Consider the following 57,671-nt stretch of genomic DNA (forward strand, 5'->3'; position numbering starts at 1 on the left):
TCGATAGCACCTATATAGCTTACTGTAAAATGTGATTCTTCATTTTCAAGCAGATACACATGAGGGGTCTTGGTAGCTCCATAGGCTTTATAAATACCTACGTTGTCTACCAGATAAGGAAATGTAAAGCCTTTATCTTCAGCTCTAATAATCATTTTATCAAAGGCATCTTCTTTTGAAGTTTTAGGATTGTTGGGGTTGAGGGCAACAACAGGAAAACCTTTCCTTTTGTATTTGGTATCCAATGCCACAATCCTGTCTTCGTATAATTTTGAATAGGGACAGTGGTTGCAAGTAAAAATAAGTATTACCCCTTTTTCTGAATGGTAGTGATCCAGGGCAACGTAACTATTGTCTATGTTTTTGAGTTTGAAACCGGGCGCTGTGTCCCCTATCTTTACCTGTGATGGAGAAGTAAAGGTAACCAACGACAGAAATAATAAAATGGAAATCTTTTTTTTCATGGCGTAAAATTGTTACTTAAACAGATGGAAAGAGCCTGTTTTTAGGGCTCCTGGGTTATTTATGTAACATGTAAACGCCTTACGGTATTAATTGGTTCATCGTGGATTCTATCGCCTTAAGTGTTACTTTTCCCTCGTGAAATAAAGTTTTACTTTTATATACAAACAAGCATGCCGGAATAGCACCGCTCCAACTGGGATCAACTTTAGGAATCCAATTGTTGGGATGGGCTTCATCTAATACAAGCACTTCACTTGCAATGCCATTGGATTTGACAAAAGGTACAAGCTTTTGTTCAATCTGATCCGTAAAATCCAGGCTCACCAATAATACTTTGACAGCTGTTCCCTTGTACATCCCTGGAATTTTTTCTAATACCGGTATTTCTTCAATGCAAGGCTTGCACCAGGTTGCCCAAAAGTTAATTACCATTATAGAATCGGCACTCGTTTTTTCTATCCTTTCCTGCAGCTGCCTAAAATCTATTGTTTGAACTGTGGCACTTTGTGAATAAAGAGCGAGTACCGGTACAACCCAGAAAAACAATATAAAACCAGCTAATTTCCTGTCTATTGCATACTTCATCGTTAAATTGATAATTTGCGCTGTTTATATAACAATGAAACGAGCCTTGCTCCCAACAACAGCGCTATGGGTATGGTGGCGGCCGGGAATGCCTGTGGAATAAACTTCCATCCTATTAAAAACACAACAAGACAAAAAAGGTTGAAAACCATGATTACTGCTGTCCACTTATGTTTGTGGTTTGCGAAGGCCAACAACACGAAAGTAGGCATGGCCCATAGTATGTTCAGGTTGTTGCCTGTTACACTATGCATAGATATAAACCATAAAAATACGATGAGCAATCCAATACCGCCGGCCACAAAAAACAGCAAACCATCGAATAAGCTAAGTGTTTTAGGACGTACAAAAAATCCTATCACAACGGATAAAAACAATAAGAGCCAAAAAAACACTACGGGAGTCCATATTGTATCGTCTTCCTGCGTCATAAAATCAAACACCTTTACTTTTTCCTTTACCATTGGAATAGTCTGTCCGTCCTCCATTTTTATTGTAGCATGGTCGAAAGCTTGCATCAAAAAGTAAGGCAAGTAGGTAGATTCCCTGACCGTAGCAATTTTATCGGCAGGCATACCCAATATCATGGCCAAACCTGTTTCTATCCAAGGCGAGTGTTTTAAATAATGATGCAGTAGTGTTCTAAACGAAACATGTCCTGCGCTGCCACCTGGTTTAAAAATAAGCTCTCCATGCACATTAGTGTTCAGCATGTCCACAATGCGCGTAGCACAATTATCGTAAAAAAAGTCGTACCTGTAATTACGATTTCCGGGTTCATAATTACTTAACAAGGCATCAAAAACCTTTTGTTTATCGTCCATGTTCAGGTTAAGTACTTGCTCGGTAACACTGCGCCCCTCGTTAAAATACTGTACCAAAAAGCGTTTGTATTCACCAATGCTCAACAAATAATCCAGATTACCGTTGGCAAACTTTAAATAAAACCACGGCGTATCAAAATCGAAAGTACCATAATTAAAAACCCAGTCGATATTGTTGTCGGCATCCTTTACCCTTAGCGCACTGTGCCCAAAGGCCGAATACAACTCTTCGCCCTGTGAACAGGTCAATATAGATATTTCAGCTTTAGCAGATAATTTTTTTCGTCCGCTGAGCGGCACGGTAAATAAGAGCAGAAATAGCCCAATATAAATTAATCGTGTCATACCTTATCAATTTGCCTCAAATATATACAAATTGAAATCGGCTAAAAAGAATCTATACCACTATTGGTCTGACATTTTTATCGACACCTGCCCATATGGAGTCAAACAAAGCAAAACACCCGTTGGTGCATGTTTCTAAAATGTGCAAAAGCATACGTTTTAAATGTATAAGCGCACCCAAAACAGGATCTTGCCTACGCCCCTTTATCCAAACAGGCCACTTGGGTGCTATCCTGGCTTTACCTGTAACACGAGCCTTAACTACCACATTATCCGAAGGGTACGTTTCGTGTACCCAATAATACTCCGGGTCGGCAAAAAGATCCATAAACCAATCTACACATAAAGTAGCCCACTTAAAAAGTAGTGCTGTAATACTTAATTGTATCGCTTCCATAACTTAATAGATTTAATAAGATGAAGAATAACAGCACAAAAATACCCTCTTTATTTGTTGCATAACAGGATTTTAAGTACATTAAGCAACAAATAATCTATTTTTAAGTAGATATAAAAGACTTAAAAACAACTTAATATTACACTTAATATTTTACTTAAAAATTCACTTAATTATTAACTTGATCCCTTATCTTTGTAGTTGATTACTGAATAATGCCGAACAATACCGAAATAATGACCGAAGAGCTGATTTTTTCACTGATCGACCATGTATGTGAGATGGTTGAAGGAGTGGAAAAAATAATTGGGGTATACAACCATCCCAAAACGGGCGAATTATGCGGTATCACCTTAAAACACATCAACAACAGGTTACAAGAACACCAAATGAACCTGAGGGGGCAAAAGGAAATACTGGCCGGTTTAAGACAGTGCAAACATAAATACAGCTGGCCCGAAAAAACCCAATTGCCATTCAGCACCATCGATAGCACACCCTTACAGCGCAATATTTTCGACGAGAGCGATCACCTAACCTTGCTCATCACATTACCTGGCAGCAAACGCACAGAGAAAGACCTCCTGCTCATTTATTTTAAAGATCACTTCAATACCTTTGGTGTGCAACACCAAAATACAACACTGAGCACCGACAACAAAACCATTATTGCACATCTACTCTCAGGATCAATCCATTCGTTTTGCAAACTATATTGGAAAGAAAAAGAACGCCTGCAGCAGTTTACCCATAAAACACAGCGCATTTTAGATCAGCAACGGTCGGAAAACCAAAAAGATATACGGAAAAAAGAACTAGAAGATTTTATTTGTTCGTGGGCTAATATGTTATTGAAAGAACGGAGCGAATCTGACGGCGTTAATTATGTTTACAGTGATCAGGCACTCGAAAAAATTAAAACATACAGCGGCGGATTGGAACAATTACAAAAAGCCCTGCACGAAGCCGTAGATTACACAAATACCCTGATTACAGATGCAAACAAAGTGATTGAGGCGGAATATATTGAAGGTGTTACATATGTAAATAGTGGTGATGTTATAGGAAACCTGGATGCTGCAAGCCAACATTTAACCACCCGACAACAGCGCGTGTATGATTTTTTAAACCGTTTAGAATCTGCCGCTATCCAGGTAGATCGATCCGGCATAAACCTTACCGGCAGCCATATTGGATCGGCCATGGAGAAACCTGTATCGGCACCGGCGCTATCCGACTATATCGGTAAAAATAAGGAGGTAATTAATACTCTTTTTGCGAAGTATCCCGACAAATGGAGTTTTGTAAAAAACAATTTTAAGTCCATTATCAATATCACCCTAACTGGTGAGCGACCAACCCGTAAATGGGCCTAATCCGAGTAGGTATACCCACCAAAGTAACGCCTTACAGCCATCTAATCGATTAGCATACCCCCAATCAGGCTATTTACATCTGTAATATCATGACGGAGCATATAAGCTTTTATACCCTCTACTATTTGAACCGATATGCTAGGGTCGATAAAATTAGCCGTACCCACCTGTATAGCAGTAGAACCAGCCAACATAAACTCTATAGCATCCGTAGCATTCATGATACCCCCCATGCCTATTACAGGAACTTTTACCGCATTATATACCTGCCACACCATGCGCAAAGCCACCGGTTTAATACAGGGACCCGATAAGCCCCCCGTTACAGTAGAAAGCAATGGCCGACGCTTTTCAGCATCTATGGCCATGCCCAACAAGGTATTAATCAAAGAAATTGAATCCGCCCCGGCCCCTTCCACAGCCCTGGCCATTTCCGTTACATCCGTAACATTGGGTGACAACTTTACCATAAGATGCCCCTTGTAAACATCACGCACCGCCCTGGTAACCGCAATAGCCGAAGGACAATGCACGCCGAAGGACATCCCCCCTTCCTTTACGTTAGGACAGGAAATATTGAGCTCGATACCCGGTATTTGCTCCAAACCGTTGAGTTTTTCGGCCGTTTGTATGTATTCTTCTATAGTAGATCCGGAAACATTAACAAAAATTCCTGTATCGTAATGCTTGATGCGGGGATAAATACTGGAAACAAAGTGATCCACCCCTTTGTTCTGTAAGCCTACCGCATTAAGCATTCCGGAGGCCGTTTCCGCCATTCTTGGATAAGCATTACCCTCGCGATGGTGCAAAGTAGTGCCTTTGACCACGATACCCCCGAGGGCACCAATATCAATAAAATCCTCATACTCTTCGCCAAACCCAAAAGTACCCGAAGCCGTCATCACGGGGTTTTTAAGCAAATATCCGTTTATATCAACCGCTAATTTTACCATCCTTTTAAATCATCAATGTTAAATACAGGTCCCTCCGTACAGGTATTTTTATTTCCCTCTCGAGTTTCCACTACACAACAAAGGCATGCACCAAAGCCACATGCCATCATGTTCTCTAATGATACCTCACACGGAATACCAGCCTCTTTGGCCACCGCTGCCACCGCCCGCATCATAGCATCAGGTCCACAAGTATAAACCCGGTCCATATCCTTAAGCCTTTCTTTAAGCAAGGGGTGGTCGGTAACATAGCCCTTTACCCCGGCAGAACCATCTTCTGTGGTAACCCCAACCAATCCGTGTTGCTTGTAATCCGTAAGATCCATTAATATCTCGCGATCGCGTGCACCCAATAAAAAATTAACCTCAGCTCCCTCCTCACGTAATCGTCGGCCCAGTATCAACAACGGAGCAACCCCCACACCACCACCTACCAGCAGCATTCTGCCACTTTTAGGTACGGTAAAACTATTGCCCAGCGGATAAATCAAATCTAACTTATCGCCAGGCATCAAAGCCGCCAACAAACGCGAGCCTTCGCCCACCTCTTGAATTAGCAAAAGCATTTCGTTTGTCTCTTGGTGCACCTCATGAATAGAAATGGGTCTGCGCAAAAAAGTGTTTTGCCCATTTTCCACTTTTATTTCTACAAACTCGCCGGGGGAAATATCGGGGAGTTCACCATTAGCTTTGGCATACAGAACGATATATTCGTTATTAATTCTGCGGTTACGGGTAACCGTAAATAATTCTACTCTCTTTTTCATATACATAAATCAGCCACAAGGTAGTTTACATATGTAAACGATTGTGTTTTGCGGTACAAATATAATAAATCAAAGGAAAAGACCATGCAGGCATACACGAATAAGCATACAGGCATGCCCTTTTAGTTTACATAAACAGTTTTACCCTTGTAGGTTACCCTTCGAGATACACGCCATAACTTGGTCTATTTAATACCGGAATTGTTGGGCACATAGGTGTCAAATGTCCCATCTGAATAGAAAAATACGATACGTTCAGCTTGCTTTGCCACAGTAGGTGGATTGGTTTTTTGTACATTTTCTTTGCTGCTATTATAAGGAGCACGTTCTTCTGGTTCCTTCGATATATTTACGGGCTCTTCCTTCTCTTCCTTTTCCACTGAGGGGGACTGTTTGCCTGGCTCTTTCTTTTCCTCTCCCTGCTCAAATAAATGTTTACTTAAAGGTAAAGCAGTGGTATTTTCTTTGCTATTTCGGTACATCGTGCCCTGTCCCAATAAAAGCCAATCGGGATTTATATGCGGGAACTTTACCAGTACTTTTTGCAAGAAATCCAGACCGGGATTATTCCGACCAGACAATAGATGTGAAATACTTGACCTGTTTACACCGATTATATCGGCAAATTTTGAGGAGGCTATTTTTTCGCTGGCCAGTAGTGTTTGTAATCTTTGTTTCATAGTTTGGAATAATATGAGTTACACTTGTAAATTAAACACAAGAGTACGATTGTTACAATTGAAAACAGCACTGTTGTGCTACAAATGTAACATCTATTAGTACTCCGTACAAATGTAACTAATATTTACATATGAAACATATACCCAACGCATAAATATACAAGATCCTTACAAAGCTAAGATCCCTGCGTGCGCTATAAAAGGTAAAATCCAGTTATAATGTAAGCTATTCTTGCTTAGGTATTAAATAACATCAAACCGTTACTTTACTTAGCTGTTTTAAGCAATTATAAGGGTGTAGTTTAAGATTTAAAGCACCTGACGTGTCGTAATGCCATCAGGGCAATTAATGGCAGCCATCCAGCCTAAATAAAAGTAGCTCAAATCATCCTAAACCACCGAAAATACACTTTCTCAGATAGACGAAACTATCTATGCAAACTTAAACTTTATATAAAATACATAAATATCTGATTTGCAATGCTATATAAAACTAAAACATACGATTTCACCCCTAAAAATAACGATCGCCACAGTCCATCCCTATTATCTATCAATTTTTCAATTAAATAAAGCTCGCATATTTCTGATAATTAAACCATTATATTAATTGTGAAAATATGTAAAGACATTTGTAAAACAATACTATATCAAGATGACTGCAGGTGAATAAATGTTTACAAAACAGCACCCCTCTCCCCCATTCAGGGATACATAGGCTTTACTGCAGTATACATTTGTATCGTACGTCATTATGCTTTATGCTATCATTTACATTTGTAACACTTTGCAAGTAAGGCCTACCCATGCTATCCGTAGAATCGAATGATTTATCCCGGATAATTTGCACCTCAATTAAAGAACGCACTATCGGGCTCCTAAAGATTTAGTTTAATTATCGCTGGCCTATTATAGTAGAATTTGTTTGAGTCGTAGATTATGTAGTTATTCGCGAAGCTTTGCTACGAGCGAATCTAAAGCACTTAATTATGTTATATTTTGGCTTGATCTATTGCTTATAAAAACAAAAAAGGTTCTGCGCCAAGCACAGAACCTTTAATCTTATTTAATCTAAGGCATACAGGAAAAAGCATAATGTCAATTTCTTGTTGCCCCTATTACATCATCTCAAAACTCTTTTTTAAGACTTTCCACCCATTTTTCGATCCGTTCGTTAGAAAGCGCAGCCTGGTTTTCGATATCCAGTGCAAGACCCATAAATTTATCGCCCCTTTGTGCCCTGGAAGCTTCAAACTCATAACCATCGGTAGAAGTTAAACCTATTACTTTACCACCTCGGGCTTCAATAAAATCGGCCAAAATACCAATGCCATCCACAAAATTTTCGGGATAACCTTTTTGGTCGCCACCGCCATAAAGCGCAAAAGTTTTTCCTTTTAGCGAATCCTCTTCCACCGAGGGCAAGAACTCGTCCCAGTAATTGGGCAGTTCTCCATCAAACCAGGTAGGCACAGCCAGAATGTAATTGCTAAAAGCCATAAATTCTTCTTGGCTAGCTTCCTCCACATTAACCTGTTCTACATTTTTTTCGCCAAGTTGCTTCACGATCTTTTCGGCCTGCTGACGTGTTTTTACCGAATTAAAGCTATAAAATAGTCCTATTTTTTTCATAATGGTAATAAATTTAATAAGCCAATAAATCTGCTGCTGCACTCTTTATTTTTTGGGTATCAGGCAAAATTTCGGCCTCCAAAATACGATTGAAACCCACCGGAGTAAAAACGGATCCTACCCTTTTTACCGGTGCATCGAGATACTCAAAACCAAGTTCAGTAATAATGGCTGACACTTCGGCACCAAAACCGGCAAACACCTTGTCTTCGTGCACCACAAGCGCACGCGATGTTTTTTTAATCGACGCTAATATTGCTTCCTTATCCAAGGGAATTAAAGAACGCAGGTCCATCACCTCTATATTTCCTATCCCCTCTTCTTTAAGGGCGTTGGCCGCCTCTACACACATATGCGTGGTATTACCATAAGTAATTATAGTAAGATCCGTGCCTTCACGTCTGATCCTTGCTTTACCATATGGCACTTCAAACTCGTCGGGAATGGGAGTAGCCGCCTTGGGCGAATTGTAGAGTGCCTTCGGCTCCAAATACAGGGTCATCCCCTCAGAGCGCATGGCAGTACGCAGCAAGCCTGCCGCATCATCGGCATACGAAGGATAAACTACGCGTACCCCCGGAAAAGTTGTGAGTGCACCTTCAATAGTTTGCGAATGATAGAGTCCACCACCAATATAACCACCTGAGGCTAACCTTACGGTTACATTAGGTGAAAACTGACCTTTGGTACGCCAGTATTCGTGCGTAGTTTCTACGAACTGCTCCATGGCCGGCCAAAAATAATCAGCAAATTCGGCACCTTCAATTACAATTCGAATATCCTTATTGAAACGCGACATACCATTTGCTGTACCCATGATATAGTCTTCGGCTATAGGTGCATTAAACACCCGTTCTTTACCAAATTCTTGTTGCATCCCCTTTGACACGTTAAAGATACCGCCTTTGTCCTTATTGGCCATGTCCTGCCCCCAGATATAAGTATGCGGGTTGTGCCTGAACTCCTCCTTAAGCGTACCATTGAGTGCCTCAATGAGCTTTTTTGGCTCACCATCATGCTTATGCAGACCATCGGGAAATTTTTTAGGCTCGTAAGCCGGGGCGAAAACAAAGTCGTACACGCTTTCCGGTTTGGGGTCGGGAGCTGCCATAGCCGCCTTATGAGCAGCTAAAACCTCTTTTTTTACCTTAGCGTCTATTTCCTCCAGTTCTTCTTCGCTAGCCCGCTCGTAGCGGATTAACATCCTGCGGTACTTGGCCAGGGGATCGTATTCTTTTACATAATTCAGTTCGGCCTTATCGCGGTAGAGTTCGTGTCTGTCGGAATTAGAATGCGAATGGATGCGTACGCAGTTGGCATGCACGATCACAGGTTTTTGCTCTTCTTCGGCCCATTTAACGGCTTCTGTCATGGCATTCATCGAATCAAACACATCCTTACCGTTACAGTATATGATACGCAAATTTTTCATGCCCTCGAAGTTCTTCGCCACCTTGCGGTTGGCTGTCTGATCCTCCTTGGGTACTGAAATACCGTACCCATTATCCTGAATCACAAACACCACAGGCAACTCCTCATTACTAGCCCCATTGATGGCCTCATAAACATACCCCTCGGAAACCGAAGATTCGCCTTGCGAGCTAATGGCCACTCCTTTGGCCTTGTACGTTTTGATACCGCGAGCTATACCCGCCGCATGCAGGGTATGGTTACCCGTAGATGACGAAACGTTGTGGATATTCCACTCTGGCTTAGCAAAATGGTTAGACATGTGCCGTCCACCTCCTGCTACATCGGTATCTTTAGATATGCCGTTAAAGATTATTTCTTCGGCAGTTAAGCCAGCCGCCAGGCAAGTCTGCAAATCCCTGTAATAGGGAAAAAGATGATCTTTGCTCCTATCGAAGTTTTGCCCGATAGCCAGCTGAATACCATCGTGCCCCGCAGCCGGCGCATGATACGACCAGCCTATGGCCTGCTTCAAATAGTTTGGCGCACGCTCATCGAGACTACGCCCCAGCCTTAAGAGGTGGTACCATTTCAGGAGTGTCTCCTTTTCCGTTGTTCTTATTTTGTATATTTCTTTTACGTCTGACTTCATTGTCCTCAAGTTTTAATTAAATGTCTGTGTAAATAGCTAAATAACCCTGTCCATATCAAACTGCTCCAGATAATCCCCAATCCTCCTCAGGAAATTACCCCCTAGTGCACCATCCACAATACGATGATCGTAGGACAGTGAGAGGAACATTTTATGACGGATGGCTATGGCATCACCCGTGGGCGTTTCAATAACGGCCGGTTTTTTCTCGATAGAACCCACGGCCAGTATGGCTACTTGAGGTTGATTGATAATAGGTGTACCAAGAATATTTTTAAATGAACCAAAATTGGTGATGGTAAAGGTTCCGCCCTGAATGTCGTCGGGCGAGAGTTTGTTGTTACGTGCCTGGTTGGCCAGTTTGTTTACATCGGATGTGAGGCCAACGAGGTTTTTATGATCGGCATTTTTAATAACGGGTACAATAAGGTTACCGCTGGGCAGAGCCACTGCCATACCGATATTTACATCTTTACGGTAGATAATTTTATCGCCGTCAACCGAGGTATTAACTCCCGGAAAATCGCGCAGTGCCTTGGCCGTTGCTTCAAAGAATATAGGCGTATAGGTTATTTTTTCGCCATGTTTTTTCTGATAGGCCTCTTTATTTTTATTACGCCACATCACAATGTTAGTCATATCCACCTCTACCACTGCGGTAACATGGGGCGACACCTGCTTTGACATGACCATGTGCTCGGCAATCATTTTACGCATACGATCCATTTGGACGATTTCGTCCTCGGCACTAACCGAAACCGGAGGCCGTGTTATTTGTGCAACAGGCTGGGCTGCAGATTCAGATGATTTAGCCTCCTTTATATCGCTGGCAGAACCCGAAGCTCTTTGTTCAATATAATTCAATATGTCGGCTTTGGTTACCCGCTCGTTTTGCCCGCTTCCTTTAATTGTGTCGAGCTCTTTAAACGAAACACCTTCCTTCTTGGCGATACTCTTCACCAGAGGTGAATAGAATTTGTCGGAGCTTTTCTGCTCCTCTTGATTAACCGATGTGTCATTACCGGATTCCTTTGTGCCCTGGTCTGCTTGGGTATTCCCTGCTGTTTTGGCCGGGGTGGTATCCTGCTTATCGCTACTACTTTCATCCTTTACCTGGGATGACTCGGGTTTTGCTTCACCTTCCGATTCATCGCCTTGGAGTGCGATAACGGCTACAGGCTTACCAACAGGGACAAGCGCATCGGTATCGTACAAAATTTCTTTAACTGTACCGGCCACCGGCGAAGGGATTTCTGAATCGACCTTGTCGGTTGCTATTTCCAACAGTAAGTCATCTTCCTCGATGGTATCCCCCACGGAAACGAACCATTTTGTTATTGTTGCTTCTTCAACGCTCTCGCCCATTTTAGGCATCAGAATTTCAAATGTTGACATATCGTTTTTATTTATTATTTCTATTTAAGCATATTCAAATATATATATTGTTTTAATCCAAACCAAAACTTTATAGTCCTTAAAAAAGGGTTAAGAGCTGGGGAACAAGCATTTGGTTAAAACGACTTTAAATAAGATAAGATAGAAATCCTACTTATTACATCTATTGATTTTTACATGTCCGAATTATAAACACACAATCGCATAAATGGTTCTGCCATCACAAATATTCTTATTCAACTACCCGCATTTCCGTTCTTCTGTTTCTGGCACGGCCACTCTCTGTATCGTTAGAGGCCACCGGGTTATGCATGCCTTTGCCTTTAAACGAAAGACGGTTTGCCGCTATCCCTTTCCGAATAAGATATTCATATACCTGTTGGGCTCTTTGCTTACTTAGTTCCTGATTATAGGCTACCGAGCCCACATTATCGGTATAACCCAACAACTGAATTTTTGTTTGGCTGTTTTCGTTCATAAACTCCAGCAATTTTTGCAATTCTATCTCCGATTCTTCGCGCAACTGGTACGAATCTGTTTCGAAAAAAATATTATTGAGTATTACAGTCTCACCTGCCTGGATAGGTTTAAGATAGATATCCAATATTCTAGGATTGTCGACCGCCGACACAGTATCCATACTAAAGTGGTCAGAATAAAACAGATATCCTTTTTTAGAAACACTTAAGGCATAAGACCCCCCTATAGGCAAGCAGACCAAAAAATCGCCTGAGAAATCTGTAGACATCGCTTCTACCACCATTTTACCATTGCTAAGATCCTTAAGCTCAAAAGAAGCCTTAAGTTTTTCGAGTGTCCGGATATCGAAAACCCGTCCCTTTACATACGAAACCGGCAGCGGCTGTAATTCCGTGGGCATTTCAAAACTATAAATATCGCGTCCTCCAAAGGATTCTCCGTACCTGTCGGACGAGAAATAGGCTGTACGACCATCTGCCGTAACCACCAGGCCAACCTCGTCGCCGGCCGTATTAATGGGAAAGCCCAGGTTGACCGGAGGCTCTACAAAAGCCCCATTTTCCATGCGTGACATAAACAAGTCGGCTTTTCCCATTCCCGGCCATCCCTCCGAAGCAAAATACAAGGTATTGTTATCAGGATGGATAAAAGGCGACACCTCATTAAAACGTGTGTTCACCTTATCGCCCAAATTTTCGGGGGCAGCGAAAACAGGAGTACCTTCGTCATTGGTTGTGATAAGTCTGGCCCGCCAAATATCATTGCCGCCCAGCCCCCCGGCTCTGTTGCTCGCAAAATACAAGGTTCTTCCATCCGAAGAAAAAGAGGGTTGAGATTCCCAATAAGGCGTATTAACGGGGCCACCAATATTTTTGGGTTCACTCCAGCCTGTCGCCGTCCTTTGGCTGAAATAGATATCGCAGGAGCCCTTACTATCGGATCTTCCGCAGGCCGTGAAAAACATCCAATTGCCATCCGATGATAAGGTTTGCGCCCCTTCGTTGCTGCCACTATTTAAAGGTGCCGACAGCTGAATTCGCGGACTCCATTGCCCTGCCGTATCTTTTACAGAACTAAAAAAATCTTCGTGATAATGATTAGCCAGGGCATTGGCATAAGGTTTTTTTGTTAGCACAGAATCCCTGTCAACCATAACCGTATAAACCAAGGTTTGTCCATCGGCGGTGATGCTAGGCCAGTACTCATTATAATGGCTGTTAATGTTTTTGCCCAGGTTAAGCGCCTCTATGCGCTTGGGGTTTTCCATCGTGGTTTTTGCGAACTGCGCTTTTTCTATCCATTCCTGGGCTTTTTGCTTGAATTTAGAGTTGTCGGTTCGGTTGCTATATTTCCGAAACCATTGCTCCGCTTTATCGAACTCTCCCAAATGGAAACGCGCCACCCCCAAACTGTAATAGCTAAAAACAAAGAACGTAGAATCAAGCTCCACTACCCTTTCCAGATATTCGGCCTGATGCTGGTAGTCTTCCTGCTCGTAAAATACCTCCGACAGCAAAAGGTAAGCTTCTATAAAATTTGCATCCTTTTTAATGGCCTGCATAAGGGGCGCTTTGGCCTGATTGTAATGGTGAGATTTATAATGAGATAATGCTTTTTTATACAAGCTTGTTGCTTTTTTAGATGATGTGGATAATTTTTGGGCATCGGCGCCTACGGCCATACCAATAACAAGCGTAAAGACAAAAATTTTTAATACGATTCGATAAAAATACAGCACGATAAAAATGAAATATAGTTAGTTTGCACAAAAATAGCACAATTGGGCAAACCGCCATGTGGATAAAAGATATTTAGAGAAAACACTTATACTAAAAAAGGCCGTTCGCAATTGAACGGCCTTTAATTAAACTGGTAACAACAGCTTATTTTACTTCTTCCAGTATTAATTTTGAAACACCATATTTTTCATCCGTTACTTCCACGGTAAGCGTTCCGTCCGCGTTTAAATAAATTTTGTCGACATTACCGCCAACCAGTTTTTTCTGGTTTAGTACCAAATCATCGTAATTTAGCTCTGTAAAATCTCTCATCCCGATTTTAAAGATACAAAGACCGGTTTCTTCATTGGTAATATCGTCTATTTTTAAGTCATCGGCAGCGAATGGTGCTGCGATAACCCGCCTAAACGATGCCAAAGTACTTTCTTTTCCCAATATAAATCCCCACTCTGCAAAATCCGGATAAAGGTCATCTTGAAATGCCTTTAGTTGAACGTCAATCTCTTCATCACTTAAATTAACATCAACTTTGGCTTTGGCGGAATCACCTTCCATTCCGAATGACAATACAAGGTTGAAATTTTTAGCATGTTCCGCTTTAGCAATTGTTGTTAATGCATCGGCTCCATCTTCTGTTTTTGACGCCGCTAAAAGATCAGCCGAAGGTTCAAATGCTTTATATGCCCATTGCTTGGCTATTACCATGTTGTAATTAACGGTAATTTCTGCCAATAACTCTTTCTTATCTTTTGCTTCCTGCTCCTCCGGGGTTAAATCGTCATCGCTCGAACAAGAAGAAAAACTTACTACTGCACCCAACATGAGCACAAAAAACACATTCATTTTTTTCATCGTAATCATTTTAATTTTTGGAATTTCTCCCTTTTGTTTATAATAAATAATAAAAGTTTATTTTTGAAAAGAGTAGGTTTTAAAACGTTTTTGCCTGGCTTCGTTTTCCTTTTTTATCCCGTACAAACCGGCTATAACCTGCTCCTTATCTACCTCTTTTATGCGTATGGTCAATTTAAATTTACTCACTTCGTCCTGCGGCAGGTTGAGCGCGCTAACGGTAAAACTCCCGTAGTTATGCCCTGCCCGTATGGTCACCTTTTCCTGAAACGTAAAATTATCATTCAGCACTCCCTGCGTCTCTTCGTCAACCATCTCCAGATAAACAACAAGATCTTCGTTGATGGTACTACTGAGCACCAAACTATCTTTGAACACGCCAGCTTGCATGGTTTGATTGGTAGATTCATGGACACCTAAGCGGACAGCCGACTGCTCGGAACTAAGGCTCACAAAAGGATACCCCTTATAATATTTTTCTTCCGAAACATTTTCATAAGGATTTTCGCACGAAGCAAACACCCATAAAGCAAATAACACTATAACTATATTCTTCATGTGTATTTAATTAATGTATGGATTTGAATTGGTTTCTACTTTGGGAATATCCCAAACATATAAAGGCGAATTGGGCGCCAGCACTTTACCGTTATTACGCTGTACCACTATGTTCAACTCATCGGACAAGCGCTTTAAATCATAAAACCGTAATCCCTCGGCAAACAGCTCTTTACGGCGTTCTTTTAGGATATCCGAAATTTCGGGCCTCGCGGTCAGTAATTCGGCCCCTCTCTTTTCCTTCAATATATTCAGCACGCGCATTGCTTCGTCGGGATCCGACGGCAATATCGCTTCGGCATAAATCAAATACTGCTCCCCCAGGCGAAAATGCTTATAATGCAGGTTTCGATCGCTTTGGCTGTTGCGCTCGTTTTCCGGGATAATATGTTTGTAAGGCATTAAGTTGGGACCGATGTAGGAAGACCCTTTACGCACGTCGTCCACCGAAAAGCTGGCCATTAGCTCATCGCTTAATCGCACACCATTGGTCACATACATTTCGTGATAATCCACCAAGTCGGCATCGTCAGTATCACTCAAATCGTGGGTCATAAAAATAATCTCATTATTACCACTCCCAAATTGGTCTTCCCACAACATCCAATAATCATCTTTGGGCAGCAATGGGGTATTAATAAAATGAGCCGCAGCATTTTGGGCCATCTCCAAGTCGCCGGTAAAAAGCGCTATCCTTGCGCGAAGGGCACGTACCGCATCCAAACCGAATTGGTAGGCTTTATAATTGGACGAAGGGGCATATCCGCTTTCCACAAACAGCTGTTCCGCCTTCTCCAAATCGCTAAAAATTTGCCCGTACACCTCGCCCAGAGTAGCCTTGGGCAGATATTCCAATTCGAGTTTAATTTTTAGCGGTATGGCCGCTTCTCCAATGTTTTGGCCATTGAAACGGGGGGCATACAATTGCACCAGGTTAAACAATGACCATGCCCGTAGTCCCAGGGCTTGAGCATAAATTTGGTCGATTTGATTTTGTTCGTTTTCATCGGCAGCGGGAACGATGGGGTAATTGCCTATCAACACATTTTGGTTGGCGATCAACTGATATTGATAAGTCCAGATAAAGGGCTGTGGCTGGGTTTGATAATCCCAATTATAAATGTAGTAATTGGTGGGTGCATAGCCCGGTATCACACTCGAAAAGTCATCGCTCGCAAAATCGGTGCTTTGCATATTCATCACCGATGATGTTAGGTTGCGGAACACATTGTTTAAGGCCATTTGGTATGAGTCCACATCAGAAAAGGCCGTTTCTTCGGGGACCACATGTTTGGGTGTGATATCCAGCAATTCGCAAGCCGACAGCAGTACGGTGCCGTAAAATGCTATTTGTATATTTCTAATTATCTTTTTCATTGTACACGCAGTTTAGCTTAAAAAGTAATATCCAATCCCAAAGTAAATGATCGCGGCAGTGCTTGTCCGATACCGGTAATCTCGGGGTCGATACCTTCGTAACCCGTTATCGTTAGTAGGTTATTGGCCTGTGCGGTGAGTTTAAACGAGGACACCCCTTTCATGTTCAGGTGATCGCTCAGGTTGTAGCGCACAATAAGGTTTTTCCAGCGCAGGTACGAGGCATTTTCAACAAACAACGAATTAACGCTGGTGTCGGAAAAGAATTTAGGATAAGGCAGGGGTTTATTATCGCCCGGTTTTAACCATATATCGTTATAAAAACCCTCGTAGGGCACTTCTCCGTTTTTTACGTTACGTATCATGCGGGCTTTAAGGTTATTGTAATTAACGCCCCCCCAGGCATAGGTAAATAAGGTAGAAATTTCTACATTGTGGTAGTTAAAGATATTGGTAAATCCACCGGTTACCGGATGGGTGTAGGTTCCAAAACCTGTCATCTGGGGGGCTACTCCACCACTTACCAGGTTCCCGTTCTCGTCGTAATAAATGGGCATGCCATTTACGGGATTTACACCTGCCCAGTGCTTTACGTAGGCCGAATTAATGGGCTCGCCCACTTTAAAATATCCTTCGCTACCCACTTTTATCTCATCCTGAAGATACAGATCGGTTATTTTATTTTGATTATAGGCATAGTTAATGCTTGTAGTCCAACGAAAATGATCGGTACGCACGGCTACCGCGCTCAATTGCAATTCGATACCCTTATTGCGCAGGGCACCAATATTGCGCAACAAGCCGGAATAGCCGTTGCTGGCCGGTATATCGACTGCTGCCAGCAGATCATCGGTGTTTTTTACATAACCCTCGAGGGTACCATAGATGCGATGATGGAACAGACCAAAATCCAGTGCCACGCTCCATTGCCTGGCTCGCTCAAATTTTAGGTCGGGATTCCAAAACTCCACCAGATTAATTACCCTGTTGCCCATATAGGTATTGCTGTTGGTAAAGTCGTAAAAGGGCAATCCCAGCGTTTGCCTGATGCCGCCCGAATTATAATTTACACCATAAGAAGCACGCAACTTAAACTGATCGAACCTATCGAACCGACCGAACCATGGCTCATGCTGTATGTTCCATGCGCCACCTACCCCCCAGGCCGGCACAAAACGCTTGTCTTCGGGGAGAATAGAAGAGCCGTCGTAGCGAAACGATCCGGTTACATTATAACGAGAACTGAAATTATAGTTGCCGCGCAGGAAAAGACCCAACAGTGCATCGTAATATTTTGCCGTAGAAACTGTAGCATTGGGATTAGCACCGATTTCAGGATCCACCTTATCCGAAATACCAATACTGTTAAAACCAAAGCCCCAGTTTTTGGTATGGATATATTCGCTCCCGCCACTCAACGAAACGGAATGATCGCCCATGCGTTTTCTGTAATCGAGCCCCAGGTTGACACGCGACGTAAGCGATTTAGATTCATTTTTGCTAAAAGCACCTTTCCCTTTTATCAGTCCGGCGTTCCCGGTTATTTTGTTGGGTAGGGTTACACTGTTATTTTCGCCATCGTTGTAGGTTATTCCAAACGTAGCGTTCAGGTTTAAACCGTCGGTGACGACCCAGTTTAGCCTGGAGTTCAGATCGACCCTCCAGGAGGTGTAATCAGAATACCGACTATCCAATTCGTCGTTGGGGTATTCGAAATATTGTCCACCAATGGCAATTGGGTTGCGCGCAATGAAATCGACGGTGCTTTCCGTTTCGTAGGGTTGCAAGGTGTATATAAGGCTTGCCGGCGATGAGTGCGATTTGGAACGTTGGCTACGACCTACCGATGAATCGAAACCTATAGACACCTCCTCGTTTAGGTTATGATCCAGGTTAAAACGCGTGGTAAAACGTTTTGCCCAGGAATTGTCGAAGCCCCCTTCTTCATCGTAGTAACTCGCCGAGATGTAGTAGCGGGTATTGTCGGCTCCACCCGATAGGCTCAATTGCAAATCTTTTACCTGGGCTATGCGCGATAATTCTTTTAACCAATCCGTATCCACCGATTGGAGCTCGCGATAACGCTTATTTTTTATAAATATCTCTTCCTCGGAATCTCCGGGTGCCGGGGTATAAATAAACCCCAAACCGGAAACAATTTGCAGCTCTCTTTCGAGCGCGAGTTTCTCAGGCGATTTCATCAAACTGATGCCACCCAGTCCGGCTATGGGTTTTACCGTATGCTGATAGCGCACGTTATAGCTGGTTTCGCCCACAATACCGCGTTTAGTTTTAATTTCAATCACACCGGTTGCGCCCCGCGTTCCATATTCTACGGTAGATAAGCCATCTTTAAGCACCCTGATGTCGACAATATCATCGGGGTTAATGGTACTGAATACATCAGATGAGATGGGTGATCCGTTGAGGATGTAGAGCGGTTCGTTTGCCCTGTTGGCGGAAACCAGCTCAATGTCGTCTTTTGAGCGGATACCCAGGGAGTTATTACCACGGATTCGTATGGTCGCCTTTTCGCCCGGCTCACCACTCGATTGTATGGCCAGTCCGGCCACCTGCCCTTGCAACAACTGATCGAAAGAACCGGCAGGGGTGCCCGCCGAAAAAACCTTGGTATCGATTTTTCCCACCGAGCCGGTGATGGTGCGCACATCTTTCTGATTTTCACCAAAAACCACCACTGCCTCCAAATCTTGCGAAGCGGGCTTTAACTGAATATCAATAATAGTCTTCGTACCTACTGTAAGTTCTTGGGGTTGATAACCGATATAAGAATAAACCAATATATTTTCCGGCACAAGACCGCCCAATTTGTAATGTCCTTCGTAGTTTGTTATAACGCCCGAAGTAGTATTTTTTATTAATACGGTTGCTCCGATAAGTGTTTCGCCCGTTTGTGAATCCGTAACGATACCTTCTACCGTAATTTGCTCCTGCGCGTGGGTGCCCAAACCAAAACCGAGACAAAGGAAAAGGGTAAAAAGGCAATAATACTTTTGTGTAAACCTCATTATAAATAAAATAATAAACTGATGCAGCTTTTGTTATTAAAATAGACGAAACAAAAAAACAACTTAAATCCCAGGTCAAATTTCCGGGCTAAGGATAAATTGCAGGTGGTTTTTCTTGTTCAGATATTTTTTGGCCAGCTTGCTCAAGCGCTTTGCTGTAACCTCTTGAATCTGTTCTTCAAAGCGCTCAAAATCCTGCTCATCTTCACCGCGCGTCCATTGATCTTCCAGTACACGGCGCCAGTAGCCGTTGGTTTTAAGCGAGCCTTCTCTGTTTTTGAGCCACGCTTTTTTTACTTTCGCTAAATTTTCGGCCTTTATTCCTTTTTGCATCTCTTTTATCTGGCCAAAGGTAGCATCCACCAATGCGTCAATATTCGCGGGCGAACCGGTAAAATAGATGTCCATCCGATAACTGCTGTATGGTCGTTGCAAAACGGTAGACGAAGCATAGGGCGAATAAGCACCACCCATTTCCTCACGTAATTTCTGATTTAAACGGATGGTGAGCAGGTCGCTCAGCAATCCCATTTCTATCCTTGATTTTTGCGTGCTTGGGTAGGCACCCGTAAAACGCATCAGCATCTTCGACTTATCCACTGTATTCCGTGGAAAATCGTAACGATGGGCTCCTTTGGGCGGACGAATGCCATGATCGGTATAAGAAGTATTAATCTTATCGCCCGGAAGACTGCCCAGATATTGTGCCAAAAGTGGCTTTACCGAATCAACACAGAAACTACCCACCATAAAAAAGCGCGTTCCATACGCGGAACCAAATCGTGATTGATAAAAATCAAATGCTTTATCTAAGCTTAACTTATCCAATTGTTTGGGGGTTAATAATGTGGCCGTTCGCGGACTGTTTTGCATCATCACCTTGTTCACCTGGTCGGTGAAATAGGAATCCGGACTGTTCAGGCTGTTCCTGTTGTACTCTTTTTTATTTTCAATAAATTGTACAAACCTATCCACATCCTTCCGTGGTTCCGTATAGCTCAGGTAAGTCAGTTGCAGCAAGGTTTCAAAATCCTGTTTCGACGAAAAGCCCGAAACCCCCTCCGTATATCGGTGGATATATGGTGCCACATACACCTGCTTGCCCGAAGTAATCCGGTCTATCTGCATGGCATTGAATTTGGAAAGCCCACCACCGTTCACCAAAGTAGCCGCCATGGATGCATTATCGAAATTATCCACCGTAGCCAACGAATAGCCCCCCTCACGTAACGAGGAAAAGCGGATTTCGTCATTTTTAAAGTCGGTAGGCTTTAAGGCCACACTCACGCCGTTGGCAAACTCGATGGTGGTAATGCCCATTTTTTCGTAAAAAGTTTCTTTCACGATAGGTTTGCTCTCCGGTTTGGTTTCCATTAAAGGTTCGTCCACATTCATATCTACATAGGCTTGCAAACTTTCGGTATCGATATTTTCTATGGCCGCCAGAAGCTCTTGCTCGCTTGGGGTTTGGGTATCTTCGGGCGTGGTGACCAATATTACACGATTATCTTCCGACTGATTTAAGTATTGGTTTACCAGTGCCTGTATATCCTCCAAGGTAATTTCATCGAGCACGGTTTGAACAAATTCTTTTTTAAAGGACAAGCTGGCGTTCTCTTCGCCATAAACAATATGATTTGAGATACCCTCCATGATTTGTGCCGACGATAGCTTGTCGCCCTCCTGTGCCATACGCTCAACGTCGGCGTATAACACTTCCTTTTTCCGATCCAGCTCGGCCTGGGTAAATCCATGTTTTTTTATACGCAACAATTCGCGCATTAACCCTTGAGTGCCTTCAAGTATCAAGTCGGCTTTTACTGTGGCCAGCGACATATACCGCTCCGTTTTACCGGGTGCGCTACTTGCATACGACTGCGCATACATGTAAGGTGCATTATTTTGTTGAGCGATATCGGTGAGCCGCTGATTGATCATGTAAGTATAAACGATATTGGCCACACTACGCCTTAAATCGCCCAATGTTTCTTCGGGGCGATGCGGTAATTTACGGATAATCTTAACCGAGGTGCTGGTAATTTCCTTGTCTTTGATAATTTTCACCAAGGTATGGCTGTGCTTGGGCAAGGTATAATACTTGCGTTCGGGTGCATTTTCCGGATTTTGAAGATGTCCGAATGTAGCTTGGATACGTTGCTCCATATTTTCCTGATCAAAATTGCCCACTACGATCAGCGTGGCCAAATCGGGTCGGTACCACGAACGATAGAACTTGCGCAGCTCTTCGTCGTTCCCTTGTTTGGTTACCACCTCCATCCGTCCGATAGGGCGGCGGTGAAGGTAACGAGAATCGTGGTACAGCAAGGGATACATTGCTTGTTTCAAGCGCTCACTCAATCCGATGGTAGTGCGCCACTCTTCCAGAATAATATCACGCTCACTATCGATATCTGCTGTATTTAGGGTTAAACCTGAGAGCAAATCGCCAAAAAAGTAAAATGCTTTATCCAGCGTTTCCTTTTGGGCGTTGGGCAGGGGCAACATATACACCGTTTCGTCGTAGCCGGTGTAAGCATTTAAATCGGCGCCAAACTCCACGCCAATCGATTGTAAATAATCAATCAGGGAATTATCCGGAAAATGCTTACTCCCGTTAAAAACCATGTGTTCCAAAAAGTGAGCAAAACCACGCTGTTCTTCCGTTTCTAATATCGATCCGGCTTTGATTACCATGCGCATTTGAACTTGCTTTTGGGGTATGCTGTTGTGCTGCAAAAAATAAGTAAATCCATTGGGCAGCGTTTTCTTTATAACTGCGGGGTTCAAAGGTATCGGGGTTGGATCTATTGACTGTGCCTTAGCCTCATGTGCAAAAAATAAAGCAAAGAAAACAACACAAAAATATGTTGAAATATGGTATTTCATTCTATTAGTTTTTAACAATAAAAAATGATGATTTTTTTTGACCTAGAAGAGTCCGTTATTTGTCGCGCCCAGATAGGAACGCAAAAACGGGCGCAAAGATATTAAAAAAATGGGCAAGAAAAAAAGATAAATCAAAATATGAATTGCATGCAAAGCCTATCAATATAGCATCCTTTATGGAATTTAGAGCATCTGCACAATCGACCAATACAAGGAAAGACAATTGATTTAAATTCAGATTTATTGCAGTAAAGCTTTCACATTCATTTTTACAATTAATAGCAACATGTGGCCCGGTATCCCCTCTTGTTTATTAACGATCATGAGGAGAATATTTAGCCATCTGCCTGAAAACACGCCGAATATTTTTGCCCGAACCGATACTCTGTTTGAGGGTTGGCGAGTTGGAGGCGCGTAAAATTTTAATAAAATATCCCTTTATCGAATTACCACGGCCGTTACCACCTTGTGGCCCACTTCTTCGTTCAGGGCGTGCATTATTTTATCCTTCAACATAAGCAACTCATTGCGCATTACACTGGAATTAATGCTCAGGTACAAGGTACCCCGATACATATAAATATTGGTGGTTGCCCTTGCCACAGTTTTACCAATTACCTTTTCCCAGGAGCGCACCACCCGGTTTTCGAGCATCTTATGATCCAAACTCTCTTTTTTGAGAATATCATGGATAATTGATTTAATATGTACAGCATTCTTTCTTTCCATAAAATATTTTTGACAAAATAGTTAAGCATAAACAGTTTTGCAGGTCGTTTATAAAACAGGCACCCATTATATCAAATCAAATGCTCCGTTGTCCACCATAAATATACGGCTTTCCTTTTTTATTTTTTTCAGAATCGGCTGTATCCTGTTTATTTGCGTATCCGTAATAAATATTTGGCGAAAGCAGTCGCCTCCTACAAGTTCTATGAGCTTGTCGCCCCGCTGGGTGTCAAGTTTATCAAAAATATCGTCTAACAGCAGGATGGGAGTCTTTTTTTTATATTTGGATAAAAACTTGAACTGTCCTAATTTTAAGGCGATTAAAAAGGTTTTTTTCTGTCCTTGCGATCCCATTTTTTTGATGGGGTAAGCACCAATTTTAAAATCCACATCATCTTTGTGTACCCCTTTGGTGCTGTAGCCCAACAGCATATCGCGCTCACGTGCATTTTTTAGATGGCTTTTAAAATCTTTATCTTTCAAATGCGACTTATAAACAAATTCGACCTCTTCTTTTTGCCCGGAGATAAAATTATAGGTTTCCAAAAAAACAGGTTTAAGCTCTTCCAGAAAGCGAGTACGCGCCTGCACAATCTTTTTACCCAACTCAATCATTTGGTAATCCCATATATCCAGCATATCATGCGCTGATGGATTCAACACTTTCAATTTTTTAAGATACAGGTTACGTTGCGATATAATTTTATTGTAATTGATGAGTTGTTCGAGATAGGTTTTATCGTATTGCGAAATAACCCCATCTACATATCGGCGCCGTTGTTCGCTCCCTTCAACAATCAAGCGCTCGTCCTGTGGCGATATCACTACCAGGGGCAGCAAACCGATGTGGTCCGAGAGCTTATCGTATTCTTTTTTATTACGTTTAAATTGTTTTTTAACACCGTTTTTTACTCCACAATAGATATGCTCTTCTTCATTGTTGACATGATAAGTACCCTGCACCACAAAGAAATCCTGATTATGCCTAATATTCTGGCTATCTACAGGATTAAAAAAACTTTTACAAAACGACATGTAATATATGGCATCCAGCAAATTTGTTTTACCGGCACCGTTGGAACCTATCAAACAGTTAATGCCTTTGCATAAGTCCAATTGTGCAAGTTCGATATTTTTGAAATTGATGAGATGCAGATGTTTTAAAAACATAGACGTGCTATTTTAGGATGACAAAGGTAACCAATCTTATAAAGATACCTTATAGCCCTGCCTTAAAACAAGAGATAAAATTTCAACCTGTTTTGTCATTACCTATTATTACATTTTATCCTTACTTTTGCATTAGAAACAAAATATAACAATAGCCATATGGATTACAAAAACATTATTATAAAAATTAGACGCATCGTTCGTTCCATCAATTTGGAATCGAAAAAAATTCAAAAAGATTATGGTGTCAGCATACCGCAGATTTTATGCTTGGAATACCTGAAAAATTCGCCCAACTACCAAGCTACGCAAAAAAACATCCGCGACCATCTAAAATTAAACTCCAGCACCGTAACAGGCATTATTGACCGATTAGAGAAAAAAGGTATGTTGGCCAGGCTGCCCAAAACAGGCGACCGCAGAACAACGGTTATTGCCCTTACCTCGGGGGGCGACACCCTTTTAAAAGAAACCCCCGACTTACTGCAACAGCGGCTTGCTGTAAAGTTAAAAACAGCATCGGCCGACGATTTGCTTGCTATAGGTGAAGTATTAGACAAGCTGGTAAACATGCTTGAAATAGCCGATATTGATGCTTCTCCGGTACTTACTTCAGCAGGTATTATAAAAGAAGAAGACAGTTAATATTTTATAGTAGCCCACTACTCAACCTCAATTTATAGAAAAGCAAAAAAAATTATAAAAACACCAGATGATTTGCATCCATTTCCGTTTCGCCCTGCCAGCAGTACGCTGCTAATGTGCCGCCGTTGGCCGCACACGCATCCACGCAGCAAATGTTATTACGAACCACCATATTGTTTTTATCCATGCAATAATGACCAAAGAACACCATAGGTTCTTTTTCGGAATACCACTTATAAGGAAACAGGATTTGCCTGGGAATGGTGTAATCGGGTAAAGTAAATTTGTTACCATAGGCCAATTCGCGAAAGGTTTTATTTTCGGCTGGTTTCCACCACCCTATCCTGAAGCTGCCTCTGCGGTTATTGTCCGAATCCTTAATGATTAAATCTTTTGGCAAGTTAAACTCAATGCCTTTAGTTGACTTTTCGACGGCGTTACCCAACGGATGCCTGGAGTCGGCCATGTAAGCCAGCGCTTTTTTTGAAAAACTTCCCTCCGTACGATGTTGTGCTATAATACGCGCATAATCGTCGTTCCAATAGGCATGTACCACCCTAAAAGCTCCAAAGTCGAGATGGATGGGTAAGGTACGCATCCATTTAATATATTTCTTAAGTAATTTTTCCTCCCCGTGGAATTCACTTTTCAATTGTTCGGCCATTTTTTTTGAGGAGTCGGAAATCTTTTTAAATGGTTTCCCGTCTTTATTTTTAGACAGGTGAAAAATAGCATACAACTCATGGTTGCCCAATATGGCATGGGCAAAGCCATATTTTACCATATCTTTAACAATTTCCAGAACGCGTCGTGAATTGGGGCCACGATGAATAAAGTCGCCAACAAAAACAGCTTTTCTACGGGTGTGCCTCCATATGCCGTAAATCTGTTTATAACCGAGCATTGGCAGCAGTTGTTCCAACTCTGTGGCATTACCGTGAACATCGCCTATAATATCGTAATAACAATGTTCCTGGATAATATTATTTACTTTGTCTTTTATCTGCTCCAAATTTTAATATATTTGATTGTTGACAGCAGCCAAAAATAAAACATTTGGTTTATTTTAAAACAATTAATGATGACAAAAATTATCAATTGGGGAATAATAGGTTGCGGCAATGTTTGCGAAGTAAAAAGTGGACCTGCATTTAACAAGGTTAACCACTCTAATCTGGTGGCCGTTATGAGGCGTAATGCCGAAAAAGTCAGGGATTATGCAGAACGCCACAAGGTAGCTCATTTTTATACCGATGCCGACCAACTCATTCAATCACCCCAGGTAAACGCCATATATGTTGCTACGCCTCCATCTACGCATGCCCAATATGCCATTGCAGCCATGCGTGCCGGTAAGCCTGTGTATGTTGAAAAACCCATGGCAAAAAACTATGCGGAGTGCCTGGCGATGAACCAGGTGGCCAAAGAAACCGGCATGCCTTTGTTTGTGGCTTATTACCGACGCACACTACCTGGTTTTTTAAAGGCAAAGCAACTTATTGATGAAAATGCGATAGGTCGCCCTCTGGCGGCGAACTTGCATCTAACCCGTCCGGCAAAAGAAAGTGAAAAAAATAAGTCGTGGCGTATAGATCCTTCTATTGCCGGTGGAGGTATATTTTATGATCTGGCATCGCATCAATTGGATTTGCTGGACTTTTTATTGGGACCCATAACACAAGCCATCGGTTTTACTGCCAACAACAACCCCTGGTACGAAGCAGAAGATACCATAAGTGCCTCCTTTAAGTTTGCGAGTGGGGTTGTAGGTTCGGGCACATGGAGCTTTGTAACCCATGATAAGGCTACTCGTGACAGCATAGAACTCATCGGTACACAAGGCAGCCTTAGGCTGAGCTGTTTTACACCCGATCCTATACAGCTTATTACAGACAAGGGGACAACGGAGTTTCCTTATCTTAATCCGGAGAACATACAGTACAACCTGATAAAACAAGTAACAGAAAGCATTTTGCAAGGTAAAGAAGCTATTAGCGATGGTATTTCGGCAGCAAGAACTAACCGCGTTATGGAGCAAATAATTAAAAGCATTGACCAATAAAATATGCATCCACTCAACAAACTGTACTTTTGCCTGCTACTTTTAGTGCTACCTCAGATATTTTTAGCACAAGCAGTTAATTATCAAGGTGCACCTTATATTCAAAATTTTGACCCGAACGACAATGCAGGCAGTAAAATTATCTTGTCTATATGTCAGGATAAAAGGGGTGTTCTTTTTTTTGGCGACAGGGAGGGAGTATTAGAATATGATGGCACAACCTGGAGAAGGCACTCCATACCCAATAAATCGGCTGTAAAAAGCCTGGCAAGCGACTCTACGGGTACCATATATGTGGGTGGTAACAATGACTTTGGCTATTTAAAACCAGACGCTATAGGTGCATTAAAATATCATTCATTAAATCACCTGGTGCCGGGCAACACGCCCCATTACCGGAGTGTTTGGCAAATTTTTGTAACGGAGCAAGGCGTATATTACATATGCCAAAACAAAATTTTCAGGTTGATAAATGATACGGTAAGCGTTATTTCGGTCGATCTGCAACCACCATGTGGAGCCTATGCCAACGGTAGCATTTATGTTATAGACAAAACATTGGGTATGGCCACTGTTGAAGGTAATCAAATAGTGCCGATAAGCAACTGTGATGTAGAGTATACGAGAAAAAAAGGCTATTTTTTTGTGAACCCACATTCCGAAGATGAAGTGACCATATCCTTTAGCAGAAATGATTACTTTTATAAGTACAACACATCCACCCAACAACTAAGCCGGATTGAATTGCCAGCACAGACCGCGTTGTTTTTAAAAGAAAACTTTGGTTTTCACGTGCTCAATCTGGAGGACGGAACCATAGCGATAAGCACCTCACAGGCAGGTGTAGCCATTTTAAATAAAAATTGGGAAATTATTAAAATCATCAACGAGGAACGCGGGCTGACCGATAATTCATCCATTACGATATTAGAAGACGGAAACAATAACCTTTGGGCTGCACACAGAACAGGCGTTTCGCGTATTGACCTGAGTTACCCCGCCACGTTTTATAACAAAAATCAAGGAATAGAAGACGACGTAATCACTTCAACCGTACACGAGGGAATGCAATACATTGGCACCGAGGATAAATGCTATTACCTGCCACCCTATCAATTTTCTATTGAAAACGATAACCACAAAGCTGAAGTTATAAAAAAACTTCGAGTTGCCCATCAATTTATTGACATTAACGGTCATTTGCTGTTGTGCAATTGGATGTCGCTTTCCGAAATAAACAACAAGGAAGTAAAACATATTTACAATAAGGGAGAAAGAATTTTCTGTGCGGCCTACGACAAAAGATACCCCGATAAAATTGCCATTGGATTAGACGATAACGTTGTTATTTGTACTTTTAGGGATACCGGAACGGATAATTTTATCGAAATTACCGACACCTTTACTATTGACGATAATATAATTAGTCAGATCCGTTCGATGGTTTTTGACGAAGAAGGTAAACTTTGGATGGCTTCCTACAACGAAGGAATTACACTTATCACATTCAAAAACAAAAACTTAACCGATTATACGCTTACGCGTTTTTCGGAGGAAGACGGACTGCCTGCCCAAATACAAAAATCGTACGTAAATAATTTTAATGGCAAAATAAATATTTTTACACCAAAGGGAATTTATGAAGCCTTGCCTGTACATAATGCAAAGGGTAAGCTCACTTATAGGTTTAACCACGATAAGCAATGGGGCAGCACGTTTACCAGGGATTCGTGCGGAGTTAAAGTGGCAGAGCAAATCAATACCGAGCAATTTTTTATCTATGGGGATAAAACAGGTCTATTGACTTTTAAAGGCGACTCTGCTTTATTTGATTACAAACCCTTTCTTAAACTCAACAACATACGATCCATATCCACCGAAAACAAGCGCTTTGTTAACATTGGAGGAGCAGGATATTTTTGCATCTACGACACATGGAAAAAGAAAGATGTAAATAAATCATTCGATGTACTCATCCGAAAAGTAAGCATTTCGACTAATGACTCCATTATCTTTAACGGCTCTTTTGTTGATACAGAAGGCAAGGTGGTCATTTCACAATCCGCGAAAAATGTTCCCGTCTTAAAAAAGCAATTTAACAATCTGCGCTTTCACTTCAGTTCCAATTATCTTGAATCGGCACAACAGAACCAGTACAGGCATATGATAGAGGGTTTTGATAAGGATTGGAGTGTTTGGTCGTCAGAACCATCGGCCACCTACACCAATCTTCCCTATGGCACCTATACATTTAAGGTTATGAGCAAAAATGTATATGGAACCGTGAGCCCTGTCAGCACATTTCAATTTCGTATTGAACCTGCATGGTATCAGACCGAATGGGCTTACTTGCTTTATTTTGGAATAGCTTTATTGTTAATCGTTTTGATTGCTAAAGTGTACAACCTCAACCTGAGTCGCCAAAACTTAAAACTGGAACGACTGGTAAAAAAGCGTACCAGTGAGCTACAGGATACCGTTGACAAGTTAAAAGAAACCCAATCCAGTCTGGTTCAGCAGGAAAAAATGGCTTCTTTGGGGATATTAACGGCAGGTGTAGCTCACGAAATCAATAACCCTCTTAACTATATTCTTGGAGGATACACCGGACTACAAGCATACTTCGACGATAAAAAAGAGCAACAAGATGAAGATGTGGAGATTCTGTTGGAATGCATAAAGACTGGGGTTGAACGGGCATCAGAAATTGTATCAGGACTGAACCAGTTCAGCAGAACCCAAAAAAAACTCAACGAACAGTGCGACATACATTCTATCCTGGACAACAGTATATTAATGATTCAGCATTTATTGGGTAACAGAATAGAATTGGTAAAAAACTTTCAGGCCCAATCTTACATCGTATTAGGCAACACCGGTCAATTACACCAGGTATTTATTAACATTTTAATAAATGCCTGTCAGGCTATACACGAGAAGGGCACTATTAAGGTGAGCACCGGGGTGCAAAGTAAGCATCTGAAAATAATGATTTCCGATAGTGGCGCAGGTATTGATCAAAAACACCTTAGCAAAATAACCGATCCATTTTTCACCACCAAGGAAGCAGGTGAGGGTACCGGACTAGGGCTTTACATTAGCTTTAAGATTGTTAAGGAGCACAAGGGTAAATTGCGCATAAAGTCGAAACCGGGTGAAGGAACCCATGTTATTATTTCTATCCCCCTTTATTTAACCGAAATAAATTAAATGATCGCCTATAACATCATCTATACAATAAAACGAAACATTGATTGGGCATGAGCGATCTATATATTTTTAACCCAACGGGAGAAATGGCGATAGCCAACGGAATGCATAGCTTTATGCCGCCCCGTAACCTGGTTCGCTTTGAAGAAGATTTGGCTTTTCTGCCTTCTTTTTATGCGTCGGACAAAGATATTGTTTATACCCCCCGCTTGCCCGAACCGGATTTTTTAGCACTGTGGCACAAGCTGGGATTGCCCCATATAAATTATTCCGATACCTTAAAACTACCACAAGTACCTTACAATTACCTGAGGCCCTGGAGCTGGACCCCCGCCATACATCATAAAACCAAACATTTAAAACCATACTGCTCCGTGCACTTTAAACAATCGCCCAATTACATGTGGAAACAAAGCAGCAGGGATTTTTTTAGCCGGGAAACGACCAACCGCGTGCAATGCTTATTAAATCAGGACAGGAATACAGAAAACGCTATTGTAGTGCAAACACCCGCAATAAATATTAGCAGTATAGCGCAACTTGATGTGTGGTTGGCCAAACAACATGCCGTTATCCTAAAAACGCCCTGGAGTTCATCGGGTAGAGGAATTCATGTGATTGACCCGGCAAAAGGACGCAATGCCAACTACGCCTGGATAAAAGGAGCATTGAAACAACAGGGGTTTGTTACTGCAGAGCCATTGTTAGACAAGGTGTTTGATTTTTCCTTTCAACTTAACCTAAGGCAGAATGGTGAGATGGATTTTTCAGGTATCTCCTACTCCATCAACGACAGCAAACAACATTTTATTGGCGCTCACATCAATTGGCCGTATCAGGCAAACGAAATAAGCGAGTTGCTGACTCATACTGTTCTTGAACAAGCCGTTCAGCGATTGATAAAAGCCATAAAAAAAATTGAACCCCATACATATTACCAAGGTCCCATAGGTGTAGATGCCATTGTTTACCGAACCGCTACAGGAAATCTAAAAATACATCCTTGCATCGATATTAACTGGCGCTATAACATGGGCTTGATCAATATATCGATGAAGCGATTTGTACACCCTGATTCAATAGGAACATGGAGAATTGCTTCTTTTGCGCATGGCAAATGGAACAATTTTATTGAACAAAATCGACAATTAAAACCTTTGCATATTGCCAATGGTAACCTACTTAGCGGATTTATAAACATGACGCCTCCTAATATAAACGCTATGTTTGGCGTATGGATGGATGTACGGAGAAAACCGGTTCCATCGGTAAAATACAACTCCTGGTGAACAAAGGAAATATTTGCGTGATATAGAAATAATCGATTTAGAACAAAAGAAAAAGTAGTTTATAAAGAAAATTCACCATTTTTGCCATCCATATTTTTTAAAATTCAACAATGACCGTTTCTATTATAACTGCCACCTACAATGCCGGTAAAACATTCGAAAGTGCACTGCGCTCTGTAATTAACCAAACCCATCCACATATAGAATACATTGTTGTTGACGGTGGCTCAAGCGATCAAACCCTAAAAATTGCAGATACCTATAAAGCCTTTATCCATCATTTTATTTCGGAACCCGACCGGGGTATTTACGATGCCCTTAACAAAGGTATAGAAATGGCAACGGGCGATGTAATAGCTTTTTTACATGCCGACGACCTGTTGGACGATGACACCACCATAGCAACTATAGTAGAGGAGTTTGAAAGAACAAAGGCCGATGCCATTTATGGGGATTTGGAGTATGTGCAGTTTCAAAATCCCGATAAAGTTATTCGGTATTGGCAAAGCAAAACCTTTAAGCCTGCACTGCTAAAGGCAGGTTGGATGCCACCCCATCCTACCTTGTTTCTGAAAGCACAAGTATTTAAAGAAATAGGTAAGTTTAATATAGATTATAAAATAGCTGCCGATTACGATTTTATATTACGATTTTTTTCGAATGGCAAATATGTGGCCGAGTACGTACCCATGGTGATTACCCGTATGAGAGTAGGCGGTACAAGTAACAATAGTCTTAAAAATATATGGATAAAATCGAAAGAAGATTTGCGGGCACTAAAACAAAACAAGGTAGGTAACGTATTATCCTTAATTTGGAAAAATGTTTCTAAATTACCTCAATTTTTAAAGCGAAATTAACATACCGATTATGAAATTATTCAGCTCCACCATAATTCTAATTTCTACCTTACTCCTTTTTGTCCTTCCTATTTCGGCGCAAAAAATAAGCTATTACAACAACCCGGAGTTCAACCCCTACGGAAGCTTGATATACCGTCCGGGAACCAACATACACAGCTCCGTGCGCTCGTATAACATGAATAGTATTTATGCCCTCGCTAACGTCGATTCGCTTTTATACGATGGGTTAAAGGTGCCCAAAGGCAAGCTTAATTTTTGGCAAAGGATTTTTCATGATGATTTGTTAAAATGGCAGGATGACGATATAAGCATAAAAATCAATCCGTTGTTCGATTTTGGTGTGGGCAAAGAAATGGACGAAGGCAAGGGGACATGGAATAATACACGCGGTATTTTTATAGAAGGTACATTTGGCAAGCACTTTTATTTTTACACCGATTTTTTAGAAAATCAGTCGGCCTTCCCTAATTACATGGATGATTTTGTACACGAGCGAAAAGTAGTACCGGGCCAGGGCAGAAGTAAAGAATACGGCCAGAACAATCACGATTACGCACAAGCTACAGGATTTATATCTTTTAATCCGGCGCAGTGGTTCAATATTCAGCTGGGTAAGGGCAAGCACTTTATAGGCGATGGACACCGCTCGCTGTTACTCTCCGATGTTTCCTTCAGCTATCCCTACTTAAAGTTTAGTGCCAATTTTAACAAGGTACATTACCATGTAATGTGGGCACAGCATCGCGATTTAAATATCGACCCGGTATTGGAAAGCAACGATGCGCGGTATTTAGAGAAATACTCAGCTTCCCATTATCTTAACGTAAACATAGGTAAGCGCCTTTCGTTGGGTGTTTTTGAGAGTGTGGTATGGGCAGCACAGGACACTATGGGGCAGCGTAATTTTGATTTATCGTATCTTAATCCCATCATTTTCTTTCGTCCGGTAGAATACTCATTGGGCTCACCCGATAACATGACCATGGGACTAAATGCCAAATACATTGTAGGCAACAACAGCGCTTTTTACGGACAGTTTATATTGGGTGAATTTAAATTAGATGAAGTATTTTCGGGCCATAAATGGTGGGCCAACAAACAAGGCTTTCAATTCGGTTTTAAAAGCTTTAATATGCTGGGCATCAATAAACTCGATTTCCTGACCGAATATAACCAGGTGAGGCCTTATACTTATTCGCACCGCGAAACTATTAGCAACTATGGACACTACAATCAAGAATTGGCGCACCCACTGGGAGCCAACTTCCGCGAAAGCGTTACCAAAATAAAATACCAGTTCCGCCGCATTGTTTTTAGTGGTGAAGTAATGGTGGCCATGTATGGAAAAGACTTTGACAACAACATTAGCTACGGTAAAAATATTTATCAGAACAACCAAAAGCGCCCGGGCGAATATGGCCATACTATCGGCCAAGGGCTCAAAACCAATCTTTTGTATGCCGAAGGCAGCCTTAGTTATTTAATTAACCCCCGTAATAATTTTAATATTGCCGCAGGCCTCCGCATCCGTAAAGAGCAAAACGATCTGGAAACCGCTAACACGCAACAAGTGTGGTTTGCCATACGAACATCCATAAAAAGTATTTATACGGATTTTTAAGTGGATTATGTAGGGCTATTTCGTGGGGCTATTTTGTGCGGCTTATAGCCCTAATTGCGCATCTTATTCGTCAAATTATACTTTTTCGATGATCTCCGCAATGCCATCGACCCACACATCAGCATCGTTGAGGCTCTCGACTAACTGAAGCTTCTCCCCTCCGTTTTCCATAAAATCCTCATTGTACTCCCACCCTATTTCCACTACGGTTTCGAGGCAATCGGTAACAAAGGCCGGGGAAACCACCAATATTTTTTTATTGCCGCTTTTTAACAGTTCTTCCAAGGCCACATCGGTAAAAGGCATCAGCCAGTTTTTGCTCAGTCGGCTTTGAAACGAAACCGTGTATTTTTCTTTAGCTAAACCCAGTTTGTCGGCCAGCAATCGGGTAGTCTGGTAACAGGTGGCTTTGTAACAATTTTTACCATGCTCCGGCATAGCTACATGGCAAGTACACTCGGGGCTGTTGATACCGGGATGTATTTTGTTCACCTGCCGGTCGGGCAAGCCGTGGTACGAAAACACAACATGATCATAATTATCTACATTATATTTTTTTATATTGTGCACAAAAGCCTTTATAAAAGCCGGATGGTCATAAAATTGCTCTACAAATTTTACATTCGGCAGCTTACTCCAGTTTTTGAGTTCTTTGTTTACCTTGTTAATGGTAGATAAGGTGGTAGAAGTAGCATACTGCGGATAATGGGGTAAAACAATTATTTCATCATAATCTTTTTCCTTTATCTCTGCCAACACACTTTTAATGGATGGATTACCATAACGCATAGCCGAATATACATCATATTTCCCTTTTAATTTTATGTTAAGCTTTTCTACCAGTCGCTCCTGATAAAAAAGTAATGGCGAACCATCCTTAGTCCAAAGACGCTTATATAAACTGGTAGAATTTTTAACCCTAAAAGGGATGATAATTCCATTCACCAATATTTTTTGCCACAGCCAGGGAATATCGATTACCAGCCTGTCGTTTAAAAACTCCGTCAAATATTTACGAACAGCCTTTATTTCGGGCTTATCGGGTGTACCTATATTAATAATTAGTAATGCTTTGCTCATTCTATTTATATTGTGAAATAAGAGATTATCCGGTAAAATTAAGCCTTTTATAAAAAAATAAGTCAATTATAACGCCATTAAAATACTAAAAACTGCCATTTAATATGACGCTTTATTGGTGGCAGCTTTTAATTGGTTATCCGCTTCAATTTTAAGAATTTTTTGATCTACTACAAATGTAGCAAAGGGAAATAAAGATGCGGCCAAACAGATGAGTGTTTTCAATAGACTCCACTTCTTTTTTACGGCATAATAGACCACCCATATACAATATAAAACGAACAATAAACCATGAATGCTTCCTACTATTTTATTGGGTAGCCCCATCTCAAACCCATACTTTAGAATAACAGTTGGAATCAATAAGAGATAAGAGATTCCCTCTAATATAGCGAGGATACGTAACTGATTAAGAACGCTCATAATTTTTATTTTATTTAGTTTTGTTTGACTCGTTGTTGTATCATTTCATTCCCTTCTACCCTTCATCCAGCAAAGCCTTAGCCAAGTCCCAGGCTTGCTGCACTCTATCGGCCATGCCTATGCCGCCTTTTATGTTCCCGGCCAGGTACAGGCCGCTGTATTCTTTTTCGATGCTGTGGATGGCGGCGTAGCGTTCTTTGGTAGATATATCGTACTGTGGAATGGCCTTAGGATAACGAAATACATTAATCAAATCCGGTTGTTGGTCACATTGCAGGGTCAACTCTATTTCCCGTAGCACCATCTGTTGGATTTCCTCATCTGATTTTACGATCATATGCGGCTTCTTCATTCCTCCTACAAAAACGGATAGTAAAGCACCATGCGCAGGACATCGTCCGCTAAATAAGGTACCCGGAAACAATATGCCCAGTATATCTTTATTTTCTACGCTTGGCACCAAACCACCAAAGGCTTTTATATTTTTTCCATCCCAATGTTTATATCCTACCACCACTTGCACCACTTTGGCATAGGTGGTATCGGCAACGGGTTTTAACAAGGTCAGTGGCAAAAAAGGCAATACATCCCCAATGCCCTGCCCCCCAAAGGTAGTAATCACTTTATCGGACTCTATGGAAAATTGTTCGCCCCCTATGGTGTTCAATTCTGTACTAAATCCTTTATCGTGTTTTGAAACCTTAATCTGCTGGCATCCGCAAAAAACACTATCCTTTGAAATATTATTCTCTAAAGCTGTAATAAGATTTTGGAGTCCCCCCTTAACCGAAAACACCTCACGACTCACCCTTTTTTGTAACTCCGTACGCGGTTCTTTCCGTTTTTGGATGCTTCCCTTTATAAAGCTGCCATATTTTTGTTCTAAATTATACAGTTTTGGCAAGGCAAAGCGCGTGATTAATTTTGTGGGATCGCCGGCATAAATCCCCGAAATAAAAGGATCTACGGCATAATTTAAAAAGCTCTTTCCCAAACGGCGCTTTACCAGCTGGGCCAGTGTTTCATCCGGATCTGTACCTTTTTTGCGCCAGGGCTCGCCCAGTATTCTGCATTTATCTTTGAAGCTAAACAGGGGTGTTCCAATGGCCGACAAAAGTCCGGAGGGGAGTGGCTCCCATTGCCCTTTTTTTAATATCCATCGTTCTTTGGCTACCGGATCCGGTGTAATTAATTCGCAATGCTCCTTTAAATCATCGAATAACTGCACAATGCCCTCGGTACCTATAACACCGGTGTTGGGTCCCATCTCATACACAAACTCTTTTTCGTGAATTGTTTGAATGGCTCCCCCTAACCTATCCGATTTTTCGACCAGTGCTACTTTTTTACCCCCTTTTTGGAGATAAAAAGCCAAGGTAAGCCCTGTTAATCCGGCTCCAACAATAACTACATCTACTTTGTTTGCAGGCATCATCATAAGGCGTTAGAATATCTTTTATTGCTACCGGCCAAAGCAGGATCGAACGATGCCACAATGTTGCGGATAAACATGGTGCCCAGCTCGGTTATTTCCAGATGGTCGGCGCTAAAGTGAATCAACTCATCTTCCCGGAACTGTTCCAGAACAGTCTCATCGTAAACAATTTGCTTTTTAAGACTGCTTACGTCCATGGAGAAACTTTCGGCTACCTTTTTCCAATCGATATACTTATTGCACATCAGCTCATTAATAACACTTCGAATTACCTTTTGCTCATCGCTCACCAATACCCCTTTTTCCACAGGAAAGGCACCATTATTTACGGATTCGATATAGGCTTTCACACTCTTGGTGTTTTGCACGTATCCCCCCGATAATTGACTGATGGAAGATACCCCTACGGCATACACCTGACCCGTTGTGCGTTTAGTGCAATACCCTTGAAAATTACGGTGCAACTGGTGTTTGTTTAAGGCCTGGCAGAGCTCATCCTGAGGCAGGGCATAATGATCCAGGCCAATGGAAACATAACCTGCTTTTAAAAGTAGATCGTAGGCCGCCAAAAACATGTCTAACTTATCATCTGCCGATGGCAATCCTTTTTGCACCAATATTTTTTGATGCTCTTTGAACCAGGGCACGTGGGCATACGAAAAGGTGACCAATCTGTCGGGACGTATTGCTATGGCTCGCTCAATAGATTTACAAAAGCTGCTGACCGTTTGACCCGGCAAGCCATAAATAAAATCAAGGTTAACAGCAAACTTAGGGTTGGCTTTCTTTACATAGTTCACCAAGTCCGGAACAGGCAAGGCCGATGGCTTTCTGTTTACGTCTTTTAAAACATTTTCGTCAAAGTCCTGTATTCCAAAACTAAAACGGTTAAAACCAGCTTCAAAAAGGTCATCGAGATAGGCATGCGTTAGGTGGGCCGGGTTACATTCAATGGCTATTTCGGCATCTTCGATAAGTGCAAAATGTGCGAATAAAATATCGTTAATTTCTTTCAGGTAAACCGCTTTAATAGCATTAGGCGTGCCGCCACCATAATGAATCTGCGATATTTTTCGTTTAGGATCAATGGTACTTACCACCAGTTCAATCTCCTTTTTTACAGCTGCTATATATCGTTTTACCTCATCGGCTCTACCCATTTTTAGGGCATTGCAACCACAATAATGGCATATTTGCGCACAAAAGGGGATGTGCACATAAAAGGCAATATTAGAAGGCTCCTCCGCATTTGATTCGACCAAAAGAGTACGAAAATCCTCTTCCTTAAAATCCCCTGTAAAATGATTGGCCGGCGGATAACTGGTGTATCGGGGTACCGGAACATTATATTTTTGAAGTAATTGTTTATTTATTTTCATGGTGTGTTAAATAGTAATAAGTACTTATATATAGCGTATCATAAATTTCAAATACTGTAAATTCTTCTAATCATCATTTTAATTTCTCACTGCTCTACGTTTTGATTATTATCATGCGCAGTAGCCATCTTATCAAATATAAAAACCAGGCTCAATCATCCACATTGACAATCGAAAATCCGGTTTAATTACGGCTTGTACGGTTTAGGAATATAAAGTAAGTATTGCCCCAATTGTTCATCATTTCTGGTATATTTACGATTTCTCTATTACCAAATCCTGTAAGATAGAGTCAATGGTGGGGAATTGAAATGGATAGCCCAGCTCCAACAATCTTCTGGGTCGCACTTTTTGGCCTTTGAGTAATGCGTTTGCCCCTTCGCCAAGTAACAGTTTCAGGATAAAACTGTAAGCTCTTAATATTACTGGTCGATGAAGTTTTTTACCCAATGTTTTCGAAAAATAGTGATTAGAAACCATCTCCGGCGCCACCAGGTTATAAATTCCACTCGATTTTGGATGGTTTAAGATATACCATACAGCGGAAAGTAAATCGTTGATATGGATGCAGGGGAAAGGCTGTGTTCCATCTCCCACAACGGTACCAAGTCCCAATTTAAAAGGTGTTATCATCTTGGCCAGGGCACCCTCCTGCCTATCCAGCACAATGCCCAGGCGCAGCACTGTAAGTTTTATGTCTGTTTTCAATAAAGGAGCCAGTGCTGCCTCCCATTCCATACATACCGAAGCCAAAAAATCTTTTCCCAACCTATCCGAAAATTCATCGTGCTCATAAACCGTATCGTAAATACCCACAGCCGATGCCGACATTACCATCGACGGTTTATTCTGAACCATTAAAATAGCTTCTACCAATTTTTTGGTGGTCTCTACCCTACTGTCTCTGATGGTTTGCTTATTCGGCTCGGTCCATCTTTTTAGTATAGGTGAGCCCGCTAAATTTATTACCACACCTGCTCCTTCCACCTTTTGGGCAATGGCTTTGGGGCCTTTCTTCAGGTCAACTCTGGTGATATGAACCACCTGTATATTGTTATCTTTAAAGAGTTGGCTTAGCCTGGAGCCTATAAAACCGGTACCTCCGGTCAAGCATACTTTCATTTTTTTATCTTTTGATAAGAGACGGTTGTAAAAAATATTATCACTTATTTACAATCATCTCTTTGTGTTAATCCTCAATAAAATAGAGCTACTTAATTTTTTTTTAATAAACGGCCATTACTATACTTCTTTTTAAATCAATGAAATGTTTACAATAATTATTTGTGTTGTAAAGATTCGAATCCCGAACGAAGATGTACATCGCGCTGCGGAAAAGGTATTTGTATATTATTGGCATTAAATTTATCATAAATATTAAAGCGTATATCGCTCCTCACCCGTTCCACCCAAAAAGATTCCTCACTCCAAAAAAACACACTAAATTCAAGAGCTGATTCTCCAAAATCGTTAAAAAAAACGACCGGCTGAGGGTGCTTATGTACTTTTTCGTGCTCAAGAACCGATTCTATCAACAACTTTTCTACCAAACGTACATCGGAGCCATAAGCAACCCCTACATTTACTTTAAAACGGGTTTTATGTTCATTGTAGGTCCAATTTATTACGTTTTTACCCACAAAATTATTATTGGGTATGATGATGATAATACTGTCGCGATTAAGCACTTTGGAGGTACGCAGCCCTATTTCCTGCACCTTACCCACAATTCCATTTTCGAGTTCTACAACATCATTTACACGGATGGTACCTTCAAATAGTATCATCAGTCCCGAAACAAAATCGTTAAACAAGGATTGCACCCCAAAGCCCAGGCCCACAAATAAAGCAGCCGAACCAGCCAACAAAACCGTAACTTTAATACCCAAACTGCCAATTATAACGGTAACAGCTATTACCCAGGCAAAGTATTTTACAATTAAAAAAACGGTATGTCCTTTTCCGGCATCGATACCCGTTTGGTAAATACGGCGGTCAAAAAAAACTTCCAACACCATAATGGCTGTATGCACGGAGTAGGCGATAAACATCACCTGCAATATTTTACCGATGGTAATTTGTACATTTTGGATACTGAAAAGACTGATGGTAAAAAACTGAAAGGAATGGTCGGTAAAACCTATAATTCCGCGCATCAATATTAAAAAAGCCAGAAAGCTGACCCACCTGCGCGCCACCGTAGTCATTTTTTTGGGGATAGAATTTATCCCTTTGCTTTGCGTAAATGCCTTGGACAAAAAACGGTTGATGATAATCAGGAAAGAAAAAGTAAAAAACAGGAAAGCCAACAAAAAACCCGTAATAGGAATGTTTGCTCCTATTCGAAACAGTTCAACATCGATAGTATCAATCAGGTTAACATTAAAAATACGGAATACCATATCGATGGAAAATACAACAATAGCAATTATAACGATGAATAAAACCGCGCGCAATAACTGTGCTTTAATGCCCTCGGTATATTTTTTACGCAACAAGATGCTTCCCCAAATAATGCCTGCATTAAACATCAGGATAAGCACTATGTATAGTATTGTTGTAAACTGCATACCGTTTTTCTTTATTTATTCTTTTTGTAAAAGTTCTTCCAGTTCATCGGGGGTAACACCATGGTTTATTTCGCCGGCCTGGAAGTAAGATATCTTACCGGTTTCTTCAGAAACCACAATGGCCGAAGCATCCGTTGCCTCCGTAATACCCAAAGCCGCTCTATGCCGTAGTCCTAATTTTTTGGGTAAGTCGAAACTTTGTGAAACAGGCAATATGCAACCAGCCGCTTTTATTTTGTTTTGCGCCACAATAACGGCTCCATCGTGCAAAGGGCTATTTTTATAAAAAATATTTTCGAGTAAGCGACTTGATATTACGCCATTGATTAACTCGCCCGTTTGCACATAGTCTAATAATTCCGACTTTTTTGAGATGACGATAATGGCTCCCGTTTTTGTTTTGGCCAAATTTTGACAAGTCCGCACAATGGGCTTATGATAGAAATTCATTACCCCTGTGGAGGGACCGGAAAAAATATTCTCAAACGAAAAGCGGTTCGCTATATTATATTTGGTGCCCAGCAAAATAAAAAAACGTCTTATTTCTTGCTGAAAAACTACGATAAGAGCGATAACACCCACATTAACAATATTATCGAGTATGGTGGCCGACAGCTCCATGTTCATGGACTTGATAAAAAGCCATAAGGCAATAAAAGCAAAAAGACCAAAAAAGATGCTCTGTGCCACAGTGCCCCTTATAAGCCGGTACAACCTGTACATCAGGTAAGCGACCAGGGTGATATCGATAAGGTCAATAAAACGTATATCTAAAAATGTCATAATTATTTTTCTCCGGCTTTTTTAAAATGTAATAAAAAGTCGACCCTAGTCCTATTCAGAAGTGCTGCTGTAAGCCCTGAAGCTACTCTTCCTAAATCATATTTTTTTACTATGCTTATAGGCATTTGTATCATAACTATATTTTATTCAAAGTTAGTCAATTTATTTTCCTTTATTCAACTCTCCAGCCTCCATTTAAAGTACTGAAACCGCATTAAAGATACGCACACATTCTCCGGCTTCTTTTACATCGTGTACTCGTAAAATATTTGCACCTTGTTGCAAAGCCATCATATTCAGGGCAGTTGTTCCATTTAAAGCCTCTTGTGGCGAGCCACCCAACAACTTATATATCATCGATTTTCGCGAAACACCTACCAGCATGGGCAGTTCCAATATTTTCAATTGGTTCAGGCGATTCATAAGCGCATAATTGTGCTCCAGGGTTTTCCCAAAACCAAAACCCGGATCTATAATTACATCGTGCACCCCCATCAGGCTCAGTTGTCTTTTTTTTTCGGCTAAAAAATCCATCACTTCAAATACCACATCCTTTTTATAAACCGGGTTTTGCTGCATACTTTGGGGGGTACCTTTCATATGCATTATAATGTAGGGCACGTTAAGCTCTGCCATGGTAGCAAACATCTGCCTGTCCATCTCCCCTGCCGAAATATCATTAATTATATCCACCTCATATTCCTGTACCGCCCGCTTTGCTATTTCCGCGCGAAAGGTGTCTACTGATATCAGCATATCCGGCTTTTCTTTTCTAAGCAACTCCAACACCTCGGCTAACCTATCCCATTCTTTTTCCGCAGTAATATGCTGTGCACCGGGTCGCGACGAATAGGCACCAATATCTATAATATCTGCCCCTTCGGCATGCATTTGCCTCACCCTGTTTAAAATAGTTGTGCCCGTATTGTATTTACCTCCATCGTAAAACGAATCAGGAGTAATATTGAGTATTCCCATCACCCTGGGTTTTGAGAGGTCAATCAATTTCCCATTACAATTCATAATAGTGGGTATTTTCAGATAATTAAGGGCTGTTTTCATGTGTAGTTTTAATTGAATACGTAAAAATAATCTAAAACCCTCAATGAAAGGCATAGATAGGCGTTTTTTATATTTTTTTCCCTATTGTCCTTAAAATTTTAGCCTCTTGATTTAACTCACAAGCTACATCAGATAATCCCACGTGTATCATTCTTAATGTTAGGGCGGACGCTATTTGTCTTGTATAAGAAACCAAAGGCTCTTTCAGCGCTTCTGCCTAATACGCTAAATAGCTTGCAATGATTACGACTATTTGATCGGCTAAAAAGCAACAGAAGATGGAGTGTTGATAAATGAATTTTTAAAATCATCCCTATTTCGTGTATAAAGTTTATATTTGCGGATAAGCAAAAAAAACAGCCATGGAATATATTGTTTCAGCACGAAAATACCGACCCTCTACCTTTGTTTCGGTAGTGGGTCAACAACACATCACCACCACTTTAAAAAATGCTGTCAAAGGCAGTCAGTTGGCACATGCCTATTTGTTTTGCGGTCCGCGCGGCGTAGGTAAAACCACTTGTGCGCGTATCTTTGCCAAAACAATCAACTGCTCCAACATTACGGATGACTTTGAAGCATGCAACCAATGCGAGTCGTGCAATTCATTTGCCGAAAACCGCTCGTACAATATTCATGAGCTGGATGGAGCCTCCAACAACTCCGTTGAAGATATTCGAAGCCTCATTGATAAGGTGCGTGTTCCGCCGCAGATTGGCACATACAGTGTTTACATTATCGATGAGGTGCACATGTTATCGGCTTCGGCGTTTAACGCTTTTTTAAAAACACTGGAAGAGCCACCGAAGCATGCCATTTTTATTTTGGCCACTACTGAAAAGCACAAGATACTCCCTACCATTTTGTCGCGTTGCCAAATTTACGATTTCAACCGTATCACAATTGAAGATGCGGTAGAACATCTGAAATATGTAGCCAAAAGCGAAAACATTGAAGTGGAGGAAGAAGGACTTTCTGTTATCGCCCAAAAGGCGGACGGTGCCATGCGCGACGCCCTTTCTATCTTCGATCAGATCGTAGCTTTCTCGGGTAAACGCATTACCTACCAACAGATAATTGATAACCTGAATGTATTAGATTACGATTATTATTTTAATTTGGTAGATGCTTTTTTAGCAGAAGATACTACACAAAGCCTGCTTATATTCGATGAGATATTAAAAAGAGGTTTTGATGCCCATCATTTCATCTCCGGATTGAGTTCGCACCTGCGCGATTTGTTGGTTTGCAAGGATACAGCTACAGTACAGCTGATGGATGTAGGTGTTAAGGCAAAAGAAAAATATGCTTCGCAAGCACAAAAAAGCAGCATGGATTTTTTATTAGACGCGCTGCAAATAACCAACGACTGCGACCTGCAATACCGCATGGCCAAAAACAAGCGATTACATGTTGAGTTTGCCCTGCTAAAGCTGGCGCGTGTATTGGACGAGCAAAGAAAAAAGTAGCCAAAAAGGCGAAGCAACAAAGCGGTTCCGGAGGGAGTGATAAAAAAGTAAGTTCAACCGGTGCTTCGCCAGCAGATCAAACCAGACCTGCTAATCCCGCAGCTAAAAGTAATATTAAAAAAAATGGCGGAGCCCCAAAGAAACCGTTAAAAACCATTTCGCTCAAGGCGGTTTTAAACGGAGGAGAAAATCTATTGTCAGATAAAAAAACATCGTATCCGGATAACAAACAAGATAAAGGTACTGCAATTGAGGTGGATGCCGAATGGAAAGATCCGGTAGATGAGCAAGAACTAAAAAAAGCCTGGTTGCTTTATGCCAAAAAAGTGGAGAAAAAAAATCCACGTTTATCCAGCATCTTAAACAACCATCCGCCCCAGTTGCATTCGGGAACCCTTGTGCATGTGCGGCTTAAAAACAAAACACAAGACAACGAGCTGCAAGAGCAAAAGTCAAGTATATTTCCGTTTTTACGGCGGGAGCTTAAAAATGCCGATTTAGAGCTGGAAACGCTGGTGGTTACAGACGGACAAAAAACAACAAGAGCATTTACAGCAAGCGAAAAAGCCAAGTTGATGGCCCAAAAAAACCCGGCTCTTCTGTTGCTTACAAAAAAATTTGATCTGGATATTGAATAAAGGATGTTTGAACCAGTTTGATAGATGATTGTTTAGGCAATAGTTCTTTCATATGTACAGACATTAGTCATAAAGCGTAAAACGCAAATTACATTGTATAATAAAATCAAAATGAATGGGAGTAATACTAAAATAAATACAGTCAAATCCCCTCCGTTGTAATTTAATCAGGCGAGCAGCTTCTTACATCAAAAGAAGCGAAACGCGCACGCCTGATAACCCTTATTTAATCTAATGATCTATTCATCTCATAATTAATATAATATGACAAAAACATCAAAGATTATCTACACCAAAACTGACGAAGCCCCGGCTTTGGCCACTTATTCATTGTTACCCATTATTAAAACCTTTACTAATGCGGCAGGTGTAGAAGTCGAACTCATGGATATTTCTTTGGCAGGCAGGATTATAGCCAACTTTCCCGAAAATTTGACCCAGGAACAAAAACAGCCCGATACCCTGCAACTCCTGGGCGAACTTACGCTACAACCCGAAGCCAACATTATTAAACTACCCAACATAAGTGCTTCCATACCTCAATTAACTGCGGCCATTCAAGAGCTTCAGAAACATGGTTACAATATTCCCGATTATCCTATGGAGCCAAAAAACGAAGCCGAAAAGCTTATCAAAGACAGGTACGCCAAGGTATTAGGTAGTGCGGTGAATCCGGTATTGCGTGAGGGCAACTCCGACCGTAGAGTGGCAAAGGCCGTTAAGCAATACGCCAAAAACAATCCGCACTCAATGGGTGCCTGGCGCTCCGATTCTCAATCGCACGTAGCCCATATGAACGAAGGTGATTTTTATGGCTCCGAAAAATCCTATGTAGCATCAAAAGATACTTCGGTAAAAATTGAACTGATCAAAAGTAATGGAGATGTACTTGTTTTAAAGGCCGATACACCGCTGCTTGAGGGCGAAGTAATTGATGCTGCTGTGATGAGCAAAAAAGCATTGCAGGCCTTTTATGCCAGAGAGATAGATGCGGCGAAAAAAGAGGATGTACTCCTCTCCTTACACCTCAAAGCCACCATGATGAAGGTATCGGATCCTATTATGTTTGGACATGCCGTTAGCGTATATTATAAAGAAGTGTTTGAAAAATATGCCGATCTGTTCAGGGAGCTGGGGGTAGATGCCACCAATGGGCTAGGCGATGTTTATGCTAAAATAACCAGCTTACCCAAGGATAAAAAAGAAGAAATTGAGGCAGCCATCCAGGCGGTGTATAAAAGTCGCCCGGAATTGGCTATGGTAAACTCCGACAAGGGAATTACCAACTTGCACGTACCCAGCGATATCATCATCGATGCTTCATTGCCGGCCGCCCTGCGTAGCTCAGGACAAATGTGGGGACCCGATGGTCAACTCAAAGATACCAAGGCCATGGTGCCCGACCGCTGTTATGCGGGTATTTATCAGGAGGTATTTACCTTTTGTAAAGAGCATGGTGCTTTTGATGTAAGCACCATGGGCAATGTATCTAATGTGGGTTTGATGGCCAAAAAAGCCGAGGAGTACGGATCGCACGATAAAACATTTCAAATACCGGCCGATGGTACGGTACGGGTGAGCAACACGGAAGATAAAGTGATTTTTGAGCACACTGTGGAAGAAGGCGATATTTGGCGCATGTGCCAAACCAAAGACATCGCGATTAAAGACTGGGTTAAACTGGCCGTTAGCAGAGCCAGGGCAACCGGTAAGCCCACTGTTTTTTGGTTAGATGAAAACAGGGCTCATGATATTAACATCATCAATAAGGTGAAAACCTATTTGCCACAGCACGACACCGCTGGTTTGGAGATTAAGATACTGAACCCGGTTGAAGCAATGCAATATACCTTAAAACGAGTTAAGGCCGGCGAAGATACTATCTCCGTTACCGGAAACGTTTTGCGTGATTACCTCACCGATTTGTTCCCGATATTAGAACTGGGTACCAGCGCTAAAATGCTTTCCATCGTTCCTTTGCTTGCAGGTGGTGGACTGTACGAAACCGGTGCGGGTGGTTCTGCACCCAAGCATGTGCAACAATTTCTGGAAGAAGGCCATTTGCGCTGGGATTCGCTGGGCGAGTTTTTGGCCTTGGCTGTTTCGCTCGAAGATTTAGGTACTAAAACGGGTAATACAAAGGCACTTATTCTTGCCAAGGCATTAGATCAGGCCAACAGTAAATTTTTAGCAGAAGATAAATCGCCCTCGCGTAAGGTGAACGAACCCGATAACCGTACCAGTCATTTTTATCTGGCACTTTATTGGGCAAAGGCCATAGCCGAACAAACCGAAGATATAGGTTTGCAACGTAAGTTTGCTAAAATGGTGCTGAAGCTAAAAGATAACGAAGCAAGAATCCTGAAAGACCTTATTGAAATACAAGGCAGCCCGGTGAACATTGGAGGCTATTACCAGCCCAACGATGAGATGGCAGCCAAAGCCATGCGCCCAAGCGAAGTGTTTAATAAAATGCTGGGCTCTGTATAAAAGGGATAGTTAATATATAAGGATAAATCGATTTGATACTAAAAAGGCATACTGCACGCAGTATGCCTTTTTTTAGTTTATGTAGAATTCTTCCAGTTTTGGGCAAATAAAAAGTTTAACTATTATTAAATTATGCGCCTTAATTGGTTTATTAAGAGTATAGGTACTAACACTTTCGCCCGGCACCTATTTACTGTCTACGCTTCCCCATTCCAGTTGAAAATATAAGGATTCCTTTCATGGGAGCGAATGCCATAATCGCTCAGGAATTCATCTACGTTCAGCAACAATGATGTTTTTATTGGGAATTATGAGATAAGCATAGGCGGCGTTTATAGGGATGCGTTTTTTGAGAAATTTAGCCATACATTGTAAATGTATTGGGATGAGCCATGGCAAAACACCTTTAGTAGGATAGTCCGGGATAAAACTGTCCAAAACAAATAAGTGACATTATAAAGTAATAACTCGGATATAGATAACTGCACGCAGGCAGTCTACCCAAAAATGGCAAAGACTATCAGGGCAACAAGGAACAGGGAGGAACGAATTTTGAAAACAACCGGATCATTACGCATACGACTGAGAATCATTTGCCCCTGAGTACGCATAAGAACCCAGTTGTTGTATCCCGTCACCGGATTTTTTTATAGCCCCAAACCGTTATAACATTTAATACAAAGGCATAGCCGGCAATAATTGACAACTGCCTTGCAATATCCCAAAAACCGGAGCCTTTTAGCATCACCATACGGATAATTTCTACAAAATAACGGATCGGGTTTAGATAAGTGATTTTTTGTGCCCAACCCGGCATACTTTCGATAGGCGTAAAAAGACCGCTGAGCAATATAAATATCACCACGAAGAACCAGGCGATAAACATGGCTTGCTGTTGGCTGTCGGTATAATTGGAAAACAACAAGCCCATGCCCAATATCAACAGCAAATAAATGGCGGTAAAAAGATATAACAAAGCCACGCTGCCCACTATGGGCACCTGAAATACCAGTTTGGCGAGGATAAGCCCAACAGTTAACAGCACCAGACCCAACACCCAAAAAGGAAACAGTTTACCGATGATGAACTGGTGCTTTTTGATGGGCGTTACGTTTATCTGTTCCAGGGTGCCCGTCTCTTTTTCGCGCACAATGTTCATTGCCGAGAGAAAAAGTGTGATCATAGTGACCAACAGCACCAATATACCGGGCACCATAAAAGTTTTATAATCCAATTCCTTGTTGTACCAAAATGCGGGCACGCTCATTACATTGGCAGAATTGGAAGGTTGCCGGTCGGTGGTTAAAAATTCCAATTGCACCTGTTTACTGAAACCTTGCACCACCTGGTTTACATAAACGTTTTCGATGCCCGCCTTTGCGCCATCGATGGCATCTATATAAACCCCCAGCATGCTACCTTTCCCCAGGCTCAGTTCTTTTTCAAAATCGGAGGGGATTTCCAGTATCACATCCACATACCCTTCCTCCATGTCCTCATAAGCTTTAGCGTGCGAAGGCTCCCTGCTGAGCACTTTAAAGTAATCGGAAGCATCAAAGGCCTTGATCAGTGCCCTGGAAGTGGAAGTTCTGTCGTGATCCACGTAGGATAGCCGGATATTCTTGATATCGAAGGTTGCCGCATTGGAAAGAATGAGCAATTGCATAATAGGCATGATGAAGATAATGGGCAGCATGGCCCTGTTCCTAAAAATCTGCCTAAATTCCTTTTGTATGATGTAGCCTATCGTCTTCATTATTCTAAGCGGATTTTATATTTTTTGATACTTAAAACGATAAAAAACACGGTCATCCCCAACAGGATAAGCGTCTCTTTCCAAAGGAACTCAAGCCCCACACCTTTAATCATCACCCCTTTTAAAATCAGGTTAAACCATTTGGCCGGAATTATATTACTGATGGCCTGCAACGGCCAGGGCATGCTGGCAATGGGAAAAATAAAATCACTTAAAAGAATGATGGGGAGCATCAACCCCATAAGCGAAATCATCATGGCGGCTTGCTGCGTTTTAGAAATAGTGGATATAAAAATACCCAGCGATAGGGCACAAAGGATAAACAAAACGGTTTCCAGGGCCAGCAAAAAATAACTGCCCTGCACAGGCATCCCAAATACAATAAAACCCAACAATAATATAACGATGGCGTTGATAATGGATAAAAATATATAGGGGAACACCTTGCCAATAATAACCTGAAAGGGTTTTAAAGGCGAAACCAATAGCACTTCCATAGTGCCCTGCTCCTTTTCGCGGGCTATGGAGATGGAGGTCATCATGGCCGACACCAGCATGAGGATTACCGTCATTACGCCGGGGAGGAAGTTGAAAACGCCTTTCAGTTCCGGGTTAAAAAACATCCGCGAACGCACTTCTATCGGCACAGTGGCCGTTGCGCCCTGATTAATTTCGCGTTGATAATCCTGCAAAATGGACTGGACGTAATTGGTGATGGTGTTGGCCATATTGGGGTCGGTGGCATCGCTGATGATCTGCACATGGGTCCGATTCATGGATTGTAGATTTTTTGCGAAATCTTTTTCAAATACCAACACAGCCTTCACTTCGCCCTTTTTAAAAATAGATTCTATTTGCTGCTCGCTGCTTACGATATTTTTTATATCGAAATAGGGCGAAGCACTTATTCTGTTTATGATATGGATGGTTTCCGGATCTTTGGATTTATCCAGGATGCCCATGTTTACATTTTTGATTTCGTTGGTAATGGCAAAACCAAAAAGCAGGATTTGGGCAATGGGCATACCAAACAGGATAAACATAGAGCGTTTGTCCCTGAATATATGATAAGCTTCTTTTTTCACGAATCCCTTAAACCGTTTAAAGTTTGTGCCGGAGAATTTTATTTTAAAATTATTCAACATTTCGTGCCAGTTTTTGGAATACCCCGTCCATGGAGGACGTATCAAATTGCTTCTTTAAATTTTTTGGAGAGTCCAGGGCTTCAATCCTTCCCTCCACCATAATGGATACGCGATCGCAATATTCCGCTTCGTCCATATAATGGGTGGTTACAAAAATGGTGGTTCCTTTATTGGCCTCGGCATAAATCATCTCCCAAAACTGCCGCCGGGTGATGGGATCCACACCACCTGTGGGTTCATCCAGAAAAACCACTTTGGGCTCGTGCAACAAGGCCACCGAAAAGGCCAGCTTTTGTTTCCATCCCTGCGGCAGCGAACCCACCTGCTTTTTGGCCACCCCTTGCAGACCAAGTTTTTCTATTACCGCCTCTCCCCTTTCCTTAATCTCCTTTCGCGACAAACCATAAATTCCCCCAAAAAAGGTGATGTTTTCCATGATATTGAGGTCGTTGTACATCGAAAATTTTTGACTCATATAGCCGATGGTCTTTTTTACTTTCTCGGCTTGTGTATTCACGTCGAAACCGTTTACGCTGGCCTTGCCGGAGGTGGGCTTTGATATGCCTATCAGCATTTTCATGGCGGTGGTCTTGCCGGCCCCGTTGGCTCCCAGGAAACCGAATATTTCCCCTTTCCCGGTCTCGAAACTAATGCGGTCCACCGCGGTAAAACTCCCGAATTTTTTAGTGAGTTCTTTTACTACGATTGCTTTTTCTATCTCTCTCATTCTTCTGCCTCCTTTTGTTCCGACAGCGCCATAAATACATCCTCAATCCCGGCCTCGGTTTGTGCTATTTTTATCTCCTCGTGCCCTTTTTCTTCCAGGTATTCCCGTAATCTTTTTTCCGAAAAAATAGGGCTGGAATGGGTATAATGAATGAATTCGCCAAAAGCATACACGCTCTTATTTCCTTTAAAACCTTTTAAATCGCCAATGAGCTGATAGATGTTTTGGGCAGCTACCTTGTACAGCGGGTCTTTATGCTTCGCAACAATATTTTCAGGTGTATCCACCCCAAGGATTTCGCCATCCTGTATCAAAGCTATCCTGTCGCACAGTGCAGCCTCGTCCATGTAAGGCGTAGATACCAATACCGTAATACCTCTATCGTTGAGGCGTTTGAGCATGTCCCAAAATTCTTTGCGCGAAACAGGATCCACACCGGTGGTGGGTTCATCTAAGAAAAGCACTTCGGGTTTGTGAATCAGAGCGCAGGAGAGCGCCAATTTTTGTTTCATGCCCCCTGAAAGATCCCCGGCACGTCGCTTTTTAAAAGGCTCTATTTGAATATAAATGTCTTTTATCAAATCGTAATTCTCCGCCACCGTAGTGCCAAAAATTGTAGCAAAAAAATCCAGGTTCTCCTCTACGCTCAAATCCTGATACAGCGAAAACCGCCCCGGCATATAGCCCACGGCCTTGCGTATGTCGCGGTAATCTTTCACCACATCCCTACCGGCTACACTTGCCGTTCCTTCATCGGCAAAAAGCAGGGTAGTGAGAATACGGAACAGGGTAGTTTTACCCGCGCCATCGGGGCCAATCAAACCAAACAGCTCGCCGGGTTTAACCTCAAAGGTAATATCGCGCACTGCTTGCACCGCTTCGTACGACTTGCTGATATGTTGTATTTTTATGCCCATAATTATTATTCAGTGATCAGTATTCAGTGATCGGTATTCGGTAAACAGTTTGTCCTTTCATAATAGAGATTGACAAGATTTTGTAGCAATTTTAACTTGGAGGCAGCTCTTCCCTCTCCCATTTTTGGGAGGGAGGGGGAAGTACTACTACGCAGTAGTAGGGATGGGGGTTAATAAATCTACTGAATTTAAGCTCCGTGCCCTTCACCCTATTTAAAATAAACCTCCCCGGGCATACCTATTTTCAGACTACCGTCGTTTTTTACTTTGATGTCCATGGCGTACACCAGGTTCACTCGCTCCTCCTTGGTCTGTATTATTTTGGGGGTAAATTCGGCCGCAGACGAAATCCAGCTTATCTTTCCCTCATAGCTTTTTGTATCCTTTCCAAAGTCTATACTTACGTTCACCTTTTCGCCTATTTCAATTTGCGACAGCTGCGTTTGGTTAATGTACACCCGCAGGGTCATTTGTTCCAGGTTGGCAATTTTATACAGGGGTTTGCCAAAAGCGCTTATCTCTCCGGACTCGGCATATTGGTTTAGTACGGTGCCCTTTATGGGATTGGTGATTTTGCTTTCGTCAATCTGATGCGCTATTTGTGCTATCCGGGCTTCTATACTAAGCACCTCATTCATTATGGGTGCATTTTGCGATTTCACGTTATCCATCTTTTTCTGCAGCACCTCCACTTCGCTCGTGGCCCGATCGAGCTGTCGGCTGGTGGCTGCCTCCTCATCGAACATATTTTGCACCCTGTCCAGTTCCGATTCGGCCGTTTTTAACTGCGATTGTAGCACCGCCATCTGCGACCATACATTCCCGGATTTCGACCGCACCACCTCTTTTTGCGCCATAAGTTGCATCTTATTCAAATATAAAGTCATGGTGTCTATGAGTCCCACCACGGTTTTCTCTTGCAAAAGGCTGCCTTCCTCCAGGTTTAAATACTTTATTTCGCCCCGGGCTTTTGCCGAAACTGTTATCTCGGTGGCCTCAAAATTCCCGTATGCATCGGCCGTAGGTTCTTGCTTGCAGCCTGTGAATAAAGCGGCAATCAAAATGATAAAAATTAATGTGGGTCGTTTCATATTTTTGAAATTAGGTAATAGACTATGAACACAGGGACACGGAGACACCGAGTTTTTTCTTTTAAAAATCCTTTTTTGTGTTTATTTCCCCATAATCATGGGTGTTTCATGTTTTTGAAATTAGCATCAACAGTTGAACCCCGTTAGGGTTCTATTTATTACTTTCACATACCACGGGTTTTACCCGTGGTTATTCATATTAAATCCTTTCAGGATTTTATTAGCATATATTGTAAAGGAACTATGAAATAGTTCAATGTAAATAGCCACGGGTGAAACCCGTGGTACATTCACACAATAGAACAGAACCCCGAAGGGGTTCAACTCTTATTTGGCATTATAAGTCCGACTTTCAGCCCATTTCATATGTTTCAAAACTAATGTATCTCCTATTATTCCTTATATCCCTGTACTATCCTGTAATTAGCCTTGGCGAGCTCCAACTGCAGCTGGTGTAATTTCTGATTTATGCGGGCACTGTATAATTTGTTAAATTCCGTAAGAAATTCCGAAGCGGTAATGACCCCGTTCTTTAGTTGTGATTGGCTGCTGGATACAATGGATTGCCTTAGCGCCACAATTTTCCGGTCGGCTTGCAAAAGGGTGCGGTATTTATCTATTTCGTTCATGGCCAGTTGCAGTGCCGTGTTGTTGTTCAGTACAAAGGTTTCTTTTTCCGTGGTCATTATTTCCTTCGCAATTTCCAGGGCTTGTTTCTTATCCCTGGTTCTACCCCAGTCAAAAAAGCGCCACCTTAGCCGGGCACCCACAATATAAAAATCTTCAAAATTATTGTTCAGCATATTCAGTCCGGGATTACCATAACCGGCTTGTGCAAATCCCAAAAGCCTGGGATAATTCTCGACGCCCATCAATTTCTGACGTTGGGTAAGTTCTTCACTTTTCAAGTCGTAAAACCTCAATTCGGGACGTTGCAAACCCTTAGCCTGTATAATAGATATGTCCGGTTTTAATAACCTTACGGCCGAATCAATTTCCGCAGATATCAGGGCCGAAAGTTGGTTTAAAGCGGTTTCCTTGTCCTTTTTTACCCGGATTTTTTCCTGGTGAACCATTAAAAACTCGGCATGTAAAACATTTTTTTCCGATGGCAATACCGTCCCAAATTTCACGGCAGAGGCTAACTCACCCAATCGGGCTTCCAATTGCTTTTGCTTAGCCTCCAGCATATCGCTTTGTTCCTGAAGCAACAAGGCATTGAAAAAATATTGGTTTACCCGATTTTTAAGTCCGTACAATGTGACTTCTACCTGTTGCTGCTCGGCTTTTAGTTCGGCCTCTTTCAGGGCAGCGCGCTTGGCAATACTGTTGCCGTTATAAATAAGTTGCTCTACATCTACGGTTGCCCGATATTGATCCTTGTTGGGAGGGTTAATATTTGTACCGGGCATTTCCAAGGGGATTTTAATCACCTCCGACTGCCAGGTGGCACTGCCGTTCAAGCTTAGCTGGGGCAAAGCAGTCTTTCTAATTTCCGATTGTTCGTAATCTGATTTTTCCCCGAGCAAAGCACTTTGCCGCGACAGGGGATATGCCTTTTCGGCCAGGATGTAACACGCTTCCAAGCTAAGCGGTTCCTGAGCAAAAGCTCCTAAATTCCACATTATTATTATCAGTAAAAAAGCCTGTTTCATCATTTGTATTTTATCGAGTTGATGATAATTTCTGCCACTTCCGCTTTACGTTGCTCCATGAGTTGCTGAAAGTCATTTTCGTCGATATGTAGAAAAGCTTTTAACAATGGCTTTGCCAAAAACGGAAAAACATTCAACGACAGAACATTGACAAATAATTTCTCCACCGTGAAGGATTTTATCTTTTCATCAGGAATTACATCTTCAAGTTGGGCTTTAAATTTCTTAAGGTCGGGGAAAAAGCTGCGAAACTTTAAAATAAAATCGGGACTTCGGTTAATCTCCTGGATAATAAAATTGGGCAAATACGGATGGTCGGCAATAAATGAAATATAGTTGGAGGTAAAATTCCTAATTTTTTCCTCCAATGATGAATCATCGTTCAAGGCCTTGTTTAGCTGAAGAGTCAGCAAGGTAAATAATTGGGTAAAAACGGCCTCAAAAAGCTGCTGCTTGCTGCGGTAATAATAATGTAACATAGCCTTATTGATGCCGGCCTCATCGGCTATTTCCTGCATCCGTGCCCCCTCCATCCCCTTGCTCTGAAACACTTTTTTGGCAGCTATCAAAATCCGGCCTTCTACATCTTTATCTTTCACTTTTATCGGCATTGTTCAACTATTTGGTTTAACCATATGGTTAACAAATATAATGAATTATCTCGTTATTGCAAGAAGCAACTCACTAATGCTACATAGGGTACAGGATATCGCTTAAGCCACCGCTATTTTAATTTTGTACTAAAGAAATGTCTGGCCATAGATACCATCACCATCTTCCATCGGTACACATTGAACATTTGGTAATTATTAAAGTATTCTCCCAAAACCCTCCTTTACCGTCCTATTGCAGCAATCTTTGTTTTCTGACAGGGAATTACCGAGCATAACAAGCAGTTATTCAGCATTTTTCATCGGCTGCCTCACCTTAAACATCAATTTATACATAAGCGGTACAAACACCAGGGTGATAACGGTGGCAAACAGTAAACCAAAAATAATGCCTATGGCCATGGGCTTCCACATATCGCCTCCCCCCAGCCATAACGGGATCAATCCCAGCGAAGTGGTAAAGGTGGTGAGCAGTATGGGTCGGAAACGCTCATTGGCCGCCGTAACGATGGCTTCATAGGGTTGGCGTTTTAGCTCTTCTATTTCCATTTGTATTCGGTCGATTAATACAATGGCATTGTTGATGACGATGCCGGCAAGAGATATGATACCCAGAAATCCGGTAAAACTCATGGTGGCTCCGGTGATAAGCAGGCCACCCACCACACCTATGAAACCCAGGGGAATGGTGCTGACGACGATAAATGTTTTGCGCATGGAGTTAAATTGCAACACCAGCAAAAATAAAATGATAAACATAGACAGGGGCAGTTTGTCGGCTACGGCACTCATGGCTTTTGCGCTTCCTTCCGATTCGCCACCATACGCATAGGTATAGCCCATCTTCCAGCTTTCGCTCTCCTTTTTCATAAAAGGTCTGAGTTTTGCCATTACCTCGGTTGCCGTTGCCCCTTGCGCCAGTTGCGAGGTGACGGTAAGGGTGCGGGTGAGGTCGCGACGGAGTATCTTGGCAAACTCCCACTGCGGAACGATAGTGGCCACCTGTGCCAACGGAACATTTTTACCGCTGTTCTGCCCAAAAATATTCAGGCTTTCAATTTGCAGATAATCCATCTCCTCGCCTCCTTCGGCACGCATGATAATGGGTATGGTGCTGTCTTCCAGGCGGAATTCGCCCACATGGTAACCCGTCAGCACCGTATTGAGCGACACGGCAATATCCTGATTGGTGAGCCCCGACTGGCTAAGGCGCGCCTGGTCTATTTCTATAAAAAACTTTTTTATTTTTGGTCCCCAACTGTCCGACACATTACTTGACTGGGGTATTTGATGTAAAAAATCTTTCACTTCGGAAGCAATCCTAAAAAGTTCGCCGGGGCTGCTGCCCGATAGTCGAACTTCAATGGGTGTAGCTGCACCACCGCCCGAACCTAATTTTTTCACTACTACCTCGGCATTGGGCAAGTTAAAAAAACTGTAACGCTCAAGTGCGGCAATAACCATTTCGTTATCATCGCCCGATGTGGTGTTGATGAGCATGTGGGCGTAACCCGAATTGGCCTCGCCGGGAAAATAACCCAGGTCGTAGGATTTTGGGCCTTTACCGATGAACGACGACCAGCCCGTAACGCCTTTAGCGCCCTCCTCGCCTACCAGTAGGCTGTCGCGCAGGAAATCTTCTATCTGTGCAATTTTACTTTCGGTGGTTTTGATGTGCGTCCCCAGGGGCAGGTTCAAATCCAGGGTAATGAGGTTACGCTCGCTGTCGGGCATAAAAACAAAAGGTAAAAAAGTAAATCCCACCAGGGAGAGGATCAACAAGACACCTGTAGTAATCAGTATTAACGATGGCCGCTTTAACGAGAAGGTCAACAGCCCGTTATAATGCCTGTTAAGCCGATCGAAAATGGACGACTTCTCTTGTTTTTTCTTTTTTATGCGAATAAATGCCACCGCCAATAGAGGTATGATTGTGAGGGTCATGATCCACGAAGATAGCAGGGCCAGGGTGATGACCGAGAAAAGTTGCCCCATTATTTCGCCCATGACAGAGGCGGCCAGGAAGAACGAAAGGAAAGCGGCGGCGGTGGTCAACGAAGATATGAGCAAGGGAATCATCAGCTCCTTGCTGGAGGCCAATGCCGCATCAACGGCCTTTTCCCCTTTCTCCATCTTTACTATCATCGATTCGGCCATCACAATGGCATTGTCAACCAACATACCTAGCGCCATAATCAAAGCGGCCAGGGAAACCTGGTTGAGGCCCACACCAAACTGGTTCATCATAAGCAAGGTTAGAACAATGGCAAAGGGGATGAGAGAAGCCACCACAAGGCCCGTGCGCAGACCAAGGAAAAGAAGCATTACAAGCAGCACGATAACAATACTTTGCGTTACGTTGCTCATAAAGTCGCTGATACTATTTTGCACATCCACATCTTGCGATGCTATGCGCGTAATCTCTAAGCCCACCGGCAGGTTCCGG

The 57,671-nt window shown here is 42.0% G+C and carries 45 protein-coding genes (2 of these 45 cut by a window edge); 10 read left to right on the forward strand and 35 right to left on the reverse strand.

The window, feature by feature from the left end; genetic code table 11:
- From FN809_RS02035 to FN809_RS02050, 4 genes are all read right to left on the reverse strand, one after another.
- Positions 1 to 464, reverse strand: partial view of a thioredoxin family protein gene (locus FN809_RS02035; RefSeq protein WP_142531802.1) — the 5' portion only. Its footprint begins 130 nt before the window's first position; only the first 464 of its 594 coding nucleotides appear in the window; its start codon is at positions 462 to 464; its stop codon lies off the left edge, out of view.
- Positions 465 to 543: 79 nt separating this feature from the next.
- A complete protein-coding gene (locus FN809_RS02040) occupies positions 544 to 1,050 on the reverse strand; it encodes a TlpA disulfide reductase family protein (protein ID WP_142531803.1) in 507 nt (168 codons plus the stop codon).
- Between the two features lie 2 nt (positions 1,051 to 1,052).
- Positions 1,053 to 2,219: an Lnb N-terminal periplasmic domain-containing protein gene (locus tag FN809_RS02045; protein WP_142531804.1), complete on the reverse strand. Its 1,167-nt coding sequence runs from the start codon at positions 2,217 to 2,219 to the stop codon at positions 1,053 to 1,055.
- 52 nt (positions 2,220 to 2,271) lie between these two features.
- The gene (locus FN809_RS02050; RefSeq protein ID WP_142531805.1) at positions 2,272 to 2,616 is read right to left on the reverse strand and encodes a hypothetical protein; all 345 of its coding nucleotides are present in this window, start codon (positions 2,614 to 2,616) and stop codon (positions 2,272 to 2,274) included.
- 215 nt (positions 2,617 to 2,831) lie between these two features.
- Between FN809_RS02050 and FN809_RS02055 the strand changes: the two genes are divergently transcribed.
- Positions 2,832 to 3,992, forward strand: coding sequence for a hypothetical protein (locus tag FN809_RS02055; protein WP_142531806.1), 1,161 nt, complete (start codon positions 2,832 to 2,834; stop codon positions 3,990 to 3,992).
- Between the two features lie 41 nt (positions 3,993 to 4,033).
- Here FN809_RS02055 and FN809_RS02060 read toward each other — a convergent pair whose 3' ends face one another.
- From FN809_RS02060 to recF, 14 genes are all read right to left on the reverse strand, one after another.
- Positions 4,034 to 4,948, reverse strand: coding sequence for a dihydroorotate dehydrogenase (locus tag FN809_RS02060; RefSeq protein WP_142531807.1), 915 nt, complete (start codon positions 4,946 to 4,948; stop codon positions 4,034 to 4,036).
- Complete coding sequence (locus tag FN809_RS02065; RefSeq protein WP_142531808.1) at positions 4,942 to 5,715, reverse strand: dihydroorotate dehydrogenase electron transfer subunit; 774 nt, start codon at positions 5,713 to 5,715, stop codon at positions 4,942 to 4,944. Before FN809_RS02065 ends, FN809_RS02060 begins: the two co-directional genes overlap by 7 nt.
- Positions 5,716 to 5,900: 185 nt before the next feature.
- On the reverse strand, positions 5,901 to 6,395 hold the full coding sequence (locus FN809_RS02070) for a helix-turn-helix domain-containing protein (protein WP_142531809.1): 495 nt from the start codon (positions 6,393 to 6,395) through the stop codon (positions 5,901 to 5,903).
- 1,128 nt (positions 6,396 to 7,523) lie between these two features.
- Entirely contained in the window at positions 7,524 to 8,027 is a 504-nt protein-coding gene (locus FN809_RS02075) for a flavodoxin (RefSeq protein ID WP_142531810.1), read from the reverse strand.
- 13 nt (positions 8,028 to 8,040) lie between these two features.
- Positions 8,041 to 10,089 (reverse strand): alpha-ketoacid dehydrogenase subunit alpha/beta, encoded by a 2,049-nt coding sequence (locus FN809_RS02080; protein ID WP_142531811.1) that lies wholly within the window; start codon positions 10,087 to 10,089, stop codon positions 8,041 to 8,043.
- A 36-nt stretch (positions 10,090 to 10,125) separates the two neighbouring features.
- On the reverse strand, positions 10,126 to 11,484 hold the full coding sequence (locus tag FN809_RS02085; RefSeq protein ID WP_142531812.1) for a dihydrolipoamide acetyltransferase family protein: 1,359 nt from the start codon (positions 11,482 to 11,484) through the stop codon (positions 10,126 to 10,128).
- Between the two features lie 232 nt (positions 11,485 to 11,716).
- Positions 11,717 to 13,645: an OmpA family protein gene (locus FN809_RS02090; RefSeq protein WP_185957405.1), complete on the reverse strand. Its 1,929-nt coding sequence runs from the start codon at positions 13,643 to 13,645 to the stop codon at positions 11,717 to 11,719.
- A gap of 202 nt (positions 13,646 to 13,847) precedes the next feature.
- Positions 13,848 to 14,555 carry a hypothetical protein gene (locus FN809_RS02095; protein ID WP_142531814.1) on the reverse strand — a complete coding sequence of 236 codons (708 nt, stop codon included), beginning with the start codon at positions 14,553 to 14,555 and terminating at the stop codon, positions 13,848 to 13,850.
- Positions 14,556 to 14,612: 57 nt separating this feature from the next.
- Positions 14,613 to 15,113 carry a hypothetical protein gene (locus tag FN809_RS02100; protein WP_142531815.1) on the reverse strand — a complete coding sequence of 167 codons (501 nt, stop codon included), beginning with the start codon at positions 15,111 to 15,113 and terminating at the stop codon, positions 14,613 to 14,615.
- A gap of 6 nt (positions 15,114 to 15,119) precedes the next feature.
- On the reverse strand, positions 15,120 to 16,490 hold the full coding sequence (locus tag FN809_RS02105) for a RagB/SusD family nutrient uptake outer membrane protein (protein ID WP_142531816.1): 1,371 nt from the start codon (positions 16,488 to 16,490) through the stop codon (positions 15,120 to 15,122).
- Positions 16,491 to 16,507: 17 nt separating this feature from the next.
- Positions 16,508 to 19,519 (reverse strand): SusC/RagA family TonB-linked outer membrane protein, encoded by a 3,012-nt coding sequence (locus FN809_RS02110; RefSeq protein ID WP_142531817.1) that lies wholly within the window; start codon positions 19,517 to 19,519, stop codon positions 16,508 to 16,510.
- Between the two features lie 75 nt (positions 19,520 to 19,594).
- Entirely contained in the window at positions 19,595 to 22,405 is a 2,811-nt protein-coding gene (locus tag FN809_RS02115; RefSeq protein WP_142531818.1) for a M16 family metallopeptidase, read from the reverse strand.
- Positions 22,406 to 22,843: 438 nt separating this feature from the next.
- The gene (locus FN809_RS02120; protein WP_142531819.1) at positions 22,844 to 23,134 is read right to left on the reverse strand and encodes a DUF721 domain-containing protein; all 291 of its coding nucleotides are present in this window, start codon (positions 23,132 to 23,134) and stop codon (positions 22,844 to 22,846) included.
- Positions 23,135 to 23,200: 66 nt separating this feature from the next.
- Positions 23,201 to 24,304 carry a DNA replication/repair protein RecF gene (gene recF / locus FN809_RS02125; protein ID WP_142531820.1) on the reverse strand — a complete coding sequence of 368 codons (1,104 nt, stop codon included), beginning with the start codon at positions 24,302 to 24,304 and terminating at the stop codon, positions 23,201 to 23,203.
- A 159-nt stretch (positions 24,305 to 24,463) separates the two neighbouring features.
- Between recF and FN809_RS02130 the strand changes: the two genes are divergently transcribed.
- Positions 24,464 to 24,949: a MarR family winged helix-turn-helix transcriptional regulator gene (locus FN809_RS02130; protein ID WP_142531821.1), complete on the forward strand. Its 486-nt coding sequence runs from the start codon at positions 24,464 to 24,466 to the stop codon at positions 24,947 to 24,949.
- A 52-nt stretch (positions 24,950 to 25,001) separates the two neighbouring features.
- On the opposite strand, the gene FN809_RS02135 is transcribed toward FN809_RS02130, so the two are convergent.
- Positions 25,002 to 25,961, reverse strand: a complete 960-nt coding sequence (locus FN809_RS02135) for a metallophosphoesterase (protein WP_246095396.1) — start codon at positions 25,959 to 25,961, stop codon at positions 25,002 to 25,004.
- A 66-nt stretch (positions 25,962 to 26,027) separates the two neighbouring features.
- Between FN809_RS02135 and FN809_RS02140 the strand changes: the two genes are divergently transcribed.
- The 5 genes from FN809_RS02140 to FN809_RS02160 all read left to right on the forward strand — a co-directional run bounded on the left by FN809_RS02140 (position 26,028) and on the right by FN809_RS02160 (position 33,994).
- Complete coding sequence (locus FN809_RS02140; RefSeq protein WP_185957406.1) at positions 26,028 to 27,011, forward strand: Gfo/Idh/MocA family protein; 984 nt, start codon at positions 26,028 to 26,030, stop codon at positions 27,009 to 27,011.
- A gap of 3 nt (positions 27,012 to 27,014) precedes the next feature.
- Complete coding sequence (locus FN809_RS02145) at positions 27,015 to 30,221, forward strand: ATP-binding protein (RefSeq protein WP_142531822.1); 3,207 nt, start codon at positions 27,015 to 27,017, stop codon at positions 30,219 to 30,221.
- 50 nt (positions 30,222 to 30,271) lie between these two features.
- The gene (locus FN809_RS02150) at positions 30,272 to 31,510 is read left to right on the forward strand and encodes a hypothetical protein (protein ID WP_142531823.1); all 1,239 of its coding nucleotides are present in this window, start codon (positions 30,272 to 30,274) and stop codon (positions 31,508 to 31,510) included.
- Positions 31,511 to 31,620: 110 nt separating this feature from the next.
- Complete coding sequence (locus FN809_RS02155; RefSeq protein WP_142531824.1) at positions 31,621 to 32,370, forward strand: glycosyltransferase family 2 protein; 750 nt, start codon at positions 31,621 to 31,623, stop codon at positions 32,368 to 32,370.
- Positions 32,371 to 32,380: 10 nt separating this feature from the next.
- Positions 32,381 to 33,994: a hypothetical protein gene (locus tag FN809_RS02160; protein WP_142531825.1), complete on the forward strand. Its 1,614-nt coding sequence runs from the start codon at positions 32,381 to 32,383 to the stop codon at positions 33,992 to 33,994.
- A gap of 75 nt (positions 33,995 to 34,069) precedes the next feature.
- On the opposite strand, the gene hemH is transcribed toward FN809_RS02160, so the two are convergent.
- From hemH to folP, 8 genes are all read right to left on the reverse strand, one after another.
- Positions 34,070 to 35,074, reverse strand: a complete 1,005-nt coding sequence (gene hemH / locus FN809_RS02165; RefSeq protein ID WP_142531826.1) for a ferrochelatase — start codon at positions 35,072 to 35,074, stop codon at positions 34,070 to 34,072.
- Between the two features lie 99 nt (positions 35,075 to 35,173).
- Positions 35,174 to 35,497 carry a DUF3817 domain-containing protein gene (locus FN809_RS02170; RefSeq protein WP_142531827.1) on the reverse strand — a complete coding sequence of 108 codons (324 nt, stop codon included), beginning with the start codon at positions 35,495 to 35,497 and terminating at the stop codon, positions 35,174 to 35,176.
- Positions 35,498 to 35,552: 55 nt separating this feature from the next.
- The gene (gene hemG / locus FN809_RS02175) at positions 35,553 to 36,935 is read right to left on the reverse strand and encodes a protoporphyrinogen oxidase (protein WP_221929333.1); all 1,383 of its coding nucleotides are present in this window, start codon (positions 36,933 to 36,935) and stop codon (positions 35,553 to 35,555) included.
- A complete protein-coding gene (hemN, locus tag FN809_RS02180) occupies positions 36,932 to 38,311 on the reverse strand; it encodes an oxygen-independent coproporphyrinogen III oxidase (protein WP_221929334.1) in 1,380 nt (459 codons plus the stop codon). Before hemN ends, hemG begins: the two co-directional genes overlap by 4 nt.
- Before the next feature lie 255 nt (positions 38,312 to 38,566).
- Positions 38,567 to 39,433 (reverse strand): TIGR01777 family oxidoreductase, encoded by an 867-nt coding sequence (locus FN809_RS02185; RefSeq protein WP_142531828.1) that lies wholly within the window; start codon positions 39,431 to 39,433, stop codon positions 38,567 to 38,569.
- A gap of 158 nt (positions 39,434 to 39,591) precedes the next feature.
- Positions 39,592 to 40,881, reverse strand: a complete 1,290-nt coding sequence (locus FN809_RS02190) for a mechanosensitive ion channel family protein (RefSeq protein WP_142531829.1) — start codon at positions 40,879 to 40,881, stop codon at positions 39,592 to 39,594.
- A 15-nt stretch (positions 40,882 to 40,896) separates the two neighbouring features.
- Positions 40,897 to 41,664, reverse strand: coding sequence for a diadenylate cyclase CdaA (gene cdaA / locus FN809_RS02195; RefSeq protein ID WP_142531830.1), 768 nt, complete (start codon positions 41,662 to 41,664; stop codon positions 40,897 to 40,899).
- Positions 41,665 to 41,859: 195 nt separating this feature from the next.
- Positions 41,860 to 42,726, reverse strand: a complete 867-nt coding sequence (gene folP, locus FN809_RS02200; protein ID WP_142531831.1) for a dihydropteroate synthase — start codon at positions 42,724 to 42,726, stop codon at positions 41,860 to 41,862.
- A 362-nt stretch (positions 42,727 to 43,088) separates the two neighbouring features.
- Between folP and FN809_RS02205 the strand changes: the two genes are divergently transcribed.
- From FN809_RS02205 to FN809_RS02215, 3 genes are all read left to right on the forward strand, one after another.
- The gene (locus FN809_RS02205) at positions 43,089 to 44,195 is read left to right on the forward strand and encodes a DNA polymerase III subunit gamma/tau (protein ID WP_142531832.1); all 1,107 of its coding nucleotides are present in this window, start codon (positions 43,089 to 43,091) and stop codon (positions 44,193 to 44,195) included.
- A 194-nt stretch (positions 44,196 to 44,389) separates the two neighbouring features.
- Entirely contained in the window at positions 44,390 to 44,833 is a 444-nt protein-coding gene (locus tag FN809_RS02210) for a hypothetical protein (protein ID WP_142531833.1), read from the forward strand.
- A 264-nt stretch (positions 44,834 to 45,097) separates the two neighbouring features.
- Positions 45,098 to 47,323, forward strand: coding sequence for an NADP-dependent isocitrate dehydrogenase (locus tag FN809_RS02215; RefSeq protein ID WP_142531834.1), 2,226 nt, complete (start codon positions 45,098 to 45,100; stop codon positions 47,321 to 47,323).
- A gap of 634 nt (positions 47,324 to 47,957) precedes the next feature.
- Here the strand turns inward: FN809_RS02215 and FN809_RS02220 are convergent.
- From FN809_RS02220 to FN809_RS02255, 8 genes are all read right to left on the reverse strand, one after another.
- Positions 47,958 to 49,079, reverse strand: coding sequence for an ABC transporter permease (locus tag FN809_RS02220; RefSeq protein ID WP_142531835.1), 1,122 nt, complete (start codon positions 49,077 to 49,079; stop codon positions 47,958 to 47,960).
- Positions 49,079 to 50,224 carry an ABC transporter permease gene (locus FN809_RS02225; protein ID WP_142531836.1) on the reverse strand — a complete coding sequence of 382 codons (1,146 nt, stop codon included), beginning with the start codon at positions 50,222 to 50,224 and terminating at the stop codon, positions 49,079 to 49,081. The genes FN809_RS02220 and FN809_RS02225 overlap by 1 nt, the downstream gene beginning before the upstream one ends.
- Complete coding sequence (locus FN809_RS02230) at positions 50,214 to 50,951, reverse strand: ABC transporter ATP-binding protein (RefSeq protein ID WP_142531837.1); 738 nt, start codon at positions 50,949 to 50,951, stop codon at positions 50,214 to 50,216. Before FN809_RS02230 ends, FN809_RS02225 begins: the two co-directional genes overlap by 11 nt.
- The gene (locus tag FN809_RS02235) at positions 50,948 to 51,868 is read right to left on the reverse strand and encodes an ABC transporter ATP-binding protein (RefSeq protein ID WP_142531838.1); all 921 of its coding nucleotides are present in this window, start codon (positions 51,866 to 51,868) and stop codon (positions 50,948 to 50,950) included. The genes FN809_RS02230 and FN809_RS02235 overlap by 4 nt, the downstream gene beginning before the upstream one ends.
- 209 nt (positions 51,869 to 52,077) lie before the next feature.
- Positions 52,078 to 52,959 (reverse strand): HlyD family secretion protein, encoded by an 882-nt coding sequence (locus FN809_RS02240; protein ID WP_142531839.1) that lies wholly within the window; start codon positions 52,957 to 52,959, stop codon positions 52,078 to 52,080.
- A gap of 392 nt (positions 52,960 to 53,351) precedes the next feature.
- Entirely contained in the window at positions 53,352 to 54,584 is a 1,233-nt protein-coding gene (locus FN809_RS02245; protein WP_185957407.1) for a TolC family protein, read from the reverse strand.
- Between the two features lie 29 nt (positions 54,585 to 54,613).
- Positions 54,614 to 55,225 carry a TetR/AcrR family transcriptional regulator gene (locus FN809_RS02250; protein ID WP_142531841.1) on the reverse strand — a complete coding sequence of 204 codons (612 nt, stop codon included), beginning with the start codon at positions 55,223 to 55,225 and terminating at the stop codon, positions 54,614 to 54,616.
- A gap of 285 nt (positions 55,226 to 55,510) precedes the next feature.
- Positions 55,511 to 57,671, reverse strand: partial view of an efflux RND transporter permease subunit gene (locus FN809_RS02255; protein WP_142531842.1) — the 3' portion only. 932 nt of this gene lie beyond the right edge of the window; 2,161 of the gene's 3,093 nt are visible here — the last part of the coding sequence; its start codon lies off the right edge, out of view — the gene reads right to left on this strand; it ends in the stop codon at positions 55,511 to 55,513.

It is taken from the genome of Saccharicrinis carchari (assembly GCF_900182605.1).
GTDB lineage: Bacteria > Bacteroidota > Bacteroidia > Bacteroidales > Marinilabiliaceae > Saccharicrinis > Saccharicrinis carchari.

Coding starts and splice junctions, on each gene's coding strand:
- FN809_RS02040 (WP_142531803.1), bottom strand. CDS start 1,050: ATGAAGTATGCAATAGACAGGAAATTAGCTGGTTTTATATTGTTTTTC.
- FN809_RS02045 (WP_142531804.1), bottom strand. CDS start 2,219: ATGACACGATTAATTTATATTGGGCTATTTCTGCTCTTATTTACCGTG.
- FN809_RS02050 (WP_142531805.1), bottom strand. CDS start 2,616: ATGGAAGCGATACAATTAAGTATTACAGCACTACTTTTTAAGTGGGCT.
- FN809_RS02055 (WP_142531806.1), top strand. CDS start 2,832: ATGCCGAACAATACCGAAATAATGACCGAAGAGCTGATTTTTTCACTG.
- FN809_RS02060 (WP_142531807.1), bottom strand. CDS start 4,948: ATGGTAAAATTAGCGGTTGATATAAACGGATATTTGCTTAAAAACCCC.
- FN809_RS02065 (WP_142531808.1), bottom strand. CDS start 5,715: ATGAAAAAGAGAGTAGAATTATTTACGGTTACCCGTAACCGCAGAATT.
- FN809_RS02070 (WP_142531809.1), bottom strand. CDS start 6,395: ATGAAACAAAGATTACAAACACTACTGGCCAGCGAAAAAATAGCCTCC.
- FN809_RS02075 (WP_142531810.1), bottom strand. CDS start 8,027: ATGAAAAAAATAGGACTATTTTATAGCTTTAATTCGGTAAAAACACGT.
- FN809_RS02080 (WP_142531811.1), bottom strand. CDS start 10,089: ATGAAGTCAGACGTAAAAGAAATATACAAAATAAGAACAACGGAAAAG.
- FN809_RS02085 (WP_142531812.1), bottom strand. CDS start 11,484: ATGTCAACATTTGAAATTCTGATGCCTAAAATGGGCGAGAGCGTTGAA.
- FN809_RS02090 (WP_185957405.1), bottom strand. CDS start 13,645: ATGGCCGTAGGCGCCGATGCCCAAAAATTATCCACATCATCTAAAAAA.
- FN809_RS02095 (WP_142531814.1), bottom strand. CDS start 14,555: ATGAAAAAAATGAATGTGTTTTTTGTGCTCATGTTGGGTGCAGTAGTA.
- FN809_RS02100 (WP_142531815.1), bottom strand. CDS start 15,113: ATGAAGAATATAGTTATAGTGTTATTTGCTTTATGGGTGTTTGCTTCG.
- FN809_RS02105 (WP_142531816.1), bottom strand. CDS start 16,490: ATGAAAAAGATAATTAGAAATATACAAATAGCATTTTACGGCACCGTA.
- FN809_RS02110 (WP_142531817.1), bottom strand. CDS start 19,519: ATGAGGTTTACACAAAAGTATTATTGCCTTTTTACCCTTTTCCTTTGT.
- FN809_RS02115 (WP_142531818.1), bottom strand. CDS start 22,405: ATGAAATACCATATTTCAACATATTTTTGTGTTGTTTTCTTTGCTTTA.
- FN809_RS02120 (WP_142531819.1), bottom strand. CDS start 23,134: ATGGAAAGAAAGAATGCTGTACATATTAAATCAATTATCCATGATATT.
- recF (WP_142531820.1), bottom strand. CDS start 24,304: ATGTTTTTAAAACATCTGCATCTCATCAATTTCAAAAATATCGAACTT.
- FN809_RS02130 (WP_142531821.1), top strand. CDS start 24,464: ATGGATTACAAAAACATTATTATAAAAATTAGACGCATCGTTCGTTCC.
- FN809_RS02140 (WP_185957406.1), top strand. CDS start 26,028: ATGATGACAAAAATTATCAATTGGGGAATAATAGGTTGCGGCAATGTT.
- FN809_RS02145 (WP_142531822.1), top strand. CDS start 27,015: ATGCATCCACTCAACAAACTGTACTTTTGCCTGCTACTTTTAGTGCTA.
- FN809_RS02150 (WP_142531823.1), top strand. CDS start 30,272: ATGAGCGATCTATATATTTTTAACCCAACGGGAGAAATGGCGATAGCC.
- FN809_RS02155 (WP_142531824.1), top strand. CDS start 31,621: ATGACCGTTTCTATTATAACTGCCACCTACAATGCCGGTAAAACATTC.
- FN809_RS02160 (WP_142531825.1), top strand. CDS start 32,381: ATGAAATTATTCAGCTCCACCATAATTCTAATTTCTACCTTACTCCTT.
- hemH (WP_142531826.1), bottom strand. CDS start 35,074: ATGAGCAAAGCATTACTAATTATTAATATAGGTACACCCGATAAGCCC.
- FN809_RS02170 (WP_142531827.1), bottom strand. CDS start 35,497: ATGAGCGTTCTTAATCAGTTACGTATCCTCGCTATATTAGAGGGAATC.
- hemG (WP_221929333.1), bottom strand. CDS start 36,935: ATGATGATGCCTGCAAACAAAGTAGATGTAGTTATTGTTGGAGCCGGA.
- hemN (WP_221929334.1), bottom strand. CDS start 38,311: ATGAAAATAAATAAACAATTACTTCAAAAATATAATGTTCCGGTACCC.
- FN809_RS02185 (WP_142531828.1), bottom strand. CDS start 39,433: ATGAAAGTATGCTTGACCGGAGGTACCGGTTTTATAGGCTCCAGGCTA.
- FN809_RS02190 (WP_142531829.1), bottom strand. CDS start 40,881: ATGCAGTTTACAACAATACTATACATAGTGCTTATCCTGATGTTTAAT.
- cdaA (WP_142531830.1), bottom strand. CDS start 41,664: ATGACATTTTTAGATATACGTTTTATTGACCTTATCGATATCACCCTG.
- folP (WP_142531831.1), bottom strand. CDS start 42,726: ATGAAAACAGCCCTTAATTATCTGAAAATACCCACTATTATGAATTGT.
- FN809_RS02205 (WP_142531832.1), top strand. CDS start 43,089: ATGGAATATATTGTTTCAGCACGAAAATACCGACCCTCTACCTTTGTT.
- FN809_RS02215 (WP_142531834.1), top strand. CDS start 45,098: ATGACAAAAACATCAAAGATTATCTACACCAAAACTGACGAAGCCCCG.
- FN809_RS02220 (WP_142531835.1), bottom strand. CDS start 49,079: ATGAAGACGATAGGCTACATCATACAAAAGGAATTTAGGCAGATTTTT.
- FN809_RS02225 (WP_142531836.1), bottom strand. CDS start 50,224: ATGTTGAATAATTTTAAAATAAAATTCTCCGGCACAAACTTTAAACGG.
- FN809_RS02230 (WP_142531837.1), bottom strand. CDS start 50,951: ATGAGAGAGATAGAAAAAGCAATCGTAGTAAAAGAACTCACTAAAAAA.
- FN809_RS02235 (WP_142531838.1), bottom strand. CDS start 51,868: ATGGGCATAAAAATACAACATATCAGCAAGTCGTACGAAGCGGTGCAA.
- FN809_RS02240 (WP_142531839.1), bottom strand. CDS start 52,959: ATGAAACGACCCACATTAATTTTTATCATTTTGATTGCCGCTTTATTC.
- FN809_RS02245 (WP_185957407.1), bottom strand. CDS start 54,584: ATGTGGAATTTAGGAGCTTTTGCTCAGGAACCGCTTAGCTTGGAAGCG.
- FN809_RS02250 (WP_142531841.1), bottom strand. CDS start 55,225: ATGCCGATAAAAGTGAAAGATAAAGATGTAGAAGGCCGGATTTTGATA.